We start from the raw sequence: 54,756 nt of genomic DNA on the forward strand, positions 1-54,756 counted from the left end.
GCGTGCGGCTAGCGTTTCCCGCGTCCGTCCGGTGGCGGCAGTGCGGGAATCCTGAACCCTGCCGAAGAGTCAGAACGCCCCCGCCAGCTTCCGCTGACGAGGGCGTCCAAAACACTTCGACCGGCTAGGTCGAGTCGAAAGCCCGATCAATCCTCGTCCATCTTCAGCGCCGCGATGAACGCTTCCTGCGGGATCTCGACCTTGCCGAACTGGCGCATGCGCTTCTTGCCGGCCTTCTGCTTGTCCAGCAGCTTGCGCTTGCGCGAGGCGTCGCCGCCGTAGCACTTGGCCGTGACGTCCTTGCGCAGGGCGCGGACGGTTTCGCGGGCGATGATCCGGCCGCCGATCGCCGCCTGGATGGGGATGACGAACATGTGCTGCGGGATGAGCTCCTTCATCTTCTCGCACATGCCGCGGCCGCGGCTCTCGGCGCGGTCGCGGTGGACCAGCATGGAGAGGGCGTCGACGGGTTCGGCGTTGACCAGGATCGACATCTTCACGAGGTCGCCGGGGCGGTAGTCCTCGACCTGATAGTCGAAGCTGGCATAGCCCTTCGAGATCGACTTCAGGCGGTCGTAGAAGTCGAACACCACCTCGTTCAGCGGCAGGTCGTAGACCACCATGGCGCGGTTGCCGACATAGCTGAGCTCGCGCTGCATGCCGCGACGGTCCTGACACAGCTTGATCACGCCGCCGAGATAGTCGTCGGGGGTGAAGATGGTGGCCTTGATCCAGGGCTCGCTGATGCTCTCGATCTGCATCACGTCCGGCAGGTCGGCGGGGTTATGGAGCTCCATCTCCTCGCCGTTGCGCATGTGGATCTTGTAGACGACCGAGGGAGCGGTCGCGATCAGGTCGAGGTCGAACTCGCGGCTGAGGCGCTCCTGGATGATCTCCAGGTGCAGCAGGCCTAGGAAGCCGCAGCGGAAGCCGAAGCCGAGGGCGGCGCTGCTCTCCATCTCGTAGGTGAAGCTGCCGTCGTTGAGGCGCAGGCGGCCGACGGCGGCGCGCAGGTCCTCGAAGTCGGCGGCGTCGACCGGGAACAGGCCGCAGAACACCACCGGCTGGACTTCCTTGAAGCCCGGCAGGGCCTGGGCGGTCTGCTTCTTCTCGTCGGTGATGGTGTCGCCGACGGCGGCGTCGGCCACTTCCTTGATGCTGGCGGTGAAGAAGCCGACCTCGCCGGGGCCGAGCTCGGCGACGTCGGTGGCCTTGGGGGTGAACACCCCGACCTTGTCGATGCGGTGGGTGGCGCCGGTCTGCATCATCCGGACCTGCTGGCCGGCCTTCAGCGTGCCGTCGAAGATCCGCACCAGCACGACCACGCCGAGATAGGCGTCGTACCAGGCGTCGACCAGCAGGGCCTTCAGCGGCGCGTCGCGCTCGCCCTTCGGGGCGGGCAGGCGGGTGACGATGGCTTCCAGCACCTCGTGGATGCCCAGGCCCGACTTGGCGCTGGCCAGCACGGCGTCGCTGGCGTCCAGGCCGATCAGGTCCTCGATCTGGGCGCGGACGCGCTCGGGCTCGGCGGCCGGCAGGTCGATCTTGTTGAGGACCGGGACGATCTCGTGGTTGTTGTCGATGGCCGAATAGACGTTGGCCAGGGTCTGGGCTTCCACGCCTTGCGAGGCGTCGACGACCAGGATCGAGCCCTCGCACGCGGCCAGGCTGCGGCTGACCTCGTAGGCGAAGTCGACGTGGCCGGGGGTGTCCATCAGGTTGAGGATGTAGTCCTCGCCGTCGTCGGCCTTGTACTTCAGGCGCACGGTCTGGGCCTTGATGGTGATGCCGCGCTCTTTCTCGATGTCCATGTTGTCGAGCACCTGGGCGCTCATCTCGCGCGCGGTCAGGCCGCCCGTCTCCTGGATCAGGCGATCCGAGAGGGTCGATTTGCCATGGTCAATGTGTGCAACGATCGAGAAGTTGCGGATCTTGTCGAGAGGCGTCGAAGTCATGCGCGAGCGCATAGCACATTTGGCCCGCTTCGCGAGAGGCGTTGCGCCCCTCGGCCGGCCCACGCGTGCGGCGACAGGTCGCGCATGCTTAACCGCTCGTTAAGTTTGGAGCCGCAAACCGGTCTCAATGGCTTGCAACACTGTTGCAATCAATTCGATCGAGAGGCCCTGCATGGACCGTCGCAAGCTGATCCTCTCGGGGGCCGCCGCCAGTCTGAGCGCGGCAGCCACCGAGGCCCTGGCCCGCCAGCGGATCACCTCGGAACAACTGCCGCCGGCGCAGCCCATCAACGACCCGAATGCGGCTCCGCCTTCGGCCGCCCGGGACTCGTATGCGTCCTCGCCGCCGCCGCCGTCACCGACCCCCGGTTCGAACGGCCCGACTCCGGCCTATGACACCGGCCGCGCCCAGACCTATTCCGCCGACGAGATCGTCCGCGCCACATCCGACTTCCTGGGTGTGACGGCCGAGAGCGCCGGGGCGGCGATCGAGAAGGTGTTCAAGGACAAGGGTCAGCCCACCGCCTACATCGCCGGCGAAGAGGGCTCGGGCGCCTTCGTGGCCGGCCTGCGCTATGGCCGGGGCCTGCTCTACATGAAGGGCCGGCCGACGCTGGAGGTGTACTGGCAGGGCCCCTCGGTGGGCTGGGACTGGGGCGGTAACGCCAGCCGCGTCTTCACCCTCTGCTATAACCTGCAATATCCCGACGCCGTCTTCCGCCGCTTCCCGGGCGTGGAGGGGAGCGCCTATCTGGTGGGCGGCCTGGGCGTGAACTACCAGAAGGCCGACGAGATCACCCTGGCCCCGATCCGCGCCGGCGTGGGCCTGCGCCTGGGCGCCAACGTCGGCTACCTCGGCTACAGCCGCAAGCGCCGGTGGGTGCCGTTCTAGGCGGTCAGTGCTTCTCGACCCTGCCGTTCAGCCAGTCCATGACGGCCAGCAGCACGCCCGAGACCACGAACGACAGGTGCACCACCACCAGCCAGAGCAGGCGCGGCTGGTCGAGCGCCTCGTCGGGCTCGGTCAGTTTCAGGAAGGCCTTGAGCAGCGCGATCGCCGAGATCGCCACGATCGAGGCGATCAGCTTCATCTTCAGGCCCGAGAAGTCGACCGTACCCATCCAGTCGGGCCGGTCCTCGTGGCTGGCCGTATCGATCTTGGAGATGAAGTTCTCGTAGCCGGACAGGATGACGATCACGAGCAGGTTGGCGGCCAGCGATAGGTCGATCAGCGACAGGGCCAGGACGATCGCATCCTCGGCCTTCATCGACGGCACGTGCGGCAGCTCGTGGAAGAGCTCCTGGAAGAAGACCACGATCAGCGCCGCCAGGGCGATGACCAGGCCGACATAGAACGGGGCCATCAGCCAGCGCGAGGCGAACAGGCCGCGCTCCAGCCATGTCTCCAGCAGGGGTTTCTTCATCGGGGGCTCCTCAAGCGACAAGCCTAGAGGCCGCCCGTGACGAACGCCACCGCTAGCCGCCGTACTCGATCGCGTAGCGGAAGCTGCTGGTCTGGCCGGCGCCCAGCGGCACGCGCCAGGCGACCTGGCCCTGGCGGATGTCATGCTTGCGCGGCTCGGACACGACCTTGAAGGTCGGCAGGTTCGGGTTCTGGCGCAGTTCGACGGTCACCGGAATGGTCTTGGCGTTCGACAGGTCGACCTCGTAGGTCCGGCGCACGCGCCCCTTAGAAAGCTTCGTCTCCTCGATCAGGCGCGGACGGGCCAGGACGTCCATGGCCTGGCCGATGACCAGATCGACCGGTTCGCCGATCGCCACGTCGCGCACCGCCTGTTCGCCGGCGAAGGTCGGGCGGCCATCGACCGTCTCCATGGCTGACAGGGCGCCGGAGGGCAGGGGCTTGCCCAGGCCGTTGGACGTCTTGTTCTCGAGGCGCAGGGTCACCTGGGGCGCGCGGAAGGCGTTCTCTTCGTCGAGGCTGTCCCAGACGTTCAGCGCGACGACATAGAGCCGCTGAAAGGTGACGTCCTTCTGGTCGAGGAATGCCACCTGCTTGGTCTGGCGCGGGTTCAGGGTGACCGGCTCAGGCAAGGTGTAGAGCTTGTAGTCGCCCAGGTTCGACTGCTCGGCCAGCTTGGCGCGCTGGGCGGTGACGGCGATCTCTTCGACACCGCCGCGAGCCTCGGCCATGGGCGCGGCCATCATCACGGCGGGCGGCGCCGGCGGCGCGGGCGGTGGTGGCGGAGATTTGCCGATGTGCGTGGTGTCCATCGGCCAGCAGGCGCGGTTGATCGACTGGGCTCGGCCCTTGTCGACGCGCACGTACTGGCGCGAGAGCTTGCCGGCCACCGCCTGGGTCTTGGCGTCGGCGAACTGGCTGCCGCCGCTGTTGACCAGGGTCAGCCAGCCGGTGAGGTCCAGATGCTGGCCGTCCGGGTGGATGCTGGCGACGTAGTCGGCCTGCCAGTTCACCCCTAGGGCCAGGTAGGACACGGTCAGCCTCGCACGCGTGGGCGCGGGCACATCGACGACGGTCGACAGGCTGGGCTTGTCGGTCAGCCCGTCGGGAACACGGTCCAACACCAGGCGCTCGGGACCGCCGGAGCAACCCAGGGCCTCGACGCCCTCGCGGGTCTGGACCATCAGGCCGTTCGGCCCTTGGACCAGGGTGGCGTCGACCGTCTGCTGCCGGCCGGTCCTGCGATTGGTGCGCACCACCTTGATCGGCTGGCCCAGCGAGCGCTCGACCAGGGTTCCAGGGCTGAGCAGGGCGTAGTCGTAGTTGCGTTCGACCGCCTTGCCAGGCAGGCCCTCGACCGCCGCGCTCTGCGGGATCAGGCCCTCGGCGACCCCGTCGAAGCGGATCGTATGGCGGCCGGCAGGCAGGTCGACCGTGCGGGTTTCGGTGACCAGGATCAGGCCGCGCTCCTTGGCCTGCTGGCGCTGCCAGTCGTCCATCGCCTGGAACGGGCCGTCGCCGTCGCGATAGAGCGTGATGGCGACCTTCTCCGGGGCGGCGGAGGGGATCACGGCCGCGTGGGCGGGGAGGGCCGCGACGAAGGCGAGGGCGCAGATCAAGATCCTCCCCCGCCGGGGGAGGTGGCCCGGAGGGCCGGAGGAGGCAAGCTCGGAAACGGCGGGGCTACCCCCTCCGTCGCCTCCGGCGACACCTCCCCCAGAGGGGGAGGATCTGCGGCGCATCATCACCACCCCGTCTCGACCGTGAAGGTCAGCACCGTCTCGCCATTTGCCGGCACGGGCACGCTCCAGCCCAGGGTCCGCGCGTCGATGCGGCGGCTCTTCAGGCTCTCGGCCTTGACTTCGCCGTCGCGCCACAGGCCGCCCTGGCGCAGTTCCACCGTCACCGGCTGGTCCCTGGCGTTGCGCAGCAGGTAGCGCATCTCGTAGCGCGAGCGGGTCTTGGAGACCTTGGTTTCGGCGACCAGCGTCGCCTGGCTGGAGACGTCGAAGGCCTCGCCGGTCTTGATCGACAACTCCGAGCCGGCCGGGGTGTGGCCGATGGCATTCTCGCCGACGAACTTCGGATCGCCAGCCGTGTCGCGCATGTAGACCCGCATGGTCCCGGCCGGCAGCTGGCTGCCCAAGCCGGCCAAGCGGGCGTTGCTGAACTGGATGGCGACCACGGCCTTGACCGGCTCGGCGTCACTGGAGAACCAGCCCTCGCGGATTTCGTAGACCTTCTTGGCCGCCACGGCCTGGGCCGACAGGAAGCCGACCTGCTTGTTCTGGTTCGAGGCGATCGTGGTCCGCTCGGCCAGGGGATAGACATAGTAGTCGGCGATGCGCTCGCCGGTCCCGCTCTCGGTTCCTGCGCTGATCATGCCCGAGCCCCCTTGGCGGCGCGGCGGGCGGTAGCCGTTATTTTGGTTCAGCTGGTTGACGTCGCCGGCGACCAGCTGGGTCTTGGCGTTCTCGAACGGCGTGCCCGAGTTGTTGGAGAGCGTGATCCAGCCCTGCAGATCCAAGGCGTTCTTGGCCTCGTCGAACAGGGCCACATAGTCGGCCTTCCACGACAGGCCCGAGGTCAGGTAGCTCAGCTTGGCCTGGCGCGGACCGGCGCTGGCGGCGTCGACGCTGACCGACAGGGTCGGGCGGGCGCGCAGGGTCTCGGGGACCTTGTCGAAGATCACCCGGGTCGGGACGCCGTCGTCGCGCAGCACCTCGATGCGGTCGCCGATCTTCAGCACCACGCCCTCGTTGGCGGCCAGCACCGTGGCCACCTCGGTGGTCTCCTTGCCGTCGCCGGGATTGGTGCGGACGATCCTGACCTGCTGGCCGACCGCCTTCTCCATCAGCTTGTCCGGCGTCAGCAGGTCGTAGTCGAAGTTCTGCTCCAGGATGGTCACGCCCGGCGCCGACAGGCTGACGGTCTCGGGGCGGATGGCGGCCGAGACGTCCTTGAACTCCAGCCTCTGGCGGCCGGCCTTCAGGTCCAGCGACCGCGCGTCCTCGACCAGCGCCAGGTCGGAATTGTAGATGGTGACCGAGACCTCGCGTTCTTGCGCGTGGGCCGCGTGGAGCGGAGCCAGCAACAGGCCGGCCGTGGCCAGCAGCGCCCGACGGTTCATCGACGTCCTCCCGTGTATTTACAGAAGTAAGCTACACGGGATTGGGGCGGAGTCGAGGCGGTTGAGCTTCGCAAGAAATGGTTGAGCCCCAGCAGCGTGGCCGCTGAGGCTCAAGCTTTAAAGCTACAGCCCTATAAGGGCTCCCCAAGGAAGATCGGTTCAATCTCAAAGGCTGCGAAGCCCCGATTTATGGTACCCGCTTCTTGGTTCTCAATCCGACGTCGCGCTACTTCCTCAGATACTTCGCGGAAATACAGCAAGGCGACTTTGGTAGCTGCATCGCGCAGTGTGCGATGAATCCCCCAGGCGGTGATATCCACGGTCCAAAAGTGAAGATTGGGATCGAAGTTCTGCATAGTCGGCCGCCTCCTTATTGCGGCTCGACCATTGTAAAGTCGTGATGGAGGACCTCAGGGCGGCGCTATTTTGCCCTTTTCACCCGCCCCAAACCTGCTTCAGCGTCGCGTCGCGCCCGCAGCCGGTGCGGTAGGCGGCGTAGTCCAGGGCGTGCCGCTTGGCGTAGTCGCGGTGGTATTCCTCGGCGGGATAGAAGGTCTTCAGGTCCAGGATCTGGGCCTTCATCGTGCCGGACTTCAGGCGCTTGGCGGCCTCGGCGCGGGACTTCTCGGCGATCGGGCGCTGGGCGGGGGTGACGAAGACGGCGGGACGGTACGACGGGCCGCGGTCGCAGAACTGGCCGCCGTCGTCGGTGGGATCGACCAGCTTCCAATAGCGATACAGCAGGAAGCCGTAGTCCAGCTTGGCCGGATCATAGGTGACGCGCACCGACTCGTAATGGCCGCTCTGTTCGCTGGTGACGTCGCGATAGGTCGGGTTCTTGACGTGGCCGCCAGTGTAGCCGCTCTCGACCTTCAGGACGCCCGGCACGCCCTGCATGTCGTGCTCCATGCACCAGAAGCAGCCGCCGGCGAACACGGCGGTCTCGGTCTTGGCCGGCTTGGGCGGCGTCGCGGCGAAGGCGTTGGTCAGGCCGAACAGGGCCAGGGTCGCGGCGAGGGTGACGAGGAGGCGGCGCATCGGAGGCTCTTTCACGCGGGGTGTCATCCTAGATACGCACGAAAACGCGTGGAAGTTACGCCCGCCAACCGAAACCGACGCCGCGCACCGAGGGACAGGCCGCGAGGCGCAAGGCCAGCACCTCGGCCCGGGCGTCGCCCTGGTCGTCGATCTCGAGCCTAATGGCCAGATGCTGGCCCTCGGGAGCGGCGGACAGGGCGCGCAGACGAGTCTGCTGCACCGACGCCACGCCCAGGACCCGCATCAGGGCGTCGGGCGTGTCGTCGGCGGTGACGAGGAAGAGGCGGCGTTTCTCGTCGTCGGGTTTCACGGGCGCACCCACTGGTGCTCGACGCTAGCCGAGCTGACGCCGGGCCAGGCGGCGAGGTCGCGAGCCAGCAGGCGAGCGGCCTGGTCGCCCAGGTGACGGACGCGCAAAGACGCTTCGACGATCTGGCCGACCGGCTTCAGGGTCAGGCCGCACAGCTCGGCGCCGCTGTCGGCCAGACCTTGGCGGACGGCGTCCAGAGCGCTGGGCGCGTCCTGGGCGGCCAGCAGCAGCTGGTGAACGGTGACGCCGTCGGAGTCACTGTGGAAACTTGGTGGAGAGGGCAGGTAGCTCATCGGGGTTGGTCCTGTGCATGAGAGGCTTGGAGGACCGAGGAACCGCGCAACAAAAAACCCCGCTCGTGGGAGCGGGGCTTTTTGGAGATCTTGCGATCCTTCGGCTGTGGTGAGGGTAGGGTTCCTACCGCTGCTTGCGCCGATTTTGCCCCGTCCGAATGGGAACGGTTTTAATCTGGTTGTTAATCATGTTCCACATCGCCACCGCGCACGACATCGCGACGCCAGCGGTGAGGCCGGTCGCGATAAAGGCGGTAAAGGCGAAGTGCGATTGCATGTGGAAGCGATGAATCCAGTTAGCGCTTGTTACAGGTAGCGTGACGTTCGCCATCGCGCAAGGTCCTGCCTGTTCGAGGGGCGATCGGTCGCGGGGATGGGCAGGATTTGGTGATCATCGGACGAACTGATCGGAAACTGAGCAATTGGTCGTTCCTTGTCCCATGCGGGAGTGGGCCGCCCGTCATCTTCCGATGACGTCTTCTCTCGTGAGAGCAGACGGGACGCTGGTGTCTTCTGACATTTCACACTACCTATCAGCGACCGCCGCTCACGGACTCCCCATGGCCTCGCCGTCGCTGAAATCGCCCGCCGCTCGCACCCTGGTGCTGGACGTCGCCAATTCCTCCGGGCTGGAGGACTGGTCGCCGGACCTGCAGAAGACCAAGGTCTATGAGCGCATCCTTCTGGACCTGATCCTGGGCGAACTGTCGGCCGGGGCCCGCCTGGATGAGCAGTCGCTGGCCGCGCGCTACGATACGGGTCTAGCCGGGGTGCGCGACGCCCTGGGGCGCCTGGCGCTGGAAGGCCTGGTCGTCCGCCGCGCCCGCTCTGGCACCACCGTCGCGCCGCTGGACTTGGTCGAGCTGCGCCAGGGCTATGAGGCCCGGGTGCTGATCGAACCGCACTGCGCGTCGCTGGCCGCCAAGAACGCCTCCAAGGCCGAGGCCCAGGCCATGTATGACGTGTTCGCGGACGGCGAGGCGGCCGCGCGGACCTGCGACCTGCCGGCGCTCGTGGCCATGGACCTGCGCTTCCACGCCGCCGTGGCCCGCGCCTCGGGAAACCTGGCTCTAGCCCGGATCCTGATCCCGCTGCAGCACAAGGCCGCCCGGTTCTGGGTGTTCTCGTTCAACGGCGCCACCGAGCAGGAGTTGCTGGAGGAGATCGAGGAGCACCGTCAGGTGGCGCGGGTGATCGGCGGCCGCGATCCCGACGCCTCGCGCCAGGCCATGCTGAAGATCCTGAACGTTCAGCCCGAAGCCCAGACCCGACCGCACGTCGGGGCCGCCTGACCTCTAGGTAAGCTGCGACTTTCCCGCCACAGCGCCTTCGCAATCATAACTGAAATGTCAGGAGGCATTTTGACGGACGCTAGGTCATCCCCAGATATCGGAACCTAGACCGCCGGGCCTCCCCGCCCGGCGGCGTGAAGGTTCGACCCGCGATGCCGCCCAGAAACGTCCTGCTCTCCGCCAGCGTCCTGGCGCTTTCGAGCCTGAGCTCGATCGCCGCCCATGCCGACGCAATAGCGGCCCAGCCCCAGGTTGCCGATCAGGTCGACGCGGTGGTCATCGTGGCGCGGGACAAGGCGGGTCTGTTGGAAAAGCAGCCGAGCCAAACCGTGTTCGGCCTCGCCAAGCCCCTGATCGAGACGCCGCGATCGGCCAGCCTGGTCAGCGACGTGACCTTGGAGCGCTACGGCGTGCTGACCCTGGACGGCGTCACCAAGGTCTCGCCCGGAACCCACACGGCCAGCTTCTACGGCGTGCCCGGCGCGCTCAACATCCGAGGCACCCTGGCCGAGAACTATTTCCGCGGCTTCAAGCGGGTCGAGAACCGCGGCACCTATTCGACCCCGATCGGCGGCGCGGCGCGGATCGAGATCCTGCGCGGCCCGCCGACCCCGGTCTATGGCGCCGGCAAGGTCGGCGGCCTGGTCAACTTCATTCCCAAGTCGGCCCGCGACGAAGGCCGCTTCCTGGCCGCGCCGGAAGGGGAGGTGACGGCCACCTTCGGCAGCTACAACAAGAAGCTGGTCACCGGCCAGTTCGGCGCCCCCGTGACCCTGGGCAAGGCCGAGGGGGGTGTCTGGGTCTATGGCGAGGCCGAGGACAGCCACAGCTACTACAAGGGCATCTATCCGCGTCACCAGACGCTGGAGCTGTCGTCCGACTTCGATCTCGGGAATGGCTGGAGCACGGCCTTCGGCGGCATGGTGTTCCATTCGACGGGCGACGTGCAGACGCCGGGCTGGAACCGCCTGACCCAGGACCTGATCGACAACCGCGCCTACATCACCGGCCGCGATACGACGCTGAAAGACACGGACGGCAACGGCAAGCTGACGCCCAACGAGGTCGGCTTCTATCCCTATGCCAGCGCGCTCTACATCCCATACTACGGCTTCCCGAGCAGCGACGCGGCCCACGCGCTGGACACCGGCGTCGGCACGACCAGGCTCGACCGCCGCACGGTCTATATCAGCCCGGCCGACTTCTCGCGGACCAACACCCAGACCCTCTATTTCGACCTGGCCCAGGACCTGGGCGGCGACCGGTCGCTGAAGCTGCAGCTGTTCCATGATCGCCAGGACAACAGGCGCTTCGTCTCGTACGGCTATCCGTCTGCGACGAACGCCAAGGTCAGCGAGGTCCGCCTGACCTACGCCTTCCCAACTGAGCTCGGCGGCGTCCACGCCCGCACCCTGACCGGAGCCTCGCACCGCTGGTACGAGGGCCGCCGCCGCGAGAGCTTCAACAGCGGCCTGATCGCCCTGGACCGCCGCGACATCAGCTTCGGCGCCACGCCCACCGACACCATCGACAGCCCGTTCGACGACGAGCCGGGCGGGATCGGCCTGCGGTGGGAGAACGACAACCGCTCGACCTGGAAGCAGACGGGCGTCTTCGTCACCTCCGACATCGAGGCCGGCCGCTTCAACCTGGTGCTGGGCGGGCGCTGGGACCACTATAGCGTCGAGAGCCAGGACACCGGCTTCCTCAGCTATGTCGTTGCGGGTCGCCAGGCGGACGACCGGAACAAGGCCACCTACAGCGCCAGCCTGACCTACAAGCTGCCGGTCGGCCTGATGCCCTATGTCAGCTACGCCAAGGCCGCCGCGCTCGAGATGAGCCAGGCCGGCGATGTCGCCCCGAACCTGGTGGCCGACGGCTCGTGGCTATCCAGCTCCGACCTGACCGAGGCGGGCGTCAAGTTCCAGCTGCTGCGCGGGACCCTGATCGGCTCGTTGGCCGCCTACCGCCAGAACCGCACCCAGATCGCCGGGGCCATCTCGCCGCCGACCGTGCAGGGCACGCGCGCCAAGGGCGTCGAGCTGGAAGTCCGTTGGCTGGCCTCCGAGCGCCTGTCGTTCACCTTCGCCGGCAACAGCCAACGCACGACGGTGAAGGGGCCGGACACGTCATTCCAGTACATCCCCGCCTACACCGCCGGCGTCCCAGGCGCGCAAGCCTATGGCGGCTCGTACGTGGTGTGGAGCTTCGCCGGCCTGCCAGGGCGAAGCGGCGACTACGCCTACACCCTGATCCCCAAGTCGGTGGTCAGCCTGTACGGGACCTATACCAGCAAGGGCTATGACTGGGGGCAGGCGGGCGCGACCGTCGGGGTCAGCCACGTCAGCCATACGGCCGGCACCGTGCAGGACGCGGTGCGCTATCCCGCCTACGCCCTGGTCAATGCCTCGGCTTTCGTGAACCGTGGGCCGTACACCCTGTCGGTCAACATCGATAACCTGTTCGACAAGTTCTATTTCACCCCAGACGCCGACACCTACGCCAACCTCGGCGCCTTGCCGGGCAAGGGCCGCGAGTGGCGTGCCACCCTGAAGCGGACGTTCTGATCGTGACCACGACTTCCGAAGACCGCTTCCGTCCTTGGCTGCTGCTGGCCGGGTTCAGCCTGCTGCTGTTCCTGATCACCGCCTCGACCTACGGCTCGCTGGGCGTCGTCTTGCCGGCGATGATCGGTGAGTTGAAATGGAGCTTCGAGAAGGCGTTTCTGGGCTTTTCGGTGCTGGGCGTGTTCACCGGCGCCTCGTCGTGGCTGCCGGCGATCCTGATCCGCCGGATCGGCGTGCGCGGGACCTTGCTGCTGGGCGCGGCGGTGCTGGCCGGCGGTTTCCTGGGGCTGGCCAATTCGGAGAGCCTGCTCAGCTACTACGCCGGCGCGGCCGCGTGCGGAGTCGGCTTCCAGATGGCCGCCCTGATCCCCGGCACTCACGTTCTGTCGTCGCTGTTCCGCAAGCGGGCCCTGCCGTTCGGCATCTATTTCACCTTCGGCTCGCTGGGCGGCGCGGCCGGGCCGTGGATGGCCCTGAGCCTGATGGGCGCCAGCCATGACGACTGGCGGCTCTACTGGATCGTCCAGGCGGTGCTGGCGGCGGCGGTGGGCGTGATCTGCGCCCTGATGGTCGGGGGCGCCAAGTGGCTGGCGGCGGCCGCGCACGAGGTCGATCTCAAGGTAGAGGCGGAGGCCCGTCAGGCCCCCGCCGACGCCCGCGTCTATCGCACGGCCCACGAGTGGACGGTGAAGCAGGCGCTGCGCACGCCGCAGTTCTACATCCTGGTCGCGGCCTATTTCAGCCACCTGCTGGTCGGCGTCACCGTGGCCAGCGTCTCGGTCACCCACCTGACCGAGCTTGGCGTCGCGGCCGGTGTGGCGGCGGTGGCGGCGGGCGCTCTCGCGGCCAAGATGCTGAGCCTGGAATCGCTGATGCAGACCCTGGCCCGCCTGGCCGGCGGCGCGCTGGGCGACCGGATCGACCCGCGCTGGCTGCTGGTCTTCGCGCAAGGGATGCTGGTCGCCGGCCTGCTGGCCCTGGCCCACGCCGCCACGCCGGCCCTGATGCTGCTCTACGCCCTCGGCACGGGCGTCGGCTTCGGCCTCACCGTGCTGGCGGTGACCGTGCTGTTGCTGAACTATTACGGCCGCCAGAGCAATCTGGAGCTGTTCTCGCTGACCTGCCTGGTCGGGGCCGTCTCGGCGGCGGGGCCGTTCATCGCCGGGGCCATGCGCGACCGGCTGGGCAGCTTCGCCCCGACCTTCCAGCTGTTCGCGGCGGTGACGGCGGTGGTGTTCGTCGCGGTGATGGCCATGCGGCCGCCCCGAGCGCCGCAGCCTTAGGAAACCGACCAAAGAAAAAGCCGCCCCGGTCCCCCGGGGCGGCTTCGTCATTTTTCGGACTAAGCGGAGAGGCTTAGAACGCGGCCTTCAGGCTGACAGCGATGCGGCTGTCATAGATCTTGCCGAAGTTGTGTTCGTCGGTGTCGTGGTAGCGCAGGTCGGCCGACAGCTTGTCGGTCAGAGCGTAGCTGACGCCGAGGTTCCAGGTGTTGTAGTTGCCGTAGTTCTCGATGGCTTGGTGGCCGACGGCGCCCGACAGGGTCAGCTTCGGCGCGATCGGGAGCGCGGCGTTGGCTTCGACGTAGGTGGCGTTGCCGCCCTTGCCCGGGAATTCCGGCGAGTAGTACACGGCGGCGCCCAGGGTGGCCGGGCCGAAGGCGTGCGAAGCGGCGGCCTTCAGTTCGACGTAGCTGTACGAACCGGGGGTCAGGCCCTTGTCTTCCAGGTAGCCGTAATAGACGACGCCCAGGTCCAGGTTGGTGTCGCCGATGGTCGGCTTCACGCCAGCGTACAGGTCGATTTCGGCGGTCGGGTCATCGGCGCCGAAGTCGACGTTCGAGGCCCAGACGCCCGCGTAGCCGATGCCGTAGCCGGCATCGATGCCGCCGAACACTTGCGGATCTTCTTGGGTTTGGCTGACGCCGCGGAACACGTAGTCGCTGGCGACGCCCAGGTTGTAGGAGAGCTTCAGCTCTTCGGCCATCGCGGCGCCGCTCAGCGCGACGGTGGCGGCGGCCGCGGCCAGCGCGATTTTCATGGCTTTCATAGTTCTATCCCCTTTTTCTGTGTCGTCTCTCGGGTTGGTTCCCAAGCGCCGACGGCGCCTGCAAGCGCGTTTGCGTCCCCGTTGGATTAGTCGGCGACCCGCCCTTAGTTGCAATCAGGGGACTCGGAACGCCAGCGAGAAGGGCGCCTGTGGCTCAAAGTTTGAGCGCACTGTGACGATTTTGCTTCAGATCATGCGCATATCGGCAACAGGCGCCGGAAAAGCGAATGCCGCTCGCCTGTGATATTTACCGCATCGAAAGACTCGCGCCGCCCAGGTGCAGGCCAGCGTCGACCAGCAGGGTCTCGCCGGTCACATGACGCGAGGCGGGCGAGGCCAGGAAGACCGCGGCCCCGGCGATGTCCTCGGCGTTCGAAGCGACCTTCAGCGGCGTGGCGGCCGCCGCGCCGGCCCGAAGCCGATCGACGCGCTCGGCGTCCATGGCCTTGCCGAACCAGGGCGTGTCGATGAAGCCGGGACAGATGGCGTTGACGCGGATACGCGGCGCCAGCGCTCTGGCCAGCGACAGGGTCATGGTGGTCATCGCGCCCTTCGAGGCGGCATAGGGCACCGACGAGCCGTTGCCGACCACGCCGGCGATCGAGGCTGTGTTGACGACGGCTCCCGGGGCGGGAGCGGCCTCCAGCAGCGAGCGGGCGGCGCGCACCATCTGGAAGGCGCCGACCACATTGACCGAATAGAGCCGCAGGAAGTCCTCGGCGTTCACCGCGTCGAGGTCGGCGTGGTCGGGGGCGAACTTGGTGACGCCGGCGTTGTTGAACAGGGCGTCGATCCGGCCCGTGGCGTCGGCGGCCGCCGCGATCCTGCGGCAGTCCTCGTCGGTGGCGACGTCACCCTGGACCAGGGCGGCCCTGGCCCCCTCGGCCTGGACCAGGCGGGCGGTCTCCTCGGCCTCCTCGGCGCTGCGGGCGAAGTTGACGATGACGAGGCCCGCGCCCCGCCGGGCGGTTTCCACCGCGATCGCGCGGCCCAGACCCGTGGAGGCGCCCGTGACCACCACCGTGAATCCGTCGAAGTCCCGTCCCGACATCGTTCTCTCCCAGCCACGCGGCAAACACTTGTTCGCGACGTTGTAGCCGGGGCCAAGCGGCTTGTCTCGCCGCGCCGGGAAGCCTAAATCGCGGCGATGACCGATCTGAATGTCACCCAGCTGGGCCGCGTCGTCGACGCGCCTGAGAACCCCGAGGCCGCCGTCCTCGAGCGCGTGCCCAATCCGCAGAGCGACGTGCTGTATCTGGCCCGCTTCGTCGCGCCGGAGTTCACCTCGCTGTGTCCGGTGACCGGACAGCCGGACTTCGCCCACCTGGTGATCGACTACGCGCCGGGCGACTGGCTGATCGAGAGCAAGTCGCTGAAGCTTTATCTGACCAGCTTCCGCAACCACGGCTCATTTCACGAGGATTGCACGGTCAAGGTCGGCCGCAAGATCGTCGAGATCGCCCAGCCGCGCTGGCTGCGCATCGGCGGCTACTGGTATCCGCGCGGCGGCATCCCGATCGACGTGTTCTGGCAGACCGGCCCCGCGCCCGAGGGGCTGTGGGTCCCCGACCAGGGCGTCGCCCCGTATCGCGGCCGCGGCTGAAGACGGTCGCCCGAGCGACGAAAGCGGATTCCGGCGCGTCCGAGAAGGGCTGCGCGCGGCGCGCCTTCCGCTAGACTGCGCCCATGAAAGATATCGACGTCGGGCTGAAGTCGGACCTTTTCAGACAGGCGCTTCTGCTGACCCTGGGCATCTGGGGACTGGACACCTTGCTGTTCGCCCTGCCGTACCTGGCCAGCGGCAAGCCGCCACTGCCGGGCATGCTGGCCAGCCACTTCCTGTTCATGGGCCTGGGCGCGCTGCTGTCGGGTCTGGTCTATGTCCGAGCCAGCCGCACGCCGCGCGACGACCGGCCGGTGCGGTTCGCCGCCTTGCTCCCGGCGGTGGTGGGCCTGGCTCTGGTCATGGCGACCTCGGACATGCTGATCGGCGGCCACCTGCGAGTGGCGCTCGACGGCGTCCATCCGGCTCCCCGCATGGTGGCCGCCCGGGCCGCCAGCCAGTTCCTGGTCGGAGCCTGGATGTTCGCCCTGCTGGGCGCGTTATATCTGATGATGATCGCCGTCCGGGTGACCCGCGAGCATGAGGGGCAGCTGGCCGACGCTCGAGCCCAGGCCCTGGCGGCCGAGGCCCAGGCCAGCGCCGCGCGCCTGGCGGCCCTGCGCTACCAGCTGAACCCGCACTTCCTGTTCAACACCCTGAACGCCGTCTCGTCGGCGGTGATCACCGGCCGCAACGACGAGGCCGAGTCGATGCTGGCCCGCCTGGCCGAGTTCCTGCGCCTGACCCTGGCCGCCGACCCCGAGGCGATGATCCCGCTGGAGGACGAGCTGGCCACCTTGCAGGCCTATCTGGAGATCGAGAGCGTGCGCTTCCGCGACCGGCTGGGGGTCGAGTTCTCGTGCCCCGACGAGTTGCGCGCCGCCCTGGTCCCCAGCTTCGTGCTGCAGCCCCTGATCGAGAACGCCATCAAGCACGGGGTGGCCCCGACCAGCCGTCCGGTGACGGTCCGTCTGGAGGTCTCGCGCGACGGCGACGACCTGGTGGTCATCGTCGAGGACGACGGCGAGGCGCCAGCCCACCAGGGCGCGCACCCTGCGGCCGGCCATCAAGTCGGAAGGGTGGGCGTGGGCCTGACCAACGTCCGCCAGCGGCTGGAGGTGCTGTATGGCGCGCGGGGCGTGCTGCAGGCCGCGCCGCGCGAGCGGGGCTTTCTGGTGCTGCTCCGCATTCCGCTTCGGCTTGATCCGGCCGCCGTGACGCCCGGGGCCAGGGCGGCGTGATGGAACTGAAGGTCCTGCTGGTCGACGATGAGCCCGCCGCCCTGGAGCGGCTGTCGGCTCTGTTCGCCCAGATCCCTGACACCCGGCTGGTCGGCGTGGCCCGCAACGGCCGCGAGGCGGGTCAGGCGATCGCCGAACTCTCGCCCGATCTCGTGATGCTGGACATCCAGATGCCGGAGCTGAGCGGCCTGGCCTTGGCGTCGCAATTGCCCGTCGGGGCGCGGCCCGAGATCGTCTTCGTCACCGCCTTCGAGGTCTACGCCGCCGACGCCTTCGCGGTGGAGGCTGCCGACTATCTGCTGAAGCCCGTGCGCTTCGATCGTCTGCGCCAGGCGGTGGAGCGGGCTCGCCGCCGGCGGACCCTGCAGAAGGCCTTCGAACAGGCCGAGGCGGCGCCGGTTCGCGACAACGATCTGGACGGCATCTGGGTGGCCACGCGCCAAGGCCATGTGCGGGTGGCGGTCAGCGAGATCGACTGGATCGAGGCGGCCAAGGACTATGTCCTGCTGCACACGGCCACCCGCAGCCATATCCACCGCATCACGATGAGCGCGCTGGAGCAGGGGCTGGACCCGAACAAGATGATCCGCGTCCACCGCTCGGCCTTCGTCAGCCCCGACCGCGTCGAAGCGGTCAACCGCCTGGGCAAGGGCCTGATCGCTCTTGTCCTGCGCGACGGCGTCGCCGTGCCAGTGGGGCCGACCTATGTGAAGGCGGTGCAGGCTCGGCTGGGGCTGGCGGCGGAAGAGGCTTAGGCGGAGGCGAGAGCCTCGTCCTCGGGCGCCCCGACCGGCGTGAAGGCGATGTTGCGGATCGCCTCGCGCCCCAGGACGATGTTCTCCAGCGGCTCCTCGCGCGGGTTGCGCACGCGATGGACCATGCCGCCCTTGGCCACCATGGTGAACAGCTCGCAGTCGCTTAGCACCAGCGAGACGATCTGCTTGGACGAGTCCAAGGTCATGTATTCTACTAGGCCCTCATAGCCGACGGCCGCGCCGTCCAGCTCCAGGGTGGTGACGACATAGGCGATCGCGCCTTCGCTGATCGTCGCTTCCGACATCCAGCCATAGAGAGCGCCGCGGATGCGGCTGTGCTTGCGCAGGCGCCAGTCGATGACGAGGCGAGTGGCGCCGAAGGTCGCCGCCGACAGGGCGGTCAGGTTCAGCAGGGCCCAGAACAGGCCGAACTCGCGATAGCGATCCGCGGCGCCGTTCAGGCCCAGGGCGACGACGTAAGGATTGGGATGTGGCAGGCTCCAGCTGGCCTTGGACCACAGGGCGATCAGCTCGCAAGCCGCGTAGAAGCCCGCGCAGGCCAGGTGCGCGGCCAGGGCGCCGCTGGTGACCAGGGCAAGGGCGACCAGGGAGTTGGGCGGCGGCGGAGTCGGCTCAAGCCGTGTGCGCGGGCCGCCGTAATAGACGCCCATCACGAAGGCGAAGCCCGGCGCCAGCAGGAACAGCGCCAGGACGAGATTGAAGCTGAACGTCACCCGGCCTTACGCGCGGCCAGTTCGTCCTCGTCGTCGATGCGCGGCACGCGCAGGATGCCGTCCTTGTCACGTACGGCGTGCTTGAGCACTTCCGACCACGTGCCGTACTTCTCCCGGGCCTTTAGAAGCGCCTTGCGCGTCCTGGTCGAGGTGACTTTCATGCCTTGAATATGCCCCCTGTCGGCCGTTTCGCCAAGTCTAGCTCTTGGCCAACTTTAGCTCTTGGAGAGCCGTCGGCGGTTGGCGCGCACCTTCTTGCGCAAGTGGGCCAGCGAACCGGCGGCTATGGCCTGACCCGACGCGCCCAGTTGGCCGGTCGCGGCCAGCATCGGCAGCATCAGCCCCGCGGCCACCTTCTCGCCGACCATCAGCTGCGCCTCGGCCTGCGCGGCCGCGCCGCCGGCGGCCAGTTTCATCATGCGCAGGCCGATGACCGACGAGGCCTCCAACCCCAGCGCCCAGCTGTCGAAGGCCAGGCTGGTCCAGGGATCCTTGCGTCGCGCCATGTCGGTGTCCTCGCTTGCTGCTGAACCAACGCCCGATCCGAGGCTAAGCTCCCTGGACCGGGCTCCATTCGCGGGTGATCGCCGCCACGTCGGGGCGCTGACGCTCCTGCGGCTGTTCGGTCGCCGTGCCCAGATAGAGGAAGCCGGCCAACTTCTCGTCCTCGGCCAGACCCAGGATCGCCGTGGCGCGCGGGTCGTAGCTGTACCAGTCGGTGATCCAGTTGGCGCCCCAGCCCAACGCCGATGCGGCCAACAACATCTGATGACAAACCGCCGAGGCGCTCTGGCGCTGCTCCCACTCGGGGATTTCGCCGGCGATGAACCGCGAGACCACGGCCACGGCCACCGGCGGGCGGGTCAGCTTGCGTAGGGCGGCGTTGGCCTTGACCGGATTCTCCTGGCTGCCGGCGAGGGCGGTGATCTTCTCGGCGAAGGCGTCCTTGGCCGCGCCCTTCAGGATCACGAACCGCCAGGGGGCCAGCTTGCCGTGGTCGGGCACCCGCACGGCCAGGCGCAGGAGGTCGGCCAGCTGGGCGTCATCCGGCCCGGGCGCGGCCAGGGTCATGGCCGAGGCCGAACGACGCTTGGCCAGGAAGGCGACGACTTCGGGCGAGGCCTCGATCGGCAGGGTTTCACCAAATTCAGGCGCGGGAGGAACGGAACCGGCCAAGACGATCTCCACGAAGCGACACAAGCGATATAGGCCCGATCAGGTAGGCCTTGTACGGTCAGGATGAAACCAGGCCCGTCCGATAAACTGGCCCGGGTCACAAGTTTGGAGCGTCGATGTCTGAAAAGTCCGCCTGGCTCCGGCCGCACGGCAAGCCCTGGGGCGTCTCGTCCAGCAAGGTAGTCTACGACAATCCGTGGATCACCCTGACCGAGTACCAGGCGATCGCGCCCACGGGGCGGCCGGCGCTGTACGGCAAGGTGGGCATGAAGAACCAGGCGATCGGCGTGGTGCCCCTGCACGAGGATGGCACGGTGACCCTGGTCGGCCAGAACCGCTTCGCCCTGGCCAACTACAGCTGGGAGCTGCCCGAGGGCGGCGCGCCGCACGGCGAGAACCCGCTGGACGGCGCCAAGCGCGAGCTGGCCGAGGAGGTGGGACTGCGGGCGGCCGATTGGCGTCAGATCCTGCGGATGGAGCTGTCCAACTCCGTCACCGACGAGATCGCCTACGGCTTCCTGGCCATGGATCTGTCGCCGACCGACACGGCTCCCGACGAGACCGAGGACCTGGCGATCGCCCGGGTTCCGTTCCGCGAGGCGCTGGAGGCGGCGACGGCCGGCCATATGCCCGACGCAATCACGGTGGCGCTATTGCTCAGGACGCACCATATGGCTGTGCGAGGGGAACTGCCGGGCGACCTGGCGGCTCTCATCCTGTAAAAGGCGGCGTCGGTCGCTTGAATTGGGGCATCGTCAACCAAGATGCTCTATGTATCGCGCCTGCAGGCAAGGGAGAGCCCGATGGCCAAGCCTCTGGAAGTGGTGACGCCGGACACCCAGACCCCGGTCTGGGCGGCCCTGCGCAACCAGGCCGAACACGCGGCCAAGGACGAACCGGCCCTGGCCTCGCTGCTCAATGCGGTGATCCTGAGCCACGATAATCTGGCCGACGCCCTGACCTTCCAGTTGGCCCGCAAGCTGGGCGACCAGGAGATGCGGGCGATGACGGCGCGCGAGTTCGCCGCCGACGCCTTCGAAAGCGACCCGTCGATCGTCGAGGCGGCCGAGGCCGACCTCAAGGCGGTGTTCGAGCGCGATCCGGCCTGCAAGGGCTATGTCCAGCCGTTCCTGTTCTTCAAGGGCTTCCTGGCCTTGCAGACCCACCGGGTATCGCACTGGCTGTGGCATCAGGGCCGCGAGACCCTGGCCTTCTATCTGCAGAGCCGGGCCAGCGAGGTCTTTCAGGTCGACATCAATCCCGCCGCCAAGATCGGCAAGGGCGTGTTCATCGACCACGGCACCGGCATCGTCATCGGCGAGACCGCGGTGGTCGGGGACGACGTCTCGATGCTGCATGGCGTGACCCTGGGCGGCACCGGCGCCGAGCGCGGTGATCGCCACCCCAAGATCGGCAAGGGCGTCCTGCTGGGCGCCGGGGCCAAGGTGCTGGGCAACATCATCATCGGCGACTACGCCAAGGTGGCCTCGGGCTCGGTGGTGCTGCGCCCGGTGCCGGCCCACTGCACGGCGGCCGGCGTGCCCGCCCGCCTGGTCAACTGCCCGACCTGCGAGGAACCGGCCAAGACCATGGACCACACCCTGGCCGAGACCGTCTATTCTTACGAAATCTAGTTGGGCGAGATCTGAGTGCGGGCTCTTCTGCGTAGTCTGAGCGGCCTGGCGCTGGCGGCTGTCCTGGCTGTCGGCGCGCCGGCCTGGGCGCAGAAGACCGCCCCGGTCGGCGGCTATACGATCGTGAAGACCTATCCCCACGATCCGAACGCCTTCACCGAGGGCCTGTTCTATCGCGACGGTTTCATGTTCGAGAGCACCGGCCTGGCCGGCCGCTCGTTTATCCGCAAATGGAACCTCGAGACCGGCTTTTCCGAGCAGGAGCGCATGGTCGACTCCCGCTATTTCGGCGAGGGCGTCGTCGACTGGAAGAACCGCCTTTACGAGCTGACCTGGACCAACGAGATCGGCTTCATCTACGACATCGACACCTTCGAGCGGATCGGCGAGTTCAGCTATCCGGGCGAGGGCTGGGCCCTGACCCGCGACGACAAGCGGCTGATCATGAGCGACGGCACCTCGTTCATCCGCTTCCTGGATCCCGAGACCCTGAAGGAGACGGGCCGCATCGAGGTCACCGACCACGGGGTGCCGGTCCGCAACCTGAACGAACTGGAATATGTGAAGGGCGAACTGCTGGCCAATATCTGGCAGACCACCCGCATCGCGCGGATCAATCCGGCGACGGGCGAGGTCACTGGCTGGGTCGAGCTGGCGGGCCTTCTGAAGGAAGCCGGCGTCACCGGCACCCGCGACGACGTGCTGAACGGCATCGCCTATGACGCCGCCAAGGACCGATTGTTCGTGACCGGCAAGCTGTGGCCGAAACTTTTCGAAATAAAACTCTCGCCAGGGCGGTAGAGCCGGAACCTGGCTCGGGAGACAGCGTTAATCTCGCGTCCGCCCCTCTACGCCCCCCCGACCTAGTGGGCGGACCGAGCCCCGGCCGCGCGTGACGTCGCCGGGGCTCACCCCTGTCTGGAGCCTAGCTCTGCTTGGCGCAGGCGACGAGGGTGGGCTTTCCCTTCATCGAGATTTGTTCGGCGTCGGCCGGCCGCTTGGCGGTGAGGCCATAGATTACGGCTGTCCAGATCGCCATCAAGGCCAGGACCTGGGAAAGCGTGATGCGTCGGGGATCAGCGGGCGACATGGGCGGGACTATCCCCCGGTTGCGCGGCTCCGGATAACGACTTATCGGTCGGCCTTCTGTGAGGTTTCTTCACATGGCCCGTCGACAGCTGCCGTCGCTGAACGCCCTGCGCGCCTTCGAGGCGTTCGGTAGGCACGGCCGCATGACCCTGGCCGCCGACGAACTGTGCGTGACCCACGGCGCCGTCAGCCGCCAGATCCGCCAGCTGGAGGAGCAGCTTGGCGTCGCCCTGACCGAGGGGCCGCGCTCGCGGCTGCGGATGACCGAGGCGGGGCTGAAGCTGGCCCAGGCCCTGTCGCCGGCCTTCGACCAGATCGAGGCCGCGGTGCCGCGTCCGGTCCAGGCAGGGCCGCGGCCGCTGGTGGTCTCGTGCCTGCCGACCTTCGCCATGAAGTGGCTGATCCCGCGCCTGCCAGGATTCCAGGCCGCGCATCCGGACATCCCGGTCCGCGTCGCCGAGTCCAATGGACCGTTCGACTTCAAGGATGATGGCATTGATCTAGCCATCCGCATGCGCGTGCCGGGCCAGCCGGCGCCCTACGACTCCGTCGTGACCCCGTTCATGGAGCACTTCCACGGACCGGTCATGGCGCCGGAGCTGGCGGCGGCCGGGCCGATGACTCTCGAGCGGGTCTGCGCCCTGCCACGCCTGCTGACCCGCACCTTCCCGGAGAGCTGGTTGGACTGGGCCCGGAACTTCGATCTCGACCTTCTGCCGACGCCGGTCAGCGAGCAGGAGTTCGACCACTATTTCTACATGCTGGAAGCGGCCGCCGCTGGACTGGGCGTGGCGATCGGGCCCTGGGCCTTCGTGCAGCGCGACCTGGCCAGCGGTCGCCTCGTCGCGCCGCTCGGCTTCGCGCCCGGACGGGCCCGGATCGTGGCCGTGACGCCGCCCGAAGGCGCCACCCCGGAGGCCGCTCTGTTCCGCGATTGGCTGCTGGCCGAGGGGGCGTCCACACCTCATCCGCCGGAAGCGGCTTGCGACTCTCGCGCCGGTCGCTAGTTTCGCCCCGAAGGCGCTCCCCGGGCGCTCAGCTAGAACAAGAGGCCCCCCGTGGACGCCACGACCGTCGCCAAGCTCGAAAAGCACCTGAAGCGCACCTTCGGCAACCCGCACATCGCCGTGAAGCCGCGTCCGAAGCAGAAGGACTCGGCCGAGGTCGAAGTCGCCGGCGAATTCATCGGCGTCGTCTTCCAGGACGAGGACGAGGACGGCTCGTTCATGTTCGAGATGGCCATCCTCGCCGAAGACCTCGACTAAAGGCTTTCGTGATCGCCGCGCGCCTCAGGCCATCACAGGCTTGGGGACCGCGCGGCGGATCATCAGCGAGGCGACGCCGGCCGCCAGGCCCGCGGCCCCGGCGATGATGAAGGCCTCGACATACTGGCCCTGGCTGGCGCGGATCACGCCCGCGCCGATGGCCGCGGTGGCCGCGCCCAGCTGGTGACCGGCGGCGATCCAACCGAATACGATCGGGCCGTCGCGCTCGCCGAACGCCTCCGAGGCCAGCCGCACGGTCGGCGGCACGGTGGCCAGCCAGTCCAGCCCATAGAACACCGCGAACGCCGACAGGCTGACCACCGAGAAGTCCGAGAAGGGCAGGTAGATCAGCGACAGGCCCCGCAGCGAATAGTAGACGAACAACAGCTTGCGGCTGTCATAGCGGTCGGTCAGCCAGCCCGAGGCGGTGGTGCCGACCAGGTCGAACAGGCCCATCAGCGCCAGCAGGCCGGCGGCGCGCACCTCGGGCATCCCGCGATCGCCGCAGAAGGCGATCATGTGGACGCCAACGAGGCCATTGGTCGTCAGGCCGCAGATGAAGAAGCCCAGGAACAGCAGCCAGAAGGTCCGGGTCTTGGCCGCGCGGCCCAAGGCGCCGAACGCGTAGGAGAGGGCGCTGCCGCCGCTCAGCGGGGCGGGGGCCACATAGTCCTCCGGGGCGCCATAGGGCCGGAGGCCGACATCGGCCGGACGCTCGGGGATCAGCAGCCACATCAGCGGGGCCAGCACCAGGCAGACGATCGAGACGGTCAGCACCACCGGCTTCCAGCCGCCATGCTCGGCGATCACCGCCATGCCGGGCAGGAAGATCAGCGAGCCGGTCGCGGTCGAGGCCGCCAGCAGGCCCAGCATCAGGCCGCGCCGGGCCACGAACCAGCGATTGACGATCGTCGCGCCCAGCACCATGGCCACCGCGCCGCTCGCCACCCCCGTCAGCACGCCCCAGGTGGCCACATAGTGCCAGGAGGCGGTCATGAAGGCCGACAGGCCAGTGGAGATCGACATCATCACCAGCGCCAGGGTCACGGTCTTGCGCAGGCCGAACGACTGCATCAGCGCCGCCGCGAAGGGTCCTGTCAGGCCGTAGAGGAAGATGCCGACGCCGGCGGCCAGCGAGATCGACGCGCGGTCCCAGTGGAAGGCCTTCTCCAGCGGCAGGATCAGCACGCCGGGCGCGGCGCGCAGGCCGGCGGCGGCCAGGAGCGCGAAGAAGATCGCGCCGGCGACCACGAAGGCATAGTTCTGTCCGAAGGGGCGGCTTGCGGTGGGCATGTCGTCTCTCGATATGGAAGGTGATGTAACCGATCGGTACGGGCTTGATTGGCTACATACGTACCGGTAAGTAACATCGTCAAGCGCCATGTTCGAAAATGTCTAAAAGAACCCCAGAAGAGATCCTCGCCGGACCCTACGCGCCGGCTACCCGCGCCGCCGATCGCATCTTCGACACGGCGCGCGAGCTGTTCTATCGCGAGGGCATCCGCGCCGTGGGCGTGGACGAGATCGTCACCCGCGCCGGCGTGACCAAGCCCAGCCTATACCGTAGTTACAAATCCAAGGACGAGCTGGTCGCCGCCGTGCTGCGCGAGGTCGAGACCGGTTTCTGGGACCGTTTCGAGGCGGCCGAGGCCCTGCATCCCGAAGATCCCAAGGCCCAGATGGTCGCCTATTTCCAGGGGCTGGCCGACCGGTCCGGCGGCGACGACTATCGCGGCTGCAACCTCTCCAACGCCGTCGTCGAATATCCCGACCGCCAGCACGCCGGCCGCCAGGTCGCCCAGGTCCACAAGCAGCAGCTGCGCGACCGCCTGCGGGCCAAGGCCGTCGAGATGGGCGCGTCCGATCCCCAGGTCGTCGGCGACGCCATGATGCTGCTGGTCGAGGGCGTCTTCACCTCCAGCCAAATGTTCGACGGCGACGACAAACCCGCCAAGGCCGTGGTCGGGGCCGTGAAGGCGTTGATCGCCGCCTATTGTCCGGCTTGAGTAGGGGCATGACCGCCCACGTCCTCGACCGCCCCGCCTATTCGACCCTGACCGGCCGCCAGAGCCATCTGGCGGTGCATCACGGCGGCGCATTGCGGATGCATCCGGACTTCGGCCTGTTCGCCGGCACGGTCGACGAAAGCCCTGAAAGCTTGACGGCCCTGGGCGAGCTGGTGCGGGCGCAGGGGACCGTGGGTCTCGTCGAGCCGACCACGCCGCCGCCGGTCCCCGGGACGGAGATGGTCTCCAGCGCCCTTTGCCTGCAAATGGAGGCCATCGAGGTCGCGCCCGCGCGGGACGTGGCGTTCGGGATGCTGGCTCTAGGCGACGCCGACGCGGCCGAGATGCTGGCCCTGGCCACCCTGACCAAGCCCGGACCGTTCTTCAGCCGCACCCACCAGCTGGGCGAGTTCATCGGGGTGCGGGTCGATGGGAAGCTGGTCGCCATGGCCGGCGAGCGGATGCGGCCCGACGGCTATACCGAGGCCAGCGGCGTCTGCGTCCATCCCGACCATCGCGGCAAGGGCTACGCCGCCCGGCTGCTGCGCGAGGTCACCGCCAAGATCCTGGCGCGCGGCGAAAAGGCCTTCCTGCACAGCTACGCCGACAACGCCACGGCCATCGGCCTCTACGAGTCGCTGGGCTATCGCGGCCGGCGCGAAGTGATGTTCACGATCCTGAAGCCGGCTCAGTAGGCCAGCCGCCCCTTCATCTCGTCGAATGGGATCAGGACGTGCTCGCGATAGGCGGGGCGATCACGCAGGCGAGCGTACCAGGCCTCGACGTTCGGTGTCGCGGGCCGCTCGATCTCGAGTTCGTAGTAGCGATAGAGATGCGTTCCGGCCGGAATGTCGGCCAGGCTTGGCGCGTCACCGCCCAGGAATGGCCGGTCAGCCAGGATCCGATCGAGCAGGCGGAAATGGCGAGCGCAGGCGGCGAGAGCGGTGTCGATGGCGGCCTTGTCGCGCTGGTCTTCCGGTGTGCGGTGCCAGCCCCAGAACACGCCGGTCAGGAAGTCGCGCTGCAGAGCGGTCTGGGCCCAGTCCATCCAGCCGTCGGCCTGGACGCGATCGGCGGGGGCGCCCGCCCACCAGGCGGGACCGCCGTGACGGGCGGCCAGATAGCGGAGGGTGGCGTGGGATTCCCAGACGACCACGCCGTCGTCGTCGATGACCGGAACTCGGCCGTGCGGGTTCATCGCCAGGAAATCAGGATCATCGAGCCCGCCGTGATCGCCGCCGGCGGGGATGTGCTGGTGGGGAAGGCCAAGCTCCCCCACCAGCCACAGCACCTTCTGGACGTTGAAGGAGGAGCGGCGACCCCAGACCTTCAGCATCCGCGCCTTAAACCTTCGCCGACCGCGCCGCCGCGCCCTTGGCCCAGACATAGTGCCAGACCAACAGGCCGACGCCGACGATGGCGGCCAGGATCATGCCCACCGCTTCGGGCGGGGCGAACGGGACGGCCAAAGGCGAGTCCTTGTTGGTGGCCACGATCAGACCGGCATAGGCGACGTTGAACAGGCTTTCGCCGACGATGAAGCCCGAGGCGGCCAGCACGCCCAGGCGCTCGGCGCCCTCGGCGTTCGGCCCCTTCCTGACCCACTTCTCGTATAGCCAGCCGCCGACCGCGCCGATCACCACCGGAGCGGTCACCGCGCTGGGCAGGTAGATGGCCAGGCCCACGCCCAGCGGCGGTAGGGCGTATTTGTTGGCGCTGAGCTTGCGCAGGGTTTCGTCGATCAGGACCAGGCCGAGGCCGACGGCGATGCCGATGCCCAGCATGTGCAGCTCCAGGTGACCGCCGATCACGCCCTTGGCCAGGGTCGAGATCAGGGTCGCCTGCGGGGCCGGCAGCGGGTTGGTGGCCACCGACTGCAGGTTGGCCGCGCCGGCGAAGCCCCAGGCGCGGTTCATCAGCTCCAGGGCCGGCGGGATCACGGCCGAACCGGCGGCGACGCCGATCATCAGGGCCACCTGCTGCTTCCACGGCGTGGCGTCGACCAACTGGCCGGTCTTCAGGTCCTGCAGGTTGTCGTTGGCGATCACGGCCACGGCCATGATCAGGGTGGTGACGTAGAGGGCGAAGGCGATCATCGCCGTGTTGGCGTCAGGACCCAGGGTCGCGTGGCCGATCGCGCCGACCATGGCCGAGGCGCCCAGGATCGACAGGATGGCGATGCCGCTGACGGGGCTGTTGGAGGCGCCGATCAGGCCGGCCATGTAGCCGCAGACGGCGGCGGCGAACAGGCCCGCCACGACCATGAAGGCCACGCCGGCCAGCACGAGCGGCACGGCCAGGCCCGCCAGCGGACCACCGGCCAGGAAGTCGTAGAGCAGCCAGCCCGACGGGGCCAGGACGATCAGGACGATCAGGCCGACGATGCCGATCGGAATGTCCTGCTCGACGCGGGGGATCGCGCCTTCGCCCGACTTGCGGGCGGCGCTGGCGGCCAGGGCCGCCATCAGGCCACGCCAGACGGGCACGGCCAGCTTGCCCAGCGTCCAGATCGCCGAGGCGCCGATCGCGCCGGCGCCGATGAAGCGGACCTGGGTGCGCCACACGGTGACGGCATGGGTGGCGACATCGCCGGTCCAGGGGGTGATCGCGGTCAGGATCGGGGTGGCGACGCCCCAGGCGATGATCAGGCCGACGATGAAGGCCACGCCGACCGTGACGCCCATGATGTGGCCCGCGCCGATCAGGGCCATCGAGGCCGAGGCGCCCAGGCCGGTCGCGCCCGCTCCGACCTTGAAGTAGCCGGCTACTTCGGCGGCGAAGATCTTGGCGGCGGCCAGGGCCGCGAACAGCGCCGAGGTGATCGCCCCGGCGGTCACGGCGAACAGGCCCGCCTTGCCTTCTTCGGCGCCCTCGCGCGAGCTGGAGCCGACCTTCAGCACCTCGGCGGCGGCGACGCCTTCGGGGTAGGGGAGATCGGACTGGGTGACCAGGGCCCGGCGCAGCGGGATCGAATAGGCCACGCCCAACACGCCGCCAGCCGCGCAGACGCCGAACACCTGCCAGTAGGGGAAGTTCGCCCACCAGCCGATCATCAGCAGGCCCGGCAGCACGAAGATCACCGACGACAGGGTCCCCGCCGACGAGGCGATGGTCTGGACGATGTTGTTTTCCTGGATGGTCGAGGTCTTGAACGCCCGCAGCAGAGCCATCGAGATGACGGCGGCGGGGATCGAGGTGGCGAAGGTCAGGCCGACCTTAAGGCCCAGATAGACCTGGGCGACGGTGAAGACCAGGGTGATCAGGACGCCGAGTATGATCCCTCGGAGGGTCAATTCTGTGCGCGGCGCTTCGGTGTCGGCCATGAACATGTCCAAAAAAGTATTAAGGCGGCCGGACCTTGCACGTCCGACCGCCTCAAACTCAAGTCTCGATTTCAGCGAACGCCGATCGGCCGTTCGTCGTCAGGGTATGTCAGGACCGAGGGTGCGCCTTGCAGACCTGCGCGACGTTGCCGGCCAGTCGGTCGTCCTGCGCGGACACCGCGAGCTTATAGGCGTCCTCGCAGTGATTGGTGTTGATCAGAGAGGCCGCCTTGCGGGCGCGGCGCCATTGAGCCGGGGTGACCTCCGGCTGGGCGTCGTCGGTCATGCTTTGACGCCAGAGCTTCGTCTGGACGTTCATGTTCTCGTACATGCTGGACAGCCCCGAGGGCCGCGCCTGCAGATTGGACGTATTGAGCTGCTGCGAGGTCTGGGTCTGGGTTTGGGCGAAAGCGCCGCTCGCGAAACTGGCAAGGACGAGGGCCGCGAGGGCCGAGCTTTTCAACATGACCGTTCCTTCCTGAGCCTGACAAGAAGGGAAGGGTTGCTCAACCTCAGACTGCTGTAAAGCGCAATCGCCACCGAAGGCCGCTCCGTCCTCGGACGAAGCGGCCCCACTCGGCTCTTTAGAGGACGCCCAGCATCTCCGCGACCAGCGGGTGGCGGACGATGTCGCGGTCGGCCAGACGGACCACGGCGATGTTGGAGACCGCCTCGAAGCGGTCGGCGACATCGGCCAGGCCTGAGATGCCTGGCAACAGGTCCGACTGGTTAGGGTCGCCGGTCACGACCATGGTCGAGTGCCAGCCCAGACGGGTCAGCAGCATCTTCAGCTGCATGTAGGTGCAGTTCTGGGCCTCGTCGATCACCACGAAGGCGTTGTTCAGGGTGCGGCCGCGCATGAAGCCGACCGGGGCGATCTCGATGGCGCCCTCGGCCATCAGGGCCCGCATCCGCTTGACCGACAGGCGATCGGTCAGGGCGTCGTAGAGCGGCCGCAGATACGGCGCCAGCTTGTCCTCCATGTCGCCCGGCAGATAGCCGATCGACTCCCCGGCCTCGACGGCGGGACGTGACAGGACGATGCGGCTGACCGTGCCGGCCTCCAGGGCCTCCACGGCCTTGGAGATGGCGATATAGGTCTTGCCGGTGCCGGCCGGACCCAGGGCCATGACCAGGTTCTTGTTGTCGATGGCCTCCATCAACTCCGCCTGGCCTGGCGATTTTGGTTTTATGGTTTTGAGGTAACTTTGATCGCGCTCGGGATTGCTCGGCGCGCCGTCGTGCCCAAGAGGATTCCACGCGTTGCCACGCTCGCGAATATCGATCGGCAGGCGACGCACCTTGGCGTCATCACCGTAGTGGCCGGTCTCATACGCGCCTTCGCGCGCCATCCGCTTCAGGGCTCGCTTGGTCATCAAAGCCTCCATGAGGGCAATAAAAAAGGACGAGGCCAAAAGGCGTCGTCCTTGGATGTGAGCTGTTGGATAACAACGAAGGCGCGTGCGCGGCGGGGCGGCTCCGGAGAGCTTCCAATGGGCGGTGCTGAACGCCGGAACGCCAAGAGCGACACCTCGTCTTCGTCAGCGGGTGGGCCGATGGCGGTGGTCGCCCCCGACCCGTACGAGAGAAGAATCATCCCGCTAAAGGAAGGTTCCCTCTCGAATCGCCTGACTACAATGGCGCATCATGGTTTCCAGGTCGTTAATCTGAAAATCGCGCCCAAGAAAACGAGGCATACGGATGACTGTCTATTCCTTGGGCGCCATGGCTCCCGCGCTTCCCCCGCAAGGCGAATACTGGATCGCGCCGACGGCGAGCGTGATGGGGAATGTGATTCTCAAGAAGAATGCCAGTATTTGGTGGGGCGCGGTCGCCCGTGGAGACAACGATCCGATTACGATTGGCGAGAACAGCAACGTCCAGGACGGCTCGGTTCTCCACACTGATCTTGGCGCGCCGCTGACCATCGGGGCGAACGTGACCATTGGTCACATGGTGATGCTGCACGGGTGCTCGATCGGCGACGGCTCGCTGATCGGCATCGGGGCGATCGTGCTGAACGGCGCGAAGATCGGGAAGAACTGCCTGGTGGGCGCTGGCGCCCTGATCACCGAGGGCAAGGAGATCCCGGACAATTCCATGGTCGTGGGCGCGCCGGGGAAGGTGGTGCGCGAGGTCAGCGAGCACCACACGATGATCCTGCAGGCCTCGGCCCTGCACTATGTCGAGAACTGGAAGCGCTATGCCCGCGACCTCAAGGTCGTCGAGGCCTAGGCCCCTGGAAAACGGTTGGGAGCGCCGCCCGCTTGCTTGGGGGGGATGCAAGGCGGCGCTCCCGCTTCCCACGCTGGGCACGTAGCGCGAGAAGGAAGTTCGCCGCGAGGAGGCGTCGTGTTCGCGGCGGGACGGCGCGGGCGTATCGTGTCCCGTTTCGTCCATAGGTAGTATGTATCTGGTTTCGAGTTGAGTGTGAATGGGCGAATCGCCTTTGGCGGCGCCTAGCTGTCGGCGCGAGCGGGCTGCCGCGCGGCGGTGGACTGGCGTCGGACGATTTCGTGCTCGAGCACGTGGTCGGCGCACCGGGCCGTAAGGCTCTGGCCGCCGGCGATTTCGGCCGCCAGCAGGCCCAGCGCCTCGGCCGCCAGCTTGCGGACCGGCTGATGCATGGTGGTCAGCGGCGGCCAGAGCGTCACCGCCGCCGAGGTGTCGTCGAAGCCGACGACGGTCAGTTCGCGCGGCACGTCCAGTTGGCGGCGATGGGCCACCGAGATGACCGCGGCGGCCATGTCGTCATTGCTCGCGAAGATCGCCGTCGGCGGTGGAGAGGCGTCGAGCAACTGCTCGGCCGCCGCCAGTCCCGACGCGAAGCTGAAGTCGCCCTGGGCGACGGTCGTCCGCACCCCCTGGACCTCGCTCGCGGCGGCCAGGAACCCCGCCAGGCGCTCGCCGCTGGCCGCCTGGTCCGGATTGCCGAGAATGAAGCCGAGGCGCCGGTGGCCCAGACCGGTCAGCTCGCGGGTCATCTCGCAGGCGGCGCGCCGGTCGTCGATGCGTACGCAGATCGCGCCCTCGACCCCATAGGCGCCGACGGCCGCCATCGGCAGTTTGGCCTTGCGCAGGACGCGCAGCACTGGGGCCGCCTCGCCGAGCGGCGGCGCCAGAATGACGCCGCGGACACCGGCGGCGAGGAGGTTCTTCAGCGACTCCTTGTCGGGCGGATGGCCGCCTTCGCTCCCCTTGAGCAGAACCAGGCGGGCGCCGCGGGTCGAAGCCTCCTCGAAGACGCCGGTCAGGAAGTCGCTCATGAAGGCCGCGCTGGGATTGGCGTAGATGACCCCGATCCTGAGTTCCGCCGAGGTGACGAGACTGCGCGCGGCGACATTGGGCGTATAGCCGAGCGCGCGGATCGCCTGATCCACCGCCGCGCGCGTCTCTGGATCCACGTTGCTGCGGCCGTTGATCACCCGCGACACCGTCATGGCCGAGACGCCGGCCTCGGCCGCCACGTCGACCATCGTCGCGCCACGCGTCTGTCCAGTCCGTCTCGCCAATCCGATCTCCCGCGCGCTCAAGCTCGAGCGCTGCTAGCCTGTCGCGCACCTGGCGCGATATTCCTCGGAGGCGAGGTGTTCGACAACCGCGCACCGCGCCCCGTCAGTCGGTCGAGGCTCGTAATTTCCAGATCATGCCCTGGGCCGCGATCGCGGCCTGGGTGCGGTTGTGGACGTTGAGCTTGCGCATCACGGCGGTCATATGCGCCTTCACCGTGGCCTCGGCGATGCAGTTCACGCGCTCGAGAACCCTCAGTTGGGCCGGGGTGAGTTCGCCGAGGCTCTCGTGCGGGCTCTCGGCGATCGCGGCGTTTGTCCGTCTCGTCATTTCCGCCCTGCGCCTCCACGCTTCCGTTACTCGCCTGCGCGCCAAACCTGTCGGGGCGGGCAAGATTCATGCACGAGGTCACCGTATTGGGCGGCGGGCTTAAAGTACAACAGATAATGTTAGCGCAAACATGGGGAAATTATCACCTCGAGTTGCGCTGGATTGACGCCCTTCGAGACGGGGCGCGCAAACACCACGCGCCGCCGGGAGCCTTGCGCGCGGCCAGAAGCCGGACCACTCTGCCTTAACAATGATAACCTGCGAGGGAGGGCGTCAGGGCCATGGCCAGCGAACGCTTTGACTACGTCGTGATCGGCGCCGGCTCGGCCGGCTGTGTGCTGGCGGCCCGCCTGACCGAGGATCCGAACATCAAGGTCCTGCTGCTGGAGGCCGGCGGCAAGAACAGCTCGATCCTGGTCAGGATGCCCGCCGGCGTGGGCCAGCTGATCAAGGACAAGGGCGACTGCAACTGGGGATTCTGGACCGAGGCCGAGCCCAACCTGGACAATCGCAAGCTCTGGTGGCCGCGCGGCAAAGGCCTAGGCGGCAGCTCGGCTATCAACGGCATGATCTACATCCGCGGTCATGCACGGGATTACGACCAGTGGCGGCAGATGGGGCTGTCCGGCTGGTCCTATGCCGAGGTGCTGCCCTACTTCAAGCGCTCGGAACATCATCACGGCGGCGGCGACGCCTATCACGGCGGCCAGGGTCCGCTGCACGTGTCGAAAGGCGAGTCAGACAGTCCGTTTTATTCGACCCTGATCGAGGCTGGCCGCCAGGCGGGCCACAAGACGACCAAGGACTTCAACGGCTTTCAGCAGGAGGGCTTCGGGCCCTACGACCTGACCATTCGCGACGGCCGGCGCTGCAGCGCGGCCATGGCCTATCTGGCCCAGGCGCTGTCGCGCCCGAACCTGACCTGCGTGACCGAGGCCCGCACCACCCGGATCATCGTCGAGAAAGGGCGGGCGGTCGGCGTCGGCTACGTGGTCGGCAAGGCCGCCGAGCAGAAGACGGCCTATGCCGACGCCGAGGTGCTGCTCAGCGCCGGCGCGGTGCAGTCGCCCCACATCCTGCAGCTGTCAGGGATCGGCGCGCCAGACGACCTGAAAGCCCACGACATCGCGGTCGTCCATGAGTCGAAAGGCGTCGGCGCCAACCTGCAGGACCACCTGGACGTCTGCGTCTCGTGGACGACCAAGAACCTCAAGACCGCCTATTCGGCCAACAAGGGCCTGAACAAGCTGGGCGTGGGCCTGTCGTACATGCTCCTCGGCAAGGGCCTGGGCCGGCAGCAGTTCCTGGAAAGCGGCGCGTTCCTGAAGTCACGGCCCGACCTGGACCGGCCCGACCTGCAGATCCACGGCGTGCTGGCGATCATGCAGGACCATGGCAAGACGGTCGTCGAGAAGGACGGCTTCACCCTGCACGTCTGTCAGCTGCGTCCCGAGAGCCGGGGCCATGTCGGCCTGCGCTCGGCCGATCCGTTCGACGATCCGGCCATCCGCGCCAACTACCTGGCCACGGACGAGGACCGCCGGGCCATCCGTCAGGGCGTGCGCATCGCCCGCGAGACCGTGGCGCAGAGCGCCTTCGACCCCTATCGCGACGCCGAGTACGCGCCAGGCAAGGATGTCCGCAGCGACGCCGACCTCGACGCCTGGATCCGCGCCAAGGCCGAGACGATCTACCATCCGGTTGGCACGTGCCGCATGGGCGTGGCCGGCGATCCGCTGGCCGTGGTCGACGACCGGCTGCGCGTCCAGGGGCTGCAAGGCCTGCGGGTGATCGACGCCTCGGTCATGCCGACCCTGGTGGGCGGCAACACCAACGCCCCGACCCTGATGATCGCGGAGCGAGCGGCGGACCTCATCCTTGGCAAGGCGACATTGGCGCCGCAGGACGTTCCGGTGTTCGAGGACGGGCGAGCCGTGGCGGCTTAGGGAGAACACCATGAAGCACCGTCCCCTCGGCCGCTCCGGCCTCTCGACCGCGCCGCTGATCTTCGGCGGCAACGTGTTCGGCTGGACGGCCGACGAGGCGACCTCACATCGCTTGCTGGACGCCTTCGTCGACGGCGGCTTTAACGCCATCGACACGGCCGATGTCTATTCGGCCTGGGTTCCCGGCCACGAGGGCGGCGAGTCCGAGGGCGTGATCGGCCGGTGGTTCCAGGCGAGCGGCAAGCGCGACAAGGTGCTGATCCTGACCAAGGTCGCCATGTGGCCCAAGCAGCCGGGGCTGTCGGCGGCCAATATCGAGGCCGCGGTCGAGGGTTCGCTGAAGCGGCTCCAGACCGACTATATCGACCTCTATCAGTCGCACCAGGACGACGCCGAGACGCCGATCGACGAGACGCTGAAGGCCTTCGACCGCCTGGTCAAAGCCGGCAAGGTCCGCGCGATCGGGGCGTCGAACTTCTCTCCCGACCGCTTGAAGGCCAGCCTCGATACGTCGAAGGCCAAGAGCCTGACGCGCTACGAGACGATCCAGCCTAAGTTCAACCTGGTCGACCGCGAGCAGGTCGAGGGCGCCTTGGCGGATCTCGCGACGGCGGAGGGGTTGGGGATCATTCCATTCTACGGCCTGGGCGCCGGCTTCCTCAGCGGCAAGTACCGGAGCGAGGCCGATTTCGAGGGCAAGGCGCGGGCGCGGACGATCCTGCGCGACTACTGGAATGACAGGGGCCGGACGGTGCTGGCGGCGCTGGACGCGGCGGCGGAGACGGTCGGGGCCTCACAGGCTCAAGTCGCCCTGGCCTGGATCATGGCCCATCCGGCGATCACCGCGCCGCTGGCCAGCGCGACCTCGGTGGAACAACTGGACGAGCTGATGGCCGCCGCCCGGCTGGAATTGCCCAGTGACGTGTGGAAGCGGCTGGATGAGGCGGGGCGCTAGGCGATCGCCCGGCCGTCCAGGGTCGCCAGGCGCAGGCGGGGCATGTCCTGGTTGGCCTCGCCCAGCGGTTTGATCTCGCGCAGGCCCAGCTCGTAGGCGGGCCGGCCCATCAGGCGGGCCATCATGGCGGTCGGTTGGTAGAGGCCCAGGAACCGGTCGGTCTCGCCGCTGGCGCCTTGCAGCGGGGCGAACAGCACTTCCATGCCGACCGACGGGACGCCGTGGGCGCGGATGTCGGCGGTGACGACCACCGGCGTGCGGCGCTTGCGGGCCACGTCGAGCGCCGATTTCAGCTCCAGGCGGTGCGACAGGGCCCACAGCGACAGGGCGTCGTGGCCGCGCAGGTCGCGGGCGTGAAGGTCGGACACGAAGCCCCCGGCCAGGCGGAACGGCAGCTTGCCGCCGTCGCGGCCGAGAATGAAGACCTGCGGCAGAAGCTCCAGGAAATCGCCCGGATTGACGTCGGTGCGACGGGGCAGGGCGGCGTCGCCCTTCTTGTCACGCCAATAGTCTATCAACCGTTCCGTGCTTGGATGGAACATCGTCGTCCCCTGGCGGGTCCTGCGCGGCTGTTTTCGACCGCACGAGGCTTGCTGGGAGAACCGGGCCAGAGGCTTGACCGTCCCATTCTGGAGCAGATCCGGGGAGGGGTGGGCGCTTCGGCCCGATTCTTGCTTAACAGCGAGCGGAACGACCCGATGTGAAGGGAACCGCCGATGAAGGCGCCGAAATTGAACACGCGCGCTCTGCTGATCGCCCTGGGCGCCCTCGTTGGCGGCCTGCTGGTTGGCGGCGTGGCCTATGCCCAGTGCAACAGCGGGTGTCAGCCGCCGCCGCCCCCGTGCTGCTCGCCGCCGCCCCCGCCGCCCAAGCCTCCCGCGCCGCCGACCGGCTGCTGCGGCGGCGGTCACAACGTCAACATTCCCGGCGTCAATGTGAACATCGGCGCGACCGTGATCGTGAACGCCAATTCCAGCGCCACGGCGACCAGCAACGCCGGCTCCAGCGCGGGCTCTTCGGCCGGCGCGGGCGCCAGCGCCGGCGGGGTCGTCAACTATTACGGCGGCGGCTCGCACGGCGGCTACTATTCCGGCCCGGTGGCCAGCGGCTACATCCAGGGTCTGAACGTCGAGGGCGGCGAAGCCCGCCGTCGCCAGGCCTATGAGGCGACCCGCACCAAGGTGCGCCGCGTCATCATCCGCGCCGTCTGCCTGGACGACCGCGACGTGCCGCACCCGGCCTCGCAGGTCACGCCCGACCGCGACATCGACGACGCCTATGACGGCGAGCTCTATCGCTGCATCGCCGGCAGCCGCATGCAGTACGTGATCGCCGACTACGAGGGCCAGATCGACATCTCGACCGGCGGCGCCGGCCAGACCTACATTTGCCAGAAGAACGAGGCGCTCTATCACGTCCCCGGCGCCGGTCCCAATGGGGGACAGGGTGGCCAGGGTACGCTGACCTGCCGTCCGCAGCGTCCGGCCCGCGATTGCAACGAGCGCTCGCTGCTGCGTCGCTTCGGCGCCGGCGTGAAGATCCTGACGATCATGACCATCGAGAGGTACACCGCCTACCGCGAGGAGACGGTGCAAGAGCGCCAGACCCTGTCGACCAGCTTCAGCCTGGACGGCGGCGTGGGTGGGGTCGTGTACTAGACACCAAACCACCGCCCTTCCCGGCGTTCGCCGGGAGGGGCGGGAGATGGAGATACGAAAAAGGCCCCGGTTTTCGCCGGGGCCTTTCTCTTTGGCACTCTACACCGCGTCCTACTTCGCCGCCGCTTCCGGCTTGACCAGCAGCAGCCACGACTTGTCGTCGCCCAGATAGGTCTTGGCCGCCTTCTGGACGTCGGCCGGGGTGACGCGGGCCAGGCCGGCCAGCACCGAGCGGGTGGCGTCCAGCAGGCGCGGATCGTTCTGGGCGTTCGACAGCGCGCCGACCCAGTATTCGTTGGTCGCGCGAGCCTTCTCGATCTGGTCGATGCGCGGCTTCTTGGCCCGCTCCAGCTCGTCGTCGCTGACGGGCTTGTCGCGCAGGTCGGCGGCGATCTTGCGGATCGAGGCGATCACCCCGTCCAGCTTCTCGGGCGGCGCTTCGAGGCTGACGGCCAGATAGCCCCAGTTCTTGAAGGTGACGCTGGCGGTCGACATCGCGTTGGGCGAGTAGGTCGCGCCCTGTTTCTCGCGCAGCTCGTCGATCAGGCGCAGTTGCATGACCTGGCCCAGGATCGAGATGTCGCGCGAGCGCTGCAGGTTCGAGAACAGGTCGTCCGTCCGCCAGGCCATGAACAACGCCGCCTGGTCGGCCCGGCCCTTGTGGGTGCGCACCACAGGTTCGGTCGCCGGGGCGGGGAAGGGCGCTTTCTCGGCGCCGGGCGTGGCCGGATCGCCCGAGCGGGCAGGCAGGGTGCCGAAGGTGTCGGCGACGGCGGCGATGGCCTTGTCGACCGTGGTGTCGCCGACGATGACGATCTCCACATCGCCCTTGGTCAGCGGATTGGCGACGGCGGCCTTCAGTTCGTCCAGGGACGCGCTGGCGATCTGTTCGCGCGACGGGAAGGTCCAGCGCTGGTCGCCGACGTGCATCAGCCCGCCCAGGTCGCGGCTCAAGACGCCGCCGGTCGTGCTCTGCAGCTGGTCGTGCAGGGTGCCGTAGCTGGTCTTGACGCGATTGAACGCCTCGGGCCGCCAGCCCGGCTCGGTGGCGAACGCGGTCAGCACTTGCAGCTCGGTCGACAGGTCCTCGGGGCGCGTGCGGCCGTTCAGGGTGAAGGCGTCGTCCTCGACGCCCAGCTGGGCGTTCCAGATCTTGCCAGTCAGCACCCGCTCCATGTCCTGGGCGCTGATCTGCTTGAGACCGCCTTCGACGAAGGCCGTGCCGGACCACAGCGGGCTCTGCTTGTCGGACGGCATGTCCAGCAAGCCATGACCCGTGCGGACCTTCACCAGCACCTGGTCGTCGCGGAACTTGGTCGGCTTGACCGTCAGCTTCACGCCGTTCTCGAAGCGCACGAAGACGGCGTCGAGGTCGGAGATCTCCTTCTGCTCGGCGACCTTGCCGGTCGGGCCGAAGCTGGAATAGGGCCAGGCGGTGACGCCCGGCGCGGCCGGCGGTGTCACCGCCTGGCTCTTCAGCGCGTCATAGGCCTTCAGGATGGCCGGCTCGCCGCCTTCGATATTGGTCGGGGCGGCGATGACCACCAGCGGGCCCGAGCCGGCGAAGGCGGTTTTCAGCACCGTGTTGACGCGGTCGGCGGTCAGGCCCTTCACGAGGGCGTCGAAGGCCGCGAGGTTCTGGCTGGGCGAGGTGATCACCTCGCCGTCGCCCAGGGTGTCGACCAACTGGTTGGCCAGGCCGGGCGTACGCTGGGTGGCCTCGCCGGCCGCCGCCGCGACCAAGCCCGAACGCATGCTGGCGATCTCGCGGTCCAGCTCGTCCTGGCGCACGCCGTACTGGACGGCGCGGCGCTGCTCGGCGTCCAGCGCGGTCATGGCTTCGAGCCAGCGGCCCGGCTGAGCCGTCGCGCCGAAGGTCGTCACCCGCACCGCGCCGTACTGGTCGCCCTTGAAGGCGCCGCCGGCGATGAACGGCGGCTCGGCCGAGCGGCCGATGGCCTGCAGGCGGCGGTTCAGCACCGCGAAGCCCAGGTTCTCCAGCATGTCGCGCTCGTCGACGGCCTTGGTCTCCAGCAGGCCGTCGGGCTTGCGCATCCAGGTCATCTGCACCGACCAGGGCGCGCCGGCCTCGACGATCAGCTTGGCGGTCGGGCCGCGCTTGGCCACCGGGCCGACATCGGGATCCTTGCCGTTCTTGCCCTTGCCGACCCAGTCGCCGAACTTGGTCTTGATCTTGGCTTCCATGGCGTCGACGTCGAAGTCGCCGACAGCCACCAGCACCGCGCGCTCGGGCCGATAATAGGCCTCGTAGAAGTCGCGGATACGCTGGGCCGGCGCGGTCTTCAGGATGTCGGGCTTGCCGATCGGGATCCGCTTGGGCGGCAGCTGGCCTTCCATCTGGGCTGACAGGGTGGCGATGGCGACGCGATAGCCGGGACTGTCGCGCGTGCGCTCTTCCGACAGCACCACGCCGCGCTCACGGTCGACGGCGTCAGGGGCGATGGTCAGCTCGCCGGCCGCCTCGCGCAGCAGCATCAGCGAGGTGTCGACCGTGCCGTCGTCGGTCTTGGGCAGGTCCAGCTGGTAGATGGTCTCGTCGAAGCTGGTCTGGGCATTGGTGTCGGCCCCGAAGGCCAGGCCGTGGCGCTCCAGGATCTTGACCATGTCGCCTTCAGGCACGTTCTTGGAGCCGTTGAAGGCCATGTGCTCGAGGAAGTGGGCCAAGCCCTGCTGGTCGTCGGTCTCCATCAGCGAGCCGGCGTCGAACCACAGACGCACCGAGGCTTGGCCAGGGGGCGTGGCGTTCTTGCGAAGGGCGTAGCGCATGCCGTTGGGCAGCACGCCGAAGCGCCAGGCCGGATCAGGCGCGACGTCCGAGATCTCCTGGGCCCACTGGCCAGGCTTCAGGTCGGCGACCTTCGGTCCCGCCAAGGGCGGCGCCTCGGGGATCGCGGGCGCGGCGGCTTCCTTCTTCGGCAGAGGCAGGGACGGCGTGGGAAGGTGCGAGCAGGCGGCGACCGAAAGGCCGGCGGCGGCGACAAGCGCCAAGCGCGAAGCGCTGATCATCGAGAATCCAGGGCAGGAGAAAAACGGAGGCGGCACCTTGGCCGTCCCGCATGGCGCACGCAAGGCGCGAGGTTGGCCGGTTTTGGCCTTAATGCGGGCTCAGGCCGCGGCCACGTCGCCGGTCTGGCGGCGCAGGCGCCAGAAGCGGATCGTGCGCAGGGCCGACTCGCGCGGCAGGGCGGCGTAGAGCTCGCCATAGGCCCGGGCCTTGACCATGACGTCATCCGACGGGTCAAGGATCAGCAGGGCGAAGGTCAGGAACAGCGAACGGTCGAAGTCGGCCGCCTTGCAGATCACCGCCAGGGCGTCCATTTCGCGACGCTCCAGGATCTTGCGGGCGGTGTGGAAGTCGACCTCGGCCATGTCGGCCAGGGCCACCAGGAACAGCGTCGTCTTCTTGCCGCGCAGCATGTTGGCCAGCATCTGCGGCGAGATCGGGCCCTTGGCGCGCAGGGCCTGGAGCTCGGCTTCCGCCTCGGCGTGATCGGGCGGCAGGGCGCCGTCCTGGGTGGCGACGCGCTTGCGGCCGGCGGCGAGGGCGGCTTCCAGCGTCGCGGGATCGACGCCGGCGTTGCGCTCCATGATCCGGTCGCGCAGGCGGGCCTCAACCACGAAATACATTTCGTTCAGCAGGTCGACCGGCAGGCTCTGACGGTCGATGACCGCCTCGTGCAGAGCGGGGTTGGCGGCGGCGCGGTCGACGACGGTCTCGTGCGCCTGGCGCGACAGCACCGCGCCCTCGTTGCGGAGCAGGACGCCCAGGGTGTCGTCGTCGCCGCGCGCCACGATGGCGTCCGACACCACGCTGGAGACGCTGGGACGCTGCGAGATGGCCCGCAGGTGGTCCTGGCCCTTGGTGCGGGCGACGTGCAGCAGGTCCTCGTCGGTGAGGGCGTTCGAGCCGCGCAGGATCGGCTCGGCCACCACGATCGAGCTCGACGCCAGGGTGCTGGACAGGCCGCGTGGCGCGACCGGGGTTTCACCCAGGCGGGTAGCCAGTTCGATCTGGACGGCTTCTTCCATGTCGCCGGCCAGCTGGCTCAGCACCTGGTCGAACAGCGCCATCTCGACCGCGTTGCCGCCGTCGGCCGCGAACAGCAGGTCGGTGACGCCGCGCAGCAGTTCCCGGCGCTTGGCGCTGGAGGGCTCGTTGGCCAGGGCGATCAGGTCGTTGAGGCGCGACTGCATCTACCGGTCGCTGTCCTTCTTGGTCTTGCCCGACGAGCCTTGGGCAGGCCATTCGCCGTCATCGCGCGGCTTGTCCTCGTCCTCGGGCGCGGAGGCCGGCGGGGCGATCAGGACCATGCGCGGCGGACCGGCGGCGGGAATGGCGTCGGGGATCATGCCGAACTGACGGCCGACGGAATAGGTGCGAGCTCCGACCTGACCGGCCGGCAGCGCGAACGGCTGCTGCGGGGCCTGGACGGGCGCGGCATAGGCCACCGGGACCGGCATGGTGTTTGAAGGCGCGGCGGCCGGGGCGTCGTAGATGCTTCGCGGCAGGTCGCGGGCTGGCGGCGCGTAGGCGGGGACCTGAGGCTGGTAGGTCGCGCGGACCGGCTGTTGCGGCTGGGGTTGCGGCCCGGCCTGCGATGCGCCGCGAGCCCACCAGGGTTGAGCCTGCGACGCGGCCTCGGCGGTGGGGGCGACGATCTCGCGCTTGCCGCTCCAGCCCAGGGCGCGGCCGGAATAGGCTTGGCCGGTATAGCCGGGAGCTCGGCCGTTCACGGCGACAGGCGCGCGATCCGGCGCCGGGCCGTAACGGCTCTCGCGCGAGCCGTCCGCGTACGCGGAGGTCGCGCAGGCCAGGGCGGCGATGAGGGCGATGCAGCGCATGGGGCCGATCCGGACGGAGTCTTAGGTCTCCTGTCGTAGCCTCAGCGGCTTAATCTTGGCCTAACGTCCGCGCCAAGAGTCCAGAAGTCGACGTTCCAGCTGCTCCATCGCGGTGTGCAGCACCACGCCCAGCACCGCCAAGGTCAGCAAGGCGGCGAACACCTTGGCCGTCTGCAGGCGGTTGTAGGCTTCGAGGATCCGCCAGGCCAGGCCTTGGGCGCCGCCCGAGCCGGCCACGAACTCGGCCACCACGGCGCCGATCACGGCCAGGCCAGCGGCGACCTTGTGCCCTTCCAGCAGGGCGGGAACGGCCGACGGCAGACGCAGGCGGACGAGGCGATGCACCGGGCTGGCGCCATAGAGGTCGAACAGGCGCGCCAAGTCGGGGTCCACCGCCTTCAGGCCGGTCAGCGCGCCCGAGAAGATCGGGAAGAAGGCGACGACCGCGGCCAGGCCGACCACCGCGCGCTCGGGATGATCGATACCGGCCCAGATGGTGACCAGCGGGGCGATGGCGACCAGGGGCGTGACCTGCAGGGTCACCGCGATCGGTCGGACCGCGTCCTCCAGCACGCCGCTCAGACTGACCGCCAGGGCGAGAGCGCAAGCTGCAAGGCTGGCGATGATCAGGGCCAGCAGAGCCGTCGACAGGGTGGCCCAGGCCGAGGCCAGCAGCAGCGGCCAGGACTGCAGGAATGCCGACCAGATCGCGCTGGGCGTGGGCAGCAGATAGGACGGGACCGCCAGGATCCGGCAGGTGACTTCCCAACCGCCCAGCAGGACGGCGATCAGGATCAGGGGCGCCAGGACGCGTTTCACGCGGCGCGCTCCGTCGCCCGCGCCAGCAGGGCCGAGACCGCCTCGGCGGAGGCGCGGAAGGCCTCGGTGGTGCGAAAGCCCGGCGGACGGACGACGGGACCGTCGATCGCGACCTCGCCGGCGATCCGGCCAGGGCCCGGAGTCATGACCACGACGCGGCGAGCCATGTAGACGGCCTCCTCGACATTGTGGGTCACGAACACGACGGCCGGCGCCAGTTCGGCGGCCAGAGCCAGGACGTCGTCGGCCAGGGCGCGGCGGGTGATCTCGTCCAGGGCGGCGAACGGTTCGTCCAGCAGCAACAGGCGCGGCCGGGTGACCAGGGCGCGAGCCAGCGATGCGCGCATGGCCATGCCGCCGGACAGCTGGGCCGGGCGGGCGGCCAAAGCTCCGCCGAGGCCGACCTTGCCGAGGGCTTCGTCGGCGGCCGCACGGGCTTCGGCTTTCGCGGCGCCGGCCAGCTCCAGCGGCAAGGCGACGTTGTCGCGCGCCGACAACCAAGGGGCCAGTGTCGGGGACTGGAAGACCACCGAGGTCTCGCCCCGGCCGGCCGCGCGGGTCACCTGTCCACGCGTCGGGACCTCGAGACCGGCCAACAGGCGCAAGGCCGTGGACTTGCCGCAGCCCGACGGCCCGACCAGGGCGACGATCTCGCCGGGCGCCAGGCTCAAGTCGACCGGGCCTAGCGCGCGACCGCGGGCATAGTCGACCTCGACCCCGGCGAGGCTGGCGATCGTGGCTGTCATTGGCCCTTGGGCAGGAACTGCAGCGTGTAGGCCTTCTTGTAATCCATGTCCTTGGGGTAGACGCCCTGCTCGGACGCCACCTTGAAGAACTCGGCCCAGCGGGCGTCGGTCATCAGGCCAATGTCGGTCTTGTCGGACTCGGCGCTGACGATGCCGTAGGACCGCATCTTCTCGCGGGCCTGGTCCAGGACGTCCTGGGTCATTTCCGGATTGTCCTTCAGGATCGCCGCATCGCCCGGCTTGGGATCGCCGTAGAGGTAGGACTTCCAGCCCGCCGCCGTGGCCTCGACGAAGGCCTGCACGGCCGCCGGGTTCTTGGCGATCAGGCTGTCGGGGACCAGGGCCATCGAGGCGTAGGCCGGATAGCCGCTGTCGGCCAGCAGGAACACGGCCGGCTTGATCTTGCCTTCCTTCTCGATGAGGTACGGCTCGCTGGTGGCGTAGCCCTGCTGGATCACGCGCTTGTCGGCCAGGAACGGGGCGCTGGAATAGTTGTACTTGCGCACCTGGTCGTCGCTGAACTGGTACTTGGCCTTTAGCCAGACCCAGAAGGCCGTGATCGACGCGTCCGACAGCAGGATCGGCCGGCCCTTCATGTCGGCGATGCCGTTGATGCCCTGGCCGGGGTGGGCGATCAGGACCTGCGGGTCCTTCTGCATGAACGCCGCGACGGCCTTTACCGGGGCGTTCTCCTTGGCCAGGTTCATGACGATGAAGCTGTTGGAGCCGACGCCGACGTCGACCGCGCCGGTGGCCAAGAGCTGAGGCACGTTCACGGCCGGGCCGCCCTGGATCAGGGTCACGTCCAGGCCGCGCTTCTTGTACTCGCCGGTCGCCAGGGCCTGGTAATAGCCGCCCAGCTCCGCCTCGGCCCGCCAGTCGGTAGCCAGTTTCAGCTTGGTCTCGCCGGCGGGGGCCGCGTCCTTGGTCGGTGCGGGCGAACAGGCGGCGATCAGGGCCGTCAGGCCCAGGGCGGCCCCCATGGTGACAAAGACGCGGCGACGCATGGATTTGGGCTCCCTCGATTTGAGGCCAAGTTAGGGGGCGGAGAGCTGAGTTCCAAGCGGGAAGCGGGCGGAATCCATGACTCCGATCTCCCCGGCGAAAGCCGGGGCCCAGATGGAGGAATGCCGGGGTAGGTTCCAAAGGCGCGGCGTTGATCCCGTCAGCCAAAAGCGCCATGGGATCTGGGTCCGGGCCTTCGCCGGGAAGGTCGGGCTCTCTGAACCCCTAAACCTCGGGCGTCACCTTGTGTTGCAGCCAGCGCTCGACCTTGGCGTAGAGCACCTCGCGCTGGATGGGCTTGGCGATGTGGTCGACCATGCCGGCGGCGTAGCAGCGCTCGACCTGGCGGGGCAGGGCGTCGGCGCTCATGGCGATGATCGGAACATCGCCGGCTGGCGCGCGCAGGGCCTTGATCGCGCGGGTCGCCTGCAGCCCGTCCATCTGCGGCATGTGGATGTCCATCAGGATGATGTCGTAGTGGCCGTTCGTGGCGCGCTCGACGGCCTCCTTGCCGTTTTCGGCCAGGTCGACCTCGCAGCCGACCAGGGTCAGCAGGGCCGCGCCGATCTCCAGATTGATCGGGTGGTCGTCGACGATCAGGATCTTGGCCGCGCCGGGCCTGGGGATCTTCGGGCGCTCGGGCGCGGCGATCGGTTCGACGGTCGGGGCCGACAATTCGATCCAGAAGCAGGAGCCCCGCCCGGCGACGCTGTCGACGCCGATCTTGCCGTCCATCACCTCGACCAGGGCCCGGCAGATCGCCAAGCCCAGGCCCGCGCCGCCGTGCAGGCGGCTCATCGAACTGTCGGCCTGGGAAAAGCGCTGGAACAGCAGGGCCTGCTTGTCCAGGTCGATGCCGACGCCGGTGTCGATCACTTCGAAGCGCAGGCGGTCTTCCAGGTCGCCGGGCTCGACGATCAGGCGCGCGTCGATACGGCCCTCGTCGGTGAACTTCACGGCGTTGTTCAGCAGGTTGATCAGCACCTGGCGCAGGCGGTCGGCGTCGAGGTCGTGCAGGGCCTCGACCGGGTCGATGATCGTCAGGTCCAGGGCGAGACCCTTGGCGCGGGCCTCGGGCGCCATGATCGCCACGGTGTCGCGCAGCAGGGCGGCGGCCGAGGTCGGCTGGGGCAGCAGCTCGATCTGGCCGGCCTCGACCCGCGAGAAGTCCAGAATGTCGTTGACCACGGTGAGCAGGGCCGCCCCGGCGCTGTCGATCAGATTGATCTGTCGGCGGACGTCGGGCGGCAGATCCTGGCGCGTCGCCAGCAGCTGGGCGAAGCCCAGCACGCTGTTCAGCGGCGTGCGGATCTCATGGCTCATGGTGGCCAGGAACTCGGTCTTGGCCTCGGTCGCGGCGAGTGCGCGGCTGCGGGCGGCGCGGGTCAGCAGCTCACGGCGCAGCAGCAGGCGCTTGAGGCGATCCTGCTGGGCCAGGGCCAGGCCCGCGGCCAGGCTGGTATAGAACAGCACCGCCATGAACACCTGGATGGTCCGGGCCTGGGCGACCGGGCCCAGAATGGCGTTGAACCGGGGCGAGGCGCCGGACATGGCGATCGGCAGGGTGATCAAGGCCACGATCAGCGAGGCCATCGCCGCGCCGCGCGCGCCCAGGCGGTAGGCGGTGGCCAGGGCGATCGGGAAGATCAGGAACGGCGGGGCGCCCGAGGCCGGGTGGGCGCACAGCAGGGTGACGGCGGCGACGGCGAACAACAGCAGCAACTGCTCGGGCCACGGCCGATAGAACGAGCGGCGGTGTTCGGCGTCGATCAACACCAGGGTCGCGGGCAAGGCCACGGCGAGCCCGAGGGCGCAGCGCAGGAACCAGTCGGTCAGCGCCTGCAGGAACGGCCCGGAGAACCCTCCCGCCAGGATCGCCGCGCAGAGCAGCGCGCTGGCCGCCGCGACCGGTGTGGTGACGGCGGGCAGCAGGGCCAGCGATCGCAGAGTGCGGATACGCGGCGCGCCGCGCCAGAAGCGAAGGCAGATCCCCCAGACGGCCATGGCCTCCCCGGCGTCGATCGCCGTGTACAGGAGCGCCCGCGGGGGGCTGTCGCCGACCAGCAGGTCGATGACCAGGTGGAAGACGACGAAGACGATCATCAACGAGACGCGGCGCGAGCCGCCCAGCGTGATCAGGCCTGCCGCCAGCAGCGCGTTGGCCGGCCAGAAGGCGGCCACGCCCAAGACGCTGCGCGTCAGATATTCGCTGAACGCCAGGCTGACGACGACGGCGGCGGACAGGCCCAGCAGCAAGGCGGTCTGCCGTCTCTGTTCCTGCTTGGCCGGCCTGTGCGGCATGCTCGTTCTGTCCCCCGTTCGGCCCGCTCTTTGGCGCGGCGGTCAGGCGTCGGACGGCCGAGCGCTCGGGAGCCACGCCAATTGCGGCGCCGCGCACGGCTCTCTGCCGTGGACGACGACGCCTCCATGAATACGCTCGCCCGCGCGCCAGTTGCCCGGCTATCGCCCGATGTGTCGTTTCGCCGCAGGACGCCTCCGACACGATCCGACTCCTAAGCGATTGTATTTCCAACGTGCTTGCGTTCTGGCCCGGCTGACAATGCATGGCCCCGTGCACAATTCAAGAGGGCGCTAGCGCTTCGGGCCGTAGCGATCCAGGGTTGCGGCCGCGCCAGGTTGGCCACTCCGGATTAGAGGACGACGGCCGTCCCCGAAACCGACACCATCATCATCTGGGCGTTGGGGCCGACGGTGTTGTAGTCGAGGTCGACCGCCAGGATGGCGTTGGCGCCGACCTTCTCGGCTTCCTTGACGAGCGCTTTCAGGGCGTCCTCGCGGGCGCGGGCCAGGACGCGCTCGTACGACTTGGAATGGCCGCCGACGAAGTCACGGATCGCCGCCAGCAGGTCCAGCACGACGTTCGCGCCCAGGATCGACTGGGCATAGATCGCGCCCTTGTACTCCTGGACCGGGTGGCCTTCGATGAACGGCGTAGTCGTGATCAGCATCCGGGAATCCTGGGCCGCAGTGCGGTTAACCTAGGCGCAAACGTCGCCATTCGCGAGGGGCTCCCCCGAAAAGCGACGCTTTCGGCCCCGGGGTTCGCGCGACGGGGGAATCTGGGGCTATGGCCCTTCCTGCACGGCCACGCTTGGGGCAGATTGCCCGCGTTTACCGTCCGGAGCCGCCTGGTGATCTTCGCGAAGTCGCACATCGAGCTGCACAACATCCGCAACAATGTCGAGCGGGTGAAGAAGCTCTCCGACAACGTGGTCGGCGTTGGTCCGCTGGGCATCGGCCTGGACGGCCTGCTGACCTGGATCCCCGGCGCGGGCGAGCTCTACAGCTTGGGCGCCGGCGGCCTGATCGTGCTGGACGCCGTACGAGCTCGCGCCGCGCCGATGATCGTCATCCAGATCTGCGCCATCATCCTGATCGACACCGTGGCCGGCTCGATCCCGGTGGCGGGCAAGGCGATCGACGTGCTGTTCACCGGCCACAAGTGGTCGGCCGACATGCTGACCAAGCACATGGACGACACCATCTATTTCGAGGGCTCGCGCAAGGACGTGCAGGCCACTCAGGAATATCGCGAGCTGCTGGCCCGGATCCAGTCGGGCAAGGAAAAGCGCCGGGTCGTGTTCCTGGGCTAGGTCGGATCGACACAAGAGGCGGAGCGTTCAGATCAGCATGACCGACGACATCTCCGCCACCTCGGCCTATTCCGACCATCACGAGGGTCGCCGCGCCAAGGCCCATCGCGCCTGGCGGTCGGCCGAGACGGTCAAGCGCCTGTCGGACCGACTGATCGGCGTCGGCCCCTTCGGCATCGGCCTGGACGGCGTGCTGGCCTGGGTGCCGGGCGTGGGCCTGGCCTACGGCCTGGGCGCGGGCGCGCTCCTGATGGTCCACGCCTTCCAGGGCGGCGCCTCGGTGGCCACCCTGGCGCGGATGGCGGCCTATCTGGCGGCCGACAACCTCTCCGACACCGTGCCGGTCCTGGGCTGGGCCGTCGACACCCTGTTCCCCGGCCACCTGATGGCGGCCAAGGCGCTGCAGAAGGACATCGAGTCCCGCCACGGCTTGCCCGAGGAGGTGGCCTTGGAACGGTCGCGGAAGAAGCGCGGGCTGTTCCGGAAGAAGAGCGGCTAGCGACAGGCTCTAGGCCGCCGTTCCTTGGCTGTAGCCCAACTGGGCGTTCAGTTTGTCCAGCACCTCGATGGCGGCTTCGGCGATGACCGTGCCCGGCGGGAAGATGCTGGCGGCGCCGGCGTCCAGCAGCGCCTGGAAGTCCTGGGGCGGGATCACGCCGCCGACCACCACCACGATGTCGGACCGATCGCGCCTGGCCAATTCGGCCTTCAGCTCGGGCACCAGGGTCAAGTGACCCGCCGCCAGGGACGAGGCCCCGACCACGTGCACCCCGGCCTTGATGGCCTCGTCGGCGGCTTCGGCGGGTGTCTGGAACAGGGGGCCGATCTCCACCTGGAAACCGAGGTCGGCGAAGGCGCTGGAGATCACCTTCTGGCCGCGGTCGTGACCGTCCTGGCCCATCTTGGCGACCATGATGCGCGGCGCGCCGCCGTGGGCCTCGCGGAAGGCGGCGACCATGGCGCGGACGCGGGCGGTCTTGGGATCGGCGCCGGCTTCCCGGCCATAGACCCCTTCGATCGACTTGATGACGGCCTGATGGCGGCCGAACACCTTCTCCAGCGCGAAGCTGATCTCGCCGACGGTGGCCTTGGCGCGAGCGGCGTCGACGGCCAGGGCCAGCAGGTTGCCGGTCCTCCGAGCGCCATCCTCCAGCGCCTTCAAGGCGGCCTCGGTGGCGGCCGGATCGCGCTCGGCCTTCAGGCGGGCCAGCTTCTCCAGTTGCTGAGCGCGGACCGAACCATTGTCGACCTTCAGCATCGGGATGTCGTCGGCGACCTCGGGCTTGTAGCGATTGACGCCGACCACGCTCTGGCGATTGGCGTCGATGCGGGCCTGGGTCTTGGCGGCGGCTTCCTCGATGCGAAGTTTCGGGATGCCCTGCTCGATGGCCTTGGCCATGCCGCCGGCGGCCTCGACCTCCTCGATGTGATCCAGCGCCTTGCGGGCCAGCTCGTAGGTCAGCCGCTCGACATAGTAGCTGCCGCCCCAAGGGTCGGCGACCCGGGTCGTGCCGCTCTCCATCTGCAGGAACAGCTGGGTGTTGCGGGCGATGCGGGCCGAGAAGTCGGTCGGCAGGGCCAGGGCTTCGTCCAGGGCGTTGGTGTGCAAGCTCTGGGTCTGGCCGTTCACGGCGGCCATGGCCTCGACACAGGTGCGCGGGACATTGTTGAACACATCCTGCGCCGCCAGCGACCAGCCCGAGGTCTGGCTGTGAGTGCGCAAGGACAGCGAGCGGTCGTCCTTGGGATCGAACTCGCGCTTCATCAGGCGGGCCCAGAGCAGGCGCGCGGCGCGGAGCTTGGCCACCTCCATGAAATAGTTCATGCCGATCGCCCAGAAGAACGACAGGCGCGGGGCGAACTGGTCGATGCTCATGCCCGCCGCGACGCCGGCGCGGGCGTATTCGACGCCGTCGGCCAGGGTATAGGCCAGCTCCAGGTCGGCCGTCGCCCCTGCCTCCTGCATGTGATAGCCGCTGATCGAGATCGAGTTGAACTTGGGCATGTTCGCCGAGGTGAAGGCGAAGATGTCAGAGATGATCCGCATCGAGGGCGCGGGCGGATAGATATAGGTGTTCCGCACCATGAACTCTTTGAGGATGTCGTTCTGGATCGTCCCCGACAGCTTGTCGGGCGAGACGCCCTGTTCCTCGGCCGCGACGATGTAGAGCGCCAGGATCGGCAGCACCGCGCCGTTCATGGTCATCGAGACGCTCATCTTGTCGAGCGGGATGCCGCTGAAGAGCGTCCGCATGTCCAGGATCGAGTCGATGGCCACGCCGGCCATGCCGACGTCGCCCTTCACCCGCTCATGGTCGCTGTCGTAGCCGCGGTGGGTGGCCAGGTCGAAGGCGACGGACAGGCCCATCTGGCCGGCGGCCAGATTGCGTCGGTAGAAGGCGTTGCTGTCCTCGGCGGTCGAGAATCCCGCGTACTGCCGCACCGTCCACGGATTGGTCACGTACATGGTCGGATAGGGGCCGCGCACGAACGGCGCGACGCCGGGATAGCCGCCGGTGAAGTCCAGGCCCTCTACAGCCTCGGCGTCGAAGGCCGGCGATACGACGATGCCCTCGGGCGTATTCCAGGCCGCGCCGTCCGGGGCCGGCGAGGAGGGGACTTCAGCGAAGTCGATCGTGGTGAAGTCGGGGAACTTGCTCAAGGCTCAGGCTCCCTCGAACGCGGCGGCGAAGCGCACCGGCGTCAAGGCCGGGCAGCGGCTGTCGGGGCCGGGCAGGCGGACGTCGGGGCTGTCGACGGCGAAGGCTGAGGCGTCGGGCGTCTCGACCTCCGGCGGCTTGTCGTCGGCATTGGGGAAGGCCGTAACGCCCAGGATCTTGCGGCGCTTGTCGGCGAAGGCGGCCTCCTGGGCGGAGCGGGTTGCGGCGACGGCGTCGGCGACCAGGCCGCTCTCCAGCGTCTTGATCATCCCGCCAGCGCCTTCGATGGCCTGAAAACCGCCCCAGGCGGCGCGGGCCAGCTGGTCGGTCAGGTTGTCCAGGTACCAGGCCCCGCCAGCCGGATCGGCGACGCGGCCCAGATGGCTCTCCTCCATCAGGACCAGCTGGGTGTTGCGGGCCTGACGCCGGGCGAAGGTGGTGGGCAGGCCGATGGCGTCGGTGAAGGCGTCCAGCAGGATCGCGTCGGCCCCGCCGATCGCCCCGGCGAAGCCCGCCGAGGTCAGGCGCAGCAGGTTGGTCCAGGCGTCGGCCTTGGCCAGCATCCGGCGCGAGGAGCGGGCTTCGATCCTCGGCGCGACCGAGACCCCGCAGGCCTCCGTCAGCCGCGCCCACATCGCCTTGGCGGCGCGGAGCTTGGCGACGCCGGTGAAGTATTCGCCGTCCAGGCTGACGCCCAGGACGATGCGGCCGAAGGCCTCGTCCATCGAGAGGCCCGAGCGGACCAGCGCCTTGGCGTAGGCTAGGGCGCTGGCGGTCATCACCGCCAGCTCCTCGGTGTTCGAGCCGCCGGCCTCGTGGGCCGCGCGGCCGGTGGCCAGGAACAGGCTGGCCTTGACGTAGGTCTGCGCCAAGCGCGAGCCGACCGTGGCGGCGTTGAACACGTGGCTCTCGATCGGGCCAGGGCTGACGCCGGCCTGGGCGAAGGCGGTCAGCGGGTCCATGTGGAAGGCCAGCGGCGCATTGGGCGCGGCCTTGGCCAGGGCGCCGAGCCAATCGGCGGCCTTCGGGCCCAGGAAACCGGCGTCCAGCGCGACGGGAGCCAGGTCGAGCATGACGCCCGACAGCGCCGTGGAAAGATTTTCCGCCGAACCGACCGCGACGCCGTTCGCGCCGGTCGGGTCCAGCTGCAGCAGCACCGAGGCCGCGCCGCCTTCCAGGTCGGTCACGACATCCTTGGCTACGCGAACAGGATCGGGGTGAGCGGCGCGAACCCGCAGGTCCCACGGACGCTCGGGATCGCGGGCGCGCAGGTCGCGAGCGACGGCGACGCCATCCTCGGCGGTGTACAGCGGCTGGATCGTCAGGCCGTCGGGCGTGGTGACGGTCAGGGCCTCATCAAAGCTCTGGCCCTTCAGGGTCTTCTCGACCAGGGCCATCCAGCGGGCGCGGGTCGCCGCGTCGCCTTGGGCGCCAAATTCCTCGGCCAGGGGCGTGGTCGCCACGGTCAAAGCGTCTCTCTCCTGCGGTGCAGCATTTTTTGTCTTTTGAACCGTGATGCGCTCCTGCCCTTGGGGCCGTCAAGCCTTGCGCCCGAGCTAAACGATCGTTTAATCTGAACGGCGATCATATATGTCGGCGCCGCAAGCCGATCTCCAAAGGGGAGCTCTTCCATGGCCTTGCCGCCAATCCTGCGTGACCGCCTGCGCCTGCCGGTCATCGCCTCGCCGCTGTTCATCATCAGCAATCCCGACCTGGTGATCGCCCAGTGCAAGGCGGGGATCGTCGGCGCGTTCCCGTCGCTGAACGCCCGGCCGCTGTCGCAGCTGGACGAGTGGCTGGCCCGGATCACCGAGGAGCTGGCCGCCCATGACCGCGCCCATCCGGAAGCGCCCTCGGCCCCGTTCGCGGTCAATCAGATCGTCCACAAGACCAACAACCGCCTCGAAGACGACATCGCGATGTGCGTCAAATACAAGGTCCCGGTGGTCATCACCTCGCTGGGCGCCCGCGAGGACCTGAACCAGGCGATCCACTCGTACGGTGGGATCACTCTGCATGACGTGATCACCGACCGCTTCGCCCGCAAAGCCATCGAGAAGGGCGCCGACGGCCTGATCCCGGTCGCGGCCGGCGCCGGCGGCCATGCCGGCACCCTGTCGCCGTTCGCCCTGATCCAGGAGATCCGCCAGTGGTTCGACGGGCCGGTGGCGCTGTCGGGCTCGATCGCCTCGGGCCGCTCGATCCTGGCCGCCCAGGCCATGGGCGCGGACCTGGCCTATGTCGGCTCGGCCTTCATCGCGACCCAGGAGGCCAACGCCGTCGAGGGCTACAAGCAGATGATCGTCGACAGCAAGGCCGACGACATCCTCTACTCGAACCTGTTCACCGGGGTGCACGGCAACTATCTGCGCCCCTCGGTGGTCAAGGCGGGCCTGGATCCGGCGAACCTGCCGGTCAGCGATCCGTCGGCCATGAACTTCGGTTCGGGCGGCAACCAGGAGGCCAAGGCCTGGCGCGACATCTGGGGCTGCGGCCAGGGCATCGGCGCCATCGAAAACGTGCTGACCGCCGGCGAACTCATCGCCAAGTTCTCGGCGGAGTACGAGCAAGCCAAGGCCGAACTGGCGGCCAAGACGGCGCTTACGTCCGGAAATCATTTGGCTTTCGCCGCCGAATAGGCGGGTAAGGCACGGGGATGGAGCGACCTCCGTCCCCGGCTTTCGCGGCGAGGTGATGCTTGGAGCGATCTCAATCCGCTCCAGGAGCCCCTCAATGTTCGACGACGTCACGCCCCGCCTCGGCCTGCCCTATGTGGTCGCCGCCCAGGCCCAGAAGCACATTCCCATCAACGAGAGCCTCGCCCGGCTGGACGGCTTGGTACAGTTGGCGGTCGAGAGCCGTTCGGTCTCGGCCCAGCCCGCCAGTCCCGTCGCCGGGGGGGTCTGGATCCTGCCGGCCGGCTCGACGGGCGCGGCGTGGACCGGTCAGGCCGCCGGAACCCTGATGCGCTTCGAGGCCGGCGCTTGGGAAGCCTTGCTCCCCGCCGAGGGCGTGCTGGCCTGGGTCAAGGACGAGAACCAGGTGGTCGCTTTCGACGGCGCGGCCTGGACGCCGCTGTCGGCGACGTTCCGCGCGACAACCGCCGCCGCGTCGCCGGGCCTGGCCAACACCCGGCTGGAGATCGTGGAGCAGGAGGTGACCGTGACGGGCGCCGCGACGGCGACGACGATCCTCATCCCGAACCGCGCCATCGTGCTGGCGGTCTCGACCCGCACGACGCTCGCGGTGACCGGCGCGACCTCGTACAATTGCGGCGTCTCGGGTGACGCCAGCAAGTTCGGCGGTTCGCTGGGCGTGGCCAAGAATTCCAGCAATGTCGGGGTGGTCGGGCCGACGGCCTACTACGCCGACACGCCGGTGCTGCTGACGGCCGTCGGCGGGAATTTCGTGGCCGGCAAGGTGCGGGTGGCGATCCACCTGCTGCGTTTCGACGCGCCGGCGGCCGTGGCCTGACGCGTTGACGGCGCGGGCTCGAGCCGCTACACGCCGCCCCACCTTTGGGGAGTAGCCGCCCGCGCCTATCAGCGGGCCCCGCCGTCAACATACTTGATCCTTCGGGATCATGGCGCGGGGAAGGGAAGCGGACTTGCAGCTTCCTTGGCGAGACCAATGGCGCCGATCTCCATCCGGGCCGGGTGGGGTGTCGACGCTATTGGCATGCCCGGCCCGGAAGGTTTTTAGAGCTCCATGGAATCCCTGCTCGTCTCGACCCTGGTCGTGGCCATCGCCGAGATCGGCGACAAGAC

The 54,756-nt window shown here is 68.4% G+C and carries 57 protein-coding genes and 1 riboswitch (1 of these 58 running past the window's edge); of the genes, 23 read left to right on the forward strand and 34 right to left on the reverse strand.

The window, feature by feature from the left end; all coding sequences use genetic code 11:
• Positions 1 to 146: 146 nt before the first annotated feature.
• The gene (gene lepA, locus ASC70_RS09970; protein ID WP_056050574.1) at positions 147 to 1,955 is read right to left on the reverse strand and encodes a translation elongation factor 4; all 1,809 of its coding nucleotides are present in this window, start codon (positions 1,953 to 1,955) and stop codon (positions 147 to 149) included.
• Positions 1,956 to 2,127: 172 nt separating this feature from the next.
• Here lepA and ASC70_RS09975 point away from each other — a divergent pair, with 172 nt between their 5' ends.
• Positions 2,128 to 2,847, forward strand: a complete 720-nt coding sequence (locus ASC70_RS09975; protein ID WP_056049548.1) for a DUF1134 domain-containing protein — start codon at positions 2,128 to 2,130, stop codon at positions 2,845 to 2,847.
• Between the two features lie 4 nt (positions 2,848 to 2,851).
• Here the strand turns inward: ASC70_RS09975 and ASC70_RS09980 are convergent, their stop codons facing one another.
• The 8 genes from ASC70_RS09980 to ASC70_RS24925 all read right to left on the reverse strand — a co-directional run bounded on the left by ASC70_RS09980 (position 2,852) and on the right by ASC70_RS24925 (position 8,426).
• Complete coding sequence (locus tag ASC70_RS09980) at positions 2,852 to 3,379, reverse strand: TIGR00645 family protein (RefSeq protein ID WP_056049551.1); 528 nt, start codon at positions 3,377 to 3,379, stop codon at positions 2,852 to 2,854.
• A 52-nt stretch (positions 3,380 to 3,431) separates the two neighbouring features.
• Positions 3,432 to 5,123: a DUF4139 domain-containing protein gene (locus ASC70_RS09985; protein ID WP_056049554.1), complete on the reverse strand. Its 1,692-nt coding sequence runs from the start codon at positions 5,121 to 5,123 to the stop codon at positions 3,432 to 3,434.
• Positions 5,123 to 6,508, reverse strand: a complete 1,386-nt coding sequence (locus ASC70_RS09990) for a DUF4139 domain-containing protein (protein WP_056049556.1) — start codon at positions 6,506 to 6,508, stop codon at positions 5,123 to 5,125. Before ASC70_RS09990 ends, ASC70_RS09985 begins: the two co-directional genes overlap by 1 nt.
• A 131-nt stretch (positions 6,509 to 6,639) precedes the next feature.
• On the reverse strand, positions 6,640 to 6,864 hold the full coding sequence (locus tag ASC70_RS24920) for a hypothetical protein (RefSeq protein WP_156396176.1): 225 nt from the start codon (positions 6,862 to 6,864) through the stop codon (positions 6,640 to 6,642).
• 79 nt (positions 6,865 to 6,943) lie between these two features.
• Positions 6,944 to 7,546, reverse strand: a complete 603-nt coding sequence (msrA, locus tag ASC70_RS09995) for a peptide-methionine (S)-S-oxide reductase MsrA (protein ID WP_056049561.1) — start codon at positions 7,544 to 7,546, stop codon at positions 6,944 to 6,946.
• 55 nt (positions 7,547 to 7,601) lie between these two features.
• Entirely contained in the window at positions 7,602 to 7,868 is a 267-nt protein-coding gene (locus ASC70_RS10000; protein WP_056049565.1) for a hypothetical protein, read from the reverse strand.
• On the reverse strand, positions 7,853 to 8,149 hold the full coding sequence (locus ASC70_RS10005; RefSeq protein ID WP_047409632.1) for a hypothetical protein: 297 nt from the start codon (positions 8,147 to 8,149) through the stop codon (positions 7,853 to 7,855). Before ASC70_RS10005 ends, ASC70_RS10000 begins: the two co-directional genes overlap by 16 nt.
• Before the next feature lie 124 nt (positions 8,150 to 8,273).
• Entirely contained in the window at positions 8,274 to 8,426 is a 153-nt protein-coding gene (locus tag ASC70_RS24925; protein WP_156396198.1) for a hypothetical protein, read from the reverse strand.
• 283 nt (positions 8,427 to 8,709) lie between these two features.
• On the opposite strand from ASC70_RS24925, the gene ASC70_RS10015 reads away from it, so the two are divergent.
• The 3 genes from ASC70_RS10015 to ASC70_RS10025 all read left to right on the forward strand — a co-directional run bounded on the left by ASC70_RS10015 (position 8,710) and on the right by ASC70_RS10025 (position 13,291).
• Positions 8,710 to 9,441: a GntR family transcriptional regulator gene (locus ASC70_RS10015; RefSeq protein WP_056049567.1), complete on the forward strand. Its 732-nt coding sequence runs from the start codon at positions 8,710 to 8,712 to the stop codon at positions 9,439 to 9,441.
• 152 nt (positions 9,442 to 9,593) lie between these two features.
• Positions 9,594 to 12,008, forward strand: coding sequence for a TonB-dependent siderophore receptor (locus tag ASC70_RS10020; RefSeq protein ID WP_369815078.1), 2,415 nt, complete (start codon positions 9,594 to 9,596; stop codon positions 12,006 to 12,008).
• Positions 12,009 to 12,010: 2 nt separating this feature from the next.
• On the forward strand, positions 12,011 to 13,291 hold the full coding sequence (locus ASC70_RS10025; protein WP_056049572.1) for a CynX/NimT family MFS transporter: 1,281 nt from the start codon (positions 12,011 to 12,013) through the stop codon (positions 13,289 to 13,291).
• A gap of 73 nt (positions 13,292 to 13,364) precedes the next feature.
• On the opposite strand, the gene ASC70_RS10030 is transcribed toward ASC70_RS10025, so the two are convergent.
• Positions 13,365 to 14,057, reverse strand: coding sequence for a TorF family putative porin (locus tag ASC70_RS10030; protein ID WP_056049575.1), 693 nt, complete (start codon positions 14,055 to 14,057; stop codon positions 13,365 to 13,367).
• Positions 14,058 to 14,304: 247 nt separating this feature from the next.
• A complete protein-coding gene (locus ASC70_RS10035; RefSeq protein WP_056049578.1) occupies positions 14,305 to 15,108 on the reverse strand; it encodes an SDR family NAD(P)-dependent oxidoreductase in 804 nt (267 codons plus the stop codon).
• Between the two features lie 96 nt (positions 15,109 to 15,204).
• Between ASC70_RS10035 and queF the strand changes: the two genes are divergently transcribed.
• The 3 genes from queF to ASC70_RS10050 all read left to right on the forward strand — a co-directional run bounded on the left by queF (position 15,205) and on the right by ASC70_RS10050 (position 17,656).
• A complete protein-coding gene (gene queF, locus ASC70_RS10040) occupies positions 15,205 to 15,660 on the forward strand; it encodes a preQ(1) synthase (protein WP_056049582.1) in 456 nt (151 codons plus the stop codon).
• Between the two features lie 83 nt (positions 15,661 to 15,743).
• A complete protein-coding gene (locus ASC70_RS10045) occupies positions 15,744 to 16,901 on the forward strand; it encodes a sensor histidine kinase (protein ID WP_056049584.1) in 1,158 nt (385 codons plus the stop codon).
• Positions 16,901 to 17,656 carry a LytTR family DNA-binding domain-containing protein gene (locus tag ASC70_RS10050; RefSeq protein WP_200939205.1) on the forward strand — a complete coding sequence of 252 codons (756 nt, stop codon included), beginning with the start codon at positions 16,901 to 16,903 and terminating at the stop codon, positions 17,654 to 17,656. Before ASC70_RS10045 ends, ASC70_RS10050 begins: the two co-directional genes overlap by 1 nt.
• Here the strand turns inward: ASC70_RS10050 and ASC70_RS10055 are convergent.
• The 4 genes from ASC70_RS10055 to ASC70_RS10065 are packed head-to-tail and all read right to left on the reverse strand — an operon-like array spanning position 17,653 to position 19,566.
• Positions 17,653 to 18,390 (reverse strand): hypothetical protein, encoded by a 738-nt coding sequence (locus tag ASC70_RS10055; RefSeq protein WP_056049588.1) that lies wholly within the window; start codon positions 18,388 to 18,390, stop codon positions 17,653 to 17,655. The two genes, ASC70_RS10050 and ASC70_RS10055, sit on opposite strands and share 4 nt — an antisense overlap.
• Positions 18,387 to 18,551, reverse strand: a complete 165-nt coding sequence (locus ASC70_RS24930) for a hypothetical protein (protein WP_156136816.1) — start codon at positions 18,549 to 18,551, stop codon at positions 18,387 to 18,389. Before ASC70_RS24930 ends, ASC70_RS10055 begins: the two co-directional genes overlap by 4 nt.
• A 54-nt stretch (positions 18,552 to 18,605) precedes the next feature.
• Positions 18,606 to 18,896 carry a hypothetical protein gene (locus tag ASC70_RS10060; RefSeq protein WP_052196836.1) on the reverse strand — a complete coding sequence of 97 codons (291 nt, stop codon included), beginning with the start codon at positions 18,894 to 18,896 and terminating at the stop codon, positions 18,606 to 18,608.
• Between the two features lie 43 nt (positions 18,897 to 18,939).
• The gene (locus ASC70_RS10065) at positions 18,940 to 19,566 is read right to left on the reverse strand and encodes a nitroreductase (RefSeq protein ID WP_056050579.1); all 627 of its coding nucleotides are present in this window, start codon (positions 19,564 to 19,566) and stop codon (positions 18,940 to 18,942) included.
• A gap of 116 nt (positions 19,567 to 19,682) precedes the next feature.
• Here ASC70_RS10065 and ASC70_RS10070 point away from each other — a divergent pair, with 116 nt between their 5' ends.
• From ASC70_RS10070 to ASC70_RS10080, 3 genes are all read left to right on the forward strand, one after another.
• Positions 19,683 to 20,288: an NUDIX hydrolase gene (locus ASC70_RS10070; protein WP_056049592.1), complete on the forward strand. Its 606-nt coding sequence runs from the start codon at positions 19,683 to 19,685 to the stop codon at positions 20,286 to 20,288.
• A gap of 81 nt (positions 20,289 to 20,369) precedes the next feature.
• Positions 20,370 to 21,200, forward strand: coding sequence for a serine O-acetyltransferase (gene cysE, locus ASC70_RS10075; RefSeq protein WP_047409613.1), 831 nt, complete (start codon positions 20,370 to 20,372; stop codon positions 21,198 to 21,200).
• A gap of 15 nt (positions 21,201 to 21,215) precedes the next feature.
• The gene (locus ASC70_RS10080) at positions 21,216 to 22,001 is read left to right on the forward strand and encodes a glutaminyl-peptide cyclotransferase (protein WP_056049595.1); all 786 of its coding nucleotides are present in this window, start codon (positions 21,216 to 21,218) and stop codon (positions 21,999 to 22,001) included.
• A 124-nt stretch (positions 22,002 to 22,125) separates the two neighbouring features.
• Here ASC70_RS10080 and ASC70_RS24935 read toward each other — a convergent pair whose 3' ends face one another.
• The gene (locus tag ASC70_RS24935) at positions 22,126 to 22,290 is read right to left on the reverse strand and encodes a hypothetical protein (protein WP_156396177.1); all 165 of its coding nucleotides are present in this window, start codon (positions 22,288 to 22,290) and stop codon (positions 22,126 to 22,128) included.
• Positions 22,291 to 22,363: 73 nt separating this feature from the next.
• Here ASC70_RS24935 and ASC70_RS10085 point away from each other — a divergent pair, with 73 nt between their 5' ends.
• On the forward strand, positions 22,364 to 23,296 hold the full coding sequence (locus ASC70_RS10085) for a LysR substrate-binding domain-containing protein (RefSeq protein ID WP_056049598.1): 933 nt from the start codon (positions 22,364 to 22,366) through the stop codon (positions 23,294 to 23,296).
• Positions 23,297 to 23,347: 51 nt separating this feature from the next.
• Complete coding sequence (locus ASC70_RS10090) at positions 23,348 to 23,554, forward strand: DUF3126 family protein (protein WP_047409605.1); 207 nt, start codon at positions 23,348 to 23,350, stop codon at positions 23,552 to 23,554.
• Between the two features lie 24 nt (positions 23,555 to 23,578).
• On the opposite strand, the gene ASC70_RS10095 is transcribed toward ASC70_RS10090, so the two are convergent.
• On the reverse strand, positions 23,579 to 24,847 hold the full coding sequence (locus ASC70_RS10095) for an MFS transporter (protein WP_056049600.1): 1,269 nt from the start codon (positions 24,845 to 24,847) through the stop codon (positions 23,579 to 23,581).
• A 98-nt stretch (positions 24,848 to 24,945) separates the two neighbouring features.
• On the opposite strand from ASC70_RS10095, the gene ASC70_RS10100 reads away from it, so the two are divergent.
• Both ASC70_RS10100 and ASC70_RS10105 read left to right on the forward strand, forming a co-directional pair.
• Positions 24,946 to 25,560: a TetR/AcrR family transcriptional regulator gene (locus tag ASC70_RS10100; protein ID WP_056049603.1), complete on the forward strand. Its 615-nt coding sequence runs from the start codon at positions 24,946 to 24,948 to the stop codon at positions 25,558 to 25,560.
• A gap of 8 nt (positions 25,561 to 25,568) precedes the next feature.
• Positions 25,569 to 26,255: a GNAT family N-acetyltransferase gene (locus ASC70_RS10105; protein WP_056049606.1), complete on the forward strand. Its 687-nt coding sequence runs from the start codon at positions 25,569 to 25,571 to the stop codon at positions 26,253 to 26,255.
• On the opposite strand, the gene ASC70_RS10110 is transcribed toward ASC70_RS10105, so the two are convergent.
• From ASC70_RS10110 to ASC70_RS10125, 4 genes are all read right to left on the reverse strand, one after another.
• Positions 26,249 to 26,896 carry a glutathione S-transferase family protein gene (locus ASC70_RS10110; protein WP_056049610.1) on the reverse strand — a complete coding sequence of 216 codons (648 nt, stop codon included), beginning with the start codon at positions 26,894 to 26,896 and terminating at the stop codon, positions 26,249 to 26,251. The genes ASC70_RS10105 and ASC70_RS10110 overlap by 7 nt on opposite strands.
• A gap of 7 nt (positions 26,897 to 26,903) precedes the next feature.
• Positions 26,904 to 28,889: an OPT family oligopeptide transporter gene (locus ASC70_RS10115; RefSeq protein WP_056049613.1), complete on the reverse strand. Its 1,986-nt coding sequence runs from the start codon at positions 28,887 to 28,889 to the stop codon at positions 26,904 to 26,906.
• Between the two features lie 103 nt (positions 28,890 to 28,992).
• Positions 28,993 to 29,349, reverse strand: a complete 357-nt coding sequence (locus ASC70_RS10120) for a hypothetical protein (RefSeq protein ID WP_047409590.1) — start codon at positions 29,347 to 29,349, stop codon at positions 28,993 to 28,995.
• Between the two features lie 118 nt (positions 29,350 to 29,467).
• A complete protein-coding gene (locus ASC70_RS10125; protein ID WP_082539609.1) occupies positions 29,468 to 30,271 on the reverse strand; it encodes a PhoH family protein in 804 nt (267 codons plus the stop codon).
• A gap of 313 nt (positions 30,272 to 30,584) precedes the next feature.
• Between ASC70_RS10125 and ASC70_RS10130 the strand changes: the two genes are divergently transcribed.
• Positions 30,585 to 31,118: a gamma carbonic anhydrase family protein gene (locus ASC70_RS10130; RefSeq protein WP_056049618.1), complete on the forward strand. Its 534-nt coding sequence runs from the start codon at positions 30,585 to 30,587 to the stop codon at positions 31,116 to 31,118.
• Positions 31,119 to 31,342: 224 nt separating this feature from the next.
• Here ASC70_RS10130 and ASC70_RS10135 read toward each other — a convergent pair whose 3' ends face one another.
• Entirely contained in the window at positions 31,343 to 32,359 is a 1,017-nt protein-coding gene (locus ASC70_RS10135) for a LacI family DNA-binding transcriptional regulator (protein ID WP_082539608.1), read from the reverse strand.
• Positions 32,360 to 32,498: 139 nt separating this feature from the next.
• A complete protein-coding gene (locus ASC70_RS10140; protein WP_056049621.1) occupies positions 32,499 to 32,723 on the reverse strand; it encodes a LuxR C-terminal-related transcriptional regulator in 225 nt (74 codons plus the stop codon).
• 281 nt (positions 32,724 to 33,004) lie between these two features.
• Between ASC70_RS10140 and ASC70_RS10145 the strand changes: the two genes are divergently transcribed.
• Both ASC70_RS10145 and ASC70_RS10150 read left to right on the forward strand, forming a co-directional pair.
• Positions 33,005 to 34,669 carry a choline dehydrogenase gene (locus ASC70_RS10145; protein WP_056049626.1) on the forward strand — a complete coding sequence of 555 codons (1,665 nt, stop codon included), beginning with the start codon at positions 33,005 to 33,007 and terminating at the stop codon, positions 34,667 to 34,669.
• A gap of 10 nt (positions 34,670 to 34,679) precedes the next feature.
• Entirely contained in the window at positions 34,680 to 35,624 is a 945-nt protein-coding gene (locus ASC70_RS10150) for an aldo/keto reductase (RefSeq protein WP_056049629.1), read from the forward strand.
• Here ASC70_RS10150 and ASC70_RS10155 read toward each other — a convergent pair.
• A complete protein-coding gene (locus ASC70_RS10155; RefSeq protein WP_047409579.1) occupies positions 35,621 to 36,166 on the reverse strand; it encodes a PAS domain-containing protein in 546 nt (181 codons plus the stop codon). The two genes, ASC70_RS10150 and ASC70_RS10155, sit on opposite strands and share 4 nt — an antisense overlap.
• A 174-nt stretch (positions 36,167 to 36,340) precedes the next feature.
• Between ASC70_RS10155 and ASC70_RS10160 the strand changes: the two genes are divergently transcribed.
• Positions 36,341 to 37,282 (forward strand): hypothetical protein, encoded by a 942-nt coding sequence (locus ASC70_RS10160; RefSeq protein ID WP_047409576.1) that lies wholly within the window; start codon positions 36,341 to 36,343, stop codon positions 37,280 to 37,282.
• Between the two features lie 111 nt (positions 37,283 to 37,393).
• On the opposite strand, the gene ASC70_RS10165 is transcribed toward ASC70_RS10160, so the two are convergent.
• The 8 genes from ASC70_RS10165 to ASC70_RS10200 form a co-directional block, all read right to left on the reverse strand.
• Positions 37,394 to 40,309 (reverse strand): pitrilysin family protein, encoded by a 2,916-nt coding sequence (locus ASC70_RS10165; protein ID WP_056049631.1) that lies wholly within the window; start codon positions 40,307 to 40,309, stop codon positions 37,394 to 37,396.
• A gap of 99 nt (positions 40,310 to 40,408) precedes the next feature.
• Positions 40,409 to 41,497, reverse strand: a complete 1,089-nt coding sequence (locus ASC70_RS10170; protein WP_056049635.1) for a DUF2336 domain-containing protein — start codon at positions 41,495 to 41,497, stop codon at positions 40,409 to 40,411.
• A complete protein-coding gene (locus tag ASC70_RS10175; RefSeq protein ID WP_056049636.1) occupies positions 41,498 to 42,145 on the reverse strand; it encodes a hypothetical protein in 648 nt (215 codons plus the stop codon).
• A 60-nt stretch (positions 42,146 to 42,205) separates the two neighbouring features.
• Entirely contained in the window at positions 42,206 to 42,964 is a 759-nt protein-coding gene (locus ASC70_RS10180) for an ABC transporter permease (protein WP_056049639.1), read from the reverse strand.
• Positions 42,961 to 43,710 carry an ABC transporter ATP-binding protein gene (locus ASC70_RS10185; protein ID WP_056049642.1) on the reverse strand — a complete coding sequence of 250 codons (750 nt, stop codon included), beginning with the start codon at positions 43,708 to 43,710 and terminating at the stop codon, positions 42,961 to 42,963. Before ASC70_RS10185 ends, ASC70_RS10180 begins: the two co-directional genes overlap by 4 nt.
• Positions 43,707 to 44,717 (reverse strand): ABC transporter substrate-binding protein, encoded by a 1,011-nt coding sequence (locus tag ASC70_RS10190; protein WP_056049644.1) that lies wholly within the window; start codon positions 44,715 to 44,717, stop codon positions 43,707 to 43,709. The genes ASC70_RS10185 and ASC70_RS10190 overlap by 4 nt, the downstream gene beginning before the upstream one ends.
• Positions 44,718 to 44,940: 223 nt before the next feature.
• On the reverse strand, positions 44,941 to 47,016 hold the full coding sequence (locus ASC70_RS10195; RefSeq protein ID WP_056049646.1) for an MASE1 domain-containing protein: 2,076 nt from the start codon (positions 47,014 to 47,016) through the stop codon (positions 44,941 to 44,943).
• A 350-nt stretch (positions 47,017 to 47,366) separates the two neighbouring features.
• Positions 47,367 to 47,684: a YbjQ family protein gene (locus ASC70_RS10200; RefSeq protein ID WP_047409555.1), complete on the reverse strand. Its 318-nt coding sequence runs from the start codon at positions 47,682 to 47,684 to the stop codon at positions 47,367 to 47,369.
• Between the two features lie 180 nt (positions 47,685 to 47,864).
• Between ASC70_RS10200 and ASC70_RS10205 the strand changes: the two genes are divergently transcribed.
• Positions 47,865 to 48,329, forward strand: a complete 465-nt coding sequence (locus tag ASC70_RS10205; RefSeq protein WP_082009301.1) for a DUF4112 domain-containing protein — start codon at positions 47,865 to 47,867, stop codon at positions 48,327 to 48,329.
• 37 nt (positions 48,330 to 48,366) lie between these two features.
• Complete coding sequence (locus tag ASC70_RS10210) at positions 48,367 to 48,828, forward strand: DUF4112 domain-containing protein (protein WP_056049649.1); 462 nt, start codon at positions 48,367 to 48,369, stop codon at positions 48,826 to 48,828.
• Between the two features lie 9 nt (positions 48,829 to 48,837).
• Here the strand turns inward: ASC70_RS10210 and scpA are convergent, their stop codons facing one another.
• Positions 48,838 to 50,991 carry a methylmalonyl-CoA mutase gene (gene scpA / locus ASC70_RS10215; RefSeq protein WP_056049651.1) on the reverse strand — a complete coding sequence of 718 codons (2,154 nt, stop codon included), beginning with the start codon at positions 50,989 to 50,991 and terminating at the stop codon, positions 48,838 to 48,840.
• Between the two features lie 3 nt (positions 50,992 to 50,994).
• Complete coding sequence (locus tag ASC70_RS10220) at positions 50,995 to 52,386, reverse strand: methylmalonyl-CoA mutase subunit beta (protein ID WP_056050582.1); 1,392 nt, start codon at positions 52,384 to 52,386, stop codon at positions 50,995 to 50,997.
• A 234-nt stretch (positions 52,387 to 52,620) separates the two neighbouring features.
• On the opposite strand from ASC70_RS10220, the gene ASC70_RS10225 reads away from it, so the two are divergent.
• The 3 genes from ASC70_RS10225 to ASC70_RS10235 all read left to right on the forward strand — a co-directional run.
• On the forward strand, positions 52,621 to 53,628 hold the full coding sequence (locus ASC70_RS10225) for a nitronate monooxygenase family protein (RefSeq protein WP_056049653.1): 1,008 nt from the start codon (positions 52,621 to 52,623) through the stop codon (positions 53,626 to 53,628).
• Positions 53,629 to 53,722: 94 nt separating this feature from the next.
• Positions 53,723 to 54,463, forward strand: coding sequence for a DUF2793 domain-containing protein (locus tag ASC70_RS10230; RefSeq protein WP_056049655.1), 741 nt, complete (start codon positions 53,723 to 53,725; stop codon positions 54,461 to 54,463).
• A 38-nt stretch (positions 54,464 to 54,501) separates the two neighbouring features.
• Positions 54,502 to 54,687, forward strand: a riboswitch (yybP-ykoY riboswitch).
• Positions 54,688 to 54,697: 10 nt separating this feature from the next.
• Positions 54,698 to 54,756 carry the start of a TMEM165/GDT1 family protein gene (locus ASC70_RS10235; RefSeq protein ID WP_056049658.1) on the forward strand. The gene runs 517 nt beyond the window's last position, so only the first 59 of its 576 coding nucleotides appear in the window; the start codon lies at positions 54,698 to 54,700; the stop codon falls past the right edge of the window.

The organism is Caulobacter sp. Root343, assembly GCF_001425745.1.
Taxonomy (GTDB): domain Bacteria; phylum Pseudomonadota; class Alphaproteobacteria; order Caulobacterales; family Caulobacteraceae; genus Caulobacter.

Coding starts and splice junctions, on each gene's coding strand:
- ASC70_RS10135 (WP_082539608.1), bottom strand. CDS start 32,359: ATGGTCGACGTGGCGGCCGAGGCCGGCGTCTCGGCCATGACGGTGTCG.
- ASC70_RS10125 (WP_082539609.1), bottom strand. CDS start 30,271: ATGGAGGCTTTGATGACCAAGCGAGCCCTGAAGCGGATGGCGCGCGAA.
- ASC70_RS10165 (WP_056049631.1), bottom strand. CDS start 40,309: ATGATCAGCGCTTCGCGCTTGGCGCTTGTCGCCGCCGCCGGCCTTTCG.
- ASC70_RS10190 (WP_056049644.1), bottom strand. CDS start 44,717: ATGCGTCGCCGCGTCTTTGTCACCATGGGGGCCGCCCTGGGCCTGACG.
- ASC70_RS10030 (WP_056049575.1), bottom strand. CDS start 14,057: ATGAAAGCCATGAAAATCGCGCTGGCCGCGGCCGCCGCCACCGTCGCG.
- ASC70_RS10120 (WP_047409590.1), bottom strand. CDS start 29,349: ATGTTGAAAAGCTCGGCCCTCGCGGCCCTCGTCCTTGCCAGTTTCGCG.
- ASC70_RS10230 (WP_056049655.1), top strand. CDS start 53,723: ATGTTCGACGACGTCACGCCCCGCCTCGGCCTGCCCTATGTGGTCGCC.
- ASC70_RS10035 (WP_056049578.1), bottom strand. CDS start 15,108: ATGTCGGGACGGGACTTCGACGGATTCACGGTGGTGGTCACGGGCGCC.
- ASC70_RS10115 (WP_056049613.1), bottom strand. CDS start 28,889: ATGTTCATGGCCGACACCGAAGCGCCGCGCACAGAATTGACCCTCCGA.
- ASC70_RS09985 (WP_056049554.1), bottom strand. CDS start 5,123: ATGATGCGCCGCAGATCCTCCCCCTCTGGGGGAGGTGTCGCCGGAGGC.
- queF (WP_056049582.1), top strand. CDS start 15,205: ATGACCGATCTGAATGTCACCCAGCTGGGCCGCGTCGTCGACGCGCCT.
- ASC70_RS24930 (WP_156136816.1), bottom strand. CDS start 18,551: ATGAAAGTCACCTCGACCAGGACGCGCAAGGCGCTTCTAAAGGCCCGG.
- ASC70_RS10100 (WP_056049603.1), top strand. CDS start 24,946: ATGTCTAAAAGAACCCCAGAAGAGATCCTCGCCGGACCCTACGCGCCG.
- ASC70_RS10130 (WP_056049618.1), top strand. CDS start 30,585: ATGACTGTCTATTCCTTGGGCGCCATGGCTCCCGCGCTTCCCCCGCAA.
- ASC70_RS10170 (WP_056049635.1), bottom strand. CDS start 41,497: ATGCAGTCGCGCCTCAACGACCTGATCGCCCTGGCCAACGAGCCCTCC.
- ASC70_RS10210 (WP_056049649.1), top strand. CDS start 48,367: ATGACCGACGACATCTCCGCCACCTCGGCCTATTCCGACCATCACGAG.
- ASC70_RS09975 (WP_056049548.1), top strand. CDS start 2,128: ATGGACCGTCGCAAGCTGATCCTCTCGGGGGCCGCCGCCAGTCTGAGC.
- ASC70_RS09980 (WP_056049551.1), bottom strand. CDS start 3,379: ATGAAGAAACCCCTGCTGGAGACATGGCTGGAGCGCGGCCTGTTCGCC.
- ASC70_RS10095 (WP_056049600.1), bottom strand. CDS start 24,847: ATGCCCACCGCAAGCCGCCCCTTCGGACAGAACTATGCCTTCGTGGTC.
- ASC70_RS10105 (WP_056049606.1), top strand. CDS start 25,569: ATGACCGCCCACGTCCTCGACCGCCCCGCCTATTCGACCCTGACCGGC.
- ASC70_RS10140 (WP_056049621.1), bottom strand. CDS start 32,723: ATGACGAGACGGACAAACGCCGCGATCGCCGAGAGCCCGCACGAGAGC.
- ASC70_RS09990 (WP_056049556.1), bottom strand. CDS start 6,508: ATGAACCGTCGGGCGCTGCTGGCCACGGCCGGCCTGTTGCTGGCTCCG.
- lepA (WP_056050574.1), bottom strand. CDS start 1,955: ATGACTTCGACGCCTCTCGACAAGATCCGCAACTTCTCGATCGTTGCA.
- ASC70_RS10155 (WP_047409579.1), bottom strand. CDS start 36,166: ATGTTCCATCCAAGCACGGAACGGTTGATAGACTATTGGCGTGACAAG.
- ASC70_RS10070 (WP_056049592.1), top strand. CDS start 19,683: ATGTCTGAAAAGTCCGCCTGGCTCCGGCCGCACGGCAAGCCCTGGGGC.
- ASC70_RS10145 (WP_056049626.1), top strand. CDS start 33,005: ATGGCCAGCGAACGCTTTGACTACGTCGTGATCGGCGCCGGCTCGGCC.
- ASC70_RS24925 (WP_156396198.1), bottom strand. CDS start 8,426: ATGCAATCGCACTTCGCCTTTACCGCCTTTATCGCGACCGGCCTCACC.
- ASC70_RS10085 (WP_056049598.1), top strand. CDS start 22,364: ATGGCCCGTCGACAGCTGCCGTCGCTGAACGCCCTGCGCGCCTTCGAG.
- ASC70_RS10060 (WP_052196836.1), bottom strand. CDS start 18,896: ATGGCGCGACGCAAGGATCCCTGGACCAGCCTGGCCTTCGACAGCTGG.
- ASC70_RS10195 (WP_056049646.1), bottom strand. CDS start 47,016: ATGCCGCACAGGCCGGCCAAGCAGGAACAGAGACGGCAGACCGCCTTG.
- ASC70_RS10185 (WP_056049642.1), bottom strand. CDS start 43,710: ATGACAGCCACGATCGCCAGCCTCGCCGGGGTCGAGGTCGACTATGCC.
- ASC70_RS10045 (WP_056049584.1), top strand. CDS start 15,744: ATGAAAGATATCGACGTCGGGCTGAAGTCGGACCTTTTCAGACAGGCG.
- ASC70_RS10020 (WP_369815078.1), top strand. CDS start 9,594: ATGCCGCCCAGAAACGTCCTGCTCTCCGCCAGCGTCCTGGCGCTTTCG.
- cysE (WP_047409613.1), top strand. CDS start 20,370: ATGGCCAAGCCTCTGGAAGTGGTGACGCCGGACACCCAGACCCCGGTC.
- ASC70_RS10160 (WP_047409576.1), top strand. CDS start 36,341: ATGAAGGCGCCGAAATTGAACACGCGCGCTCTGCTGATCGCCCTGGGC.
- ASC70_RS10005 (WP_047409632.1), bottom strand. CDS start 8,149: ATGAGCTACCTGCCCTCTCCACCAAGTTTCCACAGTGACTCCGACGGC.
- msrA (WP_056049561.1), bottom strand. CDS start 7,546: ATGCGCCGCCTCCTCGTCACCCTCGCCGCGACCCTGGCCCTGTTCGGC.
- ASC70_RS10220 (WP_056050582.1), bottom strand. CDS start 52,386: ATGGCCCTGGTCGAGAAGACCCTGAAGGGCCAGAGCTTTGATGAGGCC.
- ASC70_RS24920 (WP_156396176.1), bottom strand. CDS start 6,864: ATGCAGAACTTCGATCCCAATCTTCACTTTTGGACCGTGGATATCACC.
- ASC70_RS24935 (WP_156396177.1), bottom strand. CDS start 22,290: ATGTCGCCCGCTGATCCCCGACGCATCACGCTTTCCCAGGTCCTGGCC.
- ASC70_RS10150 (WP_056049629.1), top strand. CDS start 34,680: ATGAAGCACCGTCCCCTCGGCCGCTCCGGCCTCTCGACCGCGCCGCTG.
- ASC70_RS10200 (WP_047409555.1), bottom strand. CDS start 47,684: ATGCTGATCACGACTACGCCGTTCATCGAAGGCCACCCGGTCCAGGAG.
- ASC70_RS10110 (WP_056049610.1), bottom strand. CDS start 26,896: ATGCTGAAGGTCTGGGGTCGCCGCTCCTCCTTCAACGTCCAGAAGGTG.
- ASC70_RS10175 (WP_056049636.1), bottom strand. CDS start 42,145: ATGCGCTGCATCGCCCTCATCGCCGCCCTGGCCTGCGCGACCTCCGCG.
- ASC70_RS10050 (WP_200939205.1), top strand. CDS start 16,901: ATGGAACTGAAGGTCCTGCTGGTCGACGATGAGCCCGCCGCCCTGGAG.
- ASC70_RS10015 (WP_056049567.1), top strand. CDS start 8,710: ATGGCCTCGCCGTCGCTGAAATCGCCCGCCGCTCGCACCCTGGTGCTG.
- ASC70_RS10225 (WP_056049653.1), top strand. CDS start 52,621: ATGGCCTTGCCGCCAATCCTGCGTGACCGCCTGCGCCTGCCGGTCATC.